Source organism: Marivirga sericea (assembly GCF_900177665.1).
In the GTDB taxonomy this organism is placed as follows: Bacteria; Bacteroidota; Bacteroidia; order Cytophagales; family Cyclobacteriaceae; genus Marivirga; species Marivirga sericea.
Genome location: NZ_FXAW01000007.1, coordinates 230,686 through 283,379 on the forward strand (window position 1 = coordinate 230,686; position 52,694 = coordinate 283,379).

The 52,694-nt window shown below is 35.5% G+C and carries 46 protein-coding genes (1 of these 46 running past the window's edge); 28 read left to right on the forward strand and 18 right to left on the reverse strand.

The annotated features are described in order from the left end of the window. The 14 genes from B9Y84_RS16410 to B9Y84_RS16475 form a co-directional block, all read left to right on the forward strand. Positions 1-533 carry the 3' portion of a pirin family protein gene (locus tag B9Y84_RS16410; protein WP_085518479.1) on the forward strand. Its footprint begins 151 nt before the window's first position, so 533 of the gene's 684 nt are visible here — the last part of the coding sequence; the start codon falls outside the window, past its left edge; the stop codon is at positions 531-533. A gap of 1 nt (position 534) precedes the next feature. Further along, entirely contained in the window at positions 535-1,947 is a 1,413-nt protein-coding gene (locus B9Y84_RS16415; RefSeq protein WP_085518480.1) for an alginate export family protein, read from the forward strand. 42 nt (positions 1,948-1,989) lie between these two features. After that, positions 1,990-2,487 carry an SRPBCC domain-containing protein gene (locus tag B9Y84_RS16420; protein WP_085518526.1) on the forward strand — a complete coding sequence of 166 codons (498 nt, stop codon included), beginning with the start codon at positions 1,990-1,992 and terminating at the stop codon, positions 2,485-2,487. A gap of 602 nt (positions 2,488-3,089) precedes the next feature. Further along, positions 3,090-3,281, forward strand: a complete 192-nt coding sequence (locus B9Y84_RS16425) for a hypothetical protein (RefSeq protein WP_085518481.1) — start codon at positions 3,090-3,092, stop codon at positions 3,279-3,281. 108 nt (positions 3,282-3,389) lie between these two features. Next, the gene (locus B9Y84_RS16430) at positions 3,390-3,710 is read left to right on the forward strand and encodes a hypothetical protein (protein WP_085518482.1); all 321 of its coding nucleotides are present in this window, start codon (positions 3,390-3,392) and stop codon (positions 3,708-3,710) included. Between the two features lie 424 nt (positions 3,711-4,134). Beyond that, entirely contained in the window at positions 4,135-4,557 is a 423-nt protein-coding gene (locus B9Y84_RS16435; protein WP_085518483.1) for a hypothetical protein, read from the forward strand. A gap of 148 nt (positions 4,558-4,705) precedes the next feature. Continuing rightward, positions 4,706-5,845, forward strand: a complete 1,140-nt coding sequence (locus B9Y84_RS16440) for a serine hydrolase domain-containing protein (protein WP_085518484.1) — start codon at positions 4,706-4,708, stop codon at positions 5,843-5,845. A gap of 270 nt (positions 5,846-6,115) precedes the next feature. Beyond that, positions 6,116-6,400, forward strand: a complete 285-nt coding sequence (locus tag B9Y84_RS16445; protein ID WP_085518485.1) for a hypothetical protein — start codon at positions 6,116-6,118, stop codon at positions 6,398-6,400. 312 nt (positions 6,401-6,712) lie between these two features. After that, a complete protein-coding gene (locus B9Y84_RS16450; protein WP_085518486.1) occupies positions 6,713-8,158 on the forward strand; it encodes a S41 family peptidase in 1,446 nt (481 codons plus the stop codon). A gap of 151 nt (positions 8,159-8,309) precedes the next feature. After that, entirely contained in the window at positions 8,310-8,852 is a 543-nt protein-coding gene (locus B9Y84_RS16455; protein ID WP_139828070.1) for a hypothetical protein, read from the forward strand. A gap of 110 nt (positions 8,853-8,962) precedes the next feature. Further along, entirely contained in the window at positions 8,963-9,325 is a 363-nt protein-coding gene (locus B9Y84_RS16460; protein WP_085518488.1) for a hypothetical protein, read from the forward strand. A 285-nt stretch (positions 9,326-9,610) separates the two neighbouring features. Beyond that, entirely contained in the window at positions 9,611-9,820 is a 210-nt protein-coding gene (locus B9Y84_RS16465; RefSeq protein WP_085518489.1) for a helix-turn-helix transcriptional regulator, read from the forward strand. A 78-nt stretch (positions 9,821-9,898) separates the two neighbouring features. Further along, a complete protein-coding gene (locus B9Y84_RS16470; RefSeq protein WP_085518490.1) occupies positions 9,899-10,213 on the forward strand; it encodes a HipA N-terminal domain-containing protein in 315 nt (104 codons plus the stop codon). 4 nt (positions 10,214-10,217) lie between these two features. Further along, entirely contained in the window at positions 10,218-11,177 is a 960-nt protein-coding gene (locus tag B9Y84_RS16475; RefSeq protein WP_085518491.1) for a HipA domain-containing protein, read from the forward strand. A gap of 41 nt (positions 11,178-11,218) precedes the next feature. Here the strand turns inward: B9Y84_RS16475 and B9Y84_RS16480 are convergent, their stop codons facing one another. Continuing rightward, positions 11,219-12,019, reverse strand: coding sequence for a DUF6503 family protein (locus B9Y84_RS16480; protein ID WP_085518492.1), 801 nt, complete (start codon positions 12,017-12,019; stop codon positions 11,219-11,221). A 169-nt stretch (positions 12,020-12,188) separates the two neighbouring features. On the opposite strand from B9Y84_RS16480, the gene B9Y84_RS16485 reads away from it, so the two are divergent. Beyond that, complete coding sequence (locus B9Y84_RS16485) at positions 12,189-15,629, forward strand: amidohydrolase family protein (protein WP_085518493.1); 3,441 nt, start codon at positions 12,189-12,191, stop codon at positions 15,627-15,629. Between the two features lie 390 nt (positions 15,630-16,019). Here B9Y84_RS16485 and B9Y84_RS16490 read toward each other — a convergent pair whose 3' ends face one another. Then, positions 16,020-16,847 (reverse strand): helix-turn-helix domain-containing protein, encoded by an 828-nt coding sequence (locus B9Y84_RS16490; RefSeq protein ID WP_139828071.1) that lies wholly within the window; start codon positions 16,845-16,847, stop codon positions 16,020-16,022. Between the two features lie 207 nt (positions 16,848-17,054). Here B9Y84_RS16490 and B9Y84_RS16495 point away from each other — a divergent pair, with 207 nt between their 5' ends. Next, entirely contained in the window at positions 17,055-18,131 is a 1,077-nt protein-coding gene (locus tag B9Y84_RS16495) for a PAS domain-containing sensor histidine kinase (protein ID WP_085518495.1), read from the forward strand. Positions 18,132-18,763: 632 nt separating this feature from the next. On the opposite strand, the gene B9Y84_RS16500 is transcribed toward B9Y84_RS16495, so the two are convergent. The 3 genes from B9Y84_RS16500 to alaS all read right to left on the reverse strand — a co-directional run bounded on the left by B9Y84_RS16500 (position 18,764) and on the right by alaS (position 24,091). Next, positions 18,764-19,888, reverse strand: coding sequence for a peroxiredoxin family protein (locus B9Y84_RS16500; RefSeq protein WP_085518496.1), 1,125 nt, complete (start codon positions 19,886-19,888; stop codon positions 18,764-18,766). Between the two features lie 104 nt (positions 19,889-19,992). Then, positions 19,993-21,456, reverse strand: a complete 1,464-nt coding sequence (gatB, locus tag B9Y84_RS16505) for an Asp-tRNA(Asn)/Glu-tRNA(Gln) amidotransferase subunit GatB (protein ID WP_085518497.1) — start codon at positions 21,454-21,456, stop codon at positions 19,993-19,995. A gap of 4 nt (positions 21,457-21,460) precedes the next feature. Beyond that, positions 21,461-24,091: an alanine--tRNA ligase gene (gene alaS / locus B9Y84_RS16510; RefSeq protein ID WP_085518498.1), complete on the reverse strand. Its 2,631-nt coding sequence runs from the start codon at positions 24,089-24,091 to the stop codon at positions 21,461-21,463. Positions 24,092-24,258: 167 nt separating this feature from the next. Between alaS and B9Y84_RS16515 the strand changes: the two genes are divergently transcribed. The 6 genes from B9Y84_RS16515 (at position 24,259) to B9Y84_RS16540 (ending at position 30,383) form a co-directional block, all read left to right on the forward strand. Next, positions 24,259-25,236, forward strand: coding sequence for a M23 family metallopeptidase (locus B9Y84_RS16515; RefSeq protein WP_085518499.1), 978 nt, complete (start codon positions 24,259-24,261; stop codon positions 25,234-25,236). A 64-nt stretch (positions 25,237-25,300) separates the two neighbouring features. Next, positions 25,301-26,494 carry a CapA family protein gene (locus B9Y84_RS16520; RefSeq protein ID WP_085518500.1) on the forward strand — a complete coding sequence of 398 codons (1,194 nt, stop codon included), beginning with the start codon at positions 25,301-25,303 and terminating at the stop codon, positions 26,492-26,494. A gap of 105 nt (positions 26,495-26,599) precedes the next feature. Then, positions 26,600-26,935 carry a MerR family transcriptional regulator gene (locus tag B9Y84_RS16525; protein WP_085518501.1) on the forward strand — a complete coding sequence of 112 codons (336 nt, stop codon included), beginning with the start codon at positions 26,600-26,602 and terminating at the stop codon, positions 26,933-26,935. A gap of 23 nt (positions 26,936-26,958) precedes the next feature. Further along, the gene (gene dprA, locus B9Y84_RS16530; protein WP_085518502.1) at positions 26,959-28,065 is read left to right on the forward strand and encodes a DNA-processing protein DprA; all 1,107 of its coding nucleotides are present in this window, start codon (positions 26,959-26,961) and stop codon (positions 28,063-28,065) included. Positions 28,066-28,245: 180 nt separating this feature from the next. After that, positions 28,246-28,899, forward strand: coding sequence for a hypothetical protein (locus B9Y84_RS16535; protein WP_085518503.1), 654 nt, complete (start codon positions 28,246-28,248; stop codon positions 28,897-28,899). Continuing rightward, positions 28,896-30,383: a hypothetical protein gene (locus B9Y84_RS16540; RefSeq protein WP_085518504.1), complete on the forward strand. Its 1,488-nt coding sequence runs from the start codon at positions 28,896-28,898 to the stop codon at positions 30,381-30,383. Before B9Y84_RS16535 ends, B9Y84_RS16540 begins: the two co-directional genes overlap by 4 nt. Positions 30,384-30,437: 54 nt before the next feature. Here B9Y84_RS16540 and B9Y84_RS16545 read toward each other — a convergent pair whose 3' ends face one another. Genes B9Y84_RS16545 through B9Y84_RS16555 form a run of 3 tightly spaced genes read right to left on the reverse strand, consistent with a single transcriptional unit; the run spans position 30,438 to position 34,233 of the window. Continuing rightward, on the reverse strand, positions 30,438-31,295 hold the full coding sequence (locus B9Y84_RS16545; RefSeq protein WP_085518505.1) for a universal stress protein: 858 nt from the start codon (positions 31,293-31,295) through the stop codon (positions 30,438-30,440). Between the two features lie 46 nt (positions 31,296-31,341). Beyond that, positions 31,342-32,955 (reverse strand): BCCT family transporter, encoded by a 1,614-nt coding sequence (locus tag B9Y84_RS16550; RefSeq protein ID WP_085518506.1) that lies wholly within the window; start codon positions 32,953-32,955, stop codon positions 31,342-31,344. 15 nt (positions 32,956-32,970) lie between these two features. Beyond that, positions 32,971-34,233 carry a hypothetical protein gene (locus tag B9Y84_RS16555; RefSeq protein ID WP_085518507.1) on the reverse strand — a complete coding sequence of 421 codons (1,263 nt, stop codon included), beginning with the start codon at positions 34,231-34,233 and terminating at the stop codon, positions 32,971-32,973. Positions 34,234-34,443: 210 nt separating this feature from the next. On the opposite strand from B9Y84_RS16555, the gene B9Y84_RS16560 reads away from it, so the two are divergent. The 5 genes from B9Y84_RS16560 (at position 34,444) to B9Y84_RS16580 (ending at position 38,022) form a co-directional block, all read left to right on the forward strand. After that, positions 34,444-35,097, forward strand: coding sequence for an HAD family hydrolase (locus B9Y84_RS16560; protein ID WP_085518508.1), 654 nt, complete (start codon positions 34,444-34,446; stop codon positions 35,095-35,097). Between the two features lie 35 nt (positions 35,098-35,132). Continuing rightward, entirely contained in the window at positions 35,133-35,792 is a 660-nt protein-coding gene (locus B9Y84_RS16565) for a DUF4159 domain-containing protein (RefSeq protein WP_139828075.1), read from the forward strand. A gap of 46 nt (positions 35,793-35,838) precedes the next feature. After that, positions 35,839-36,474: a hypothetical protein gene (locus tag B9Y84_RS16570; protein ID WP_085518509.1), complete on the forward strand. Its 636-nt coding sequence runs from the start codon at positions 35,839-35,841 to the stop codon at positions 36,472-36,474. After that, positions 36,446-37,162 carry a DUF6048 family protein gene (locus tag B9Y84_RS16575; RefSeq protein WP_139828072.1) on the forward strand — a complete coding sequence of 239 codons (717 nt, stop codon included), beginning with the start codon at positions 36,446-36,448 and terminating at the stop codon, positions 37,160-37,162. Before B9Y84_RS16570 ends, B9Y84_RS16575 begins: the two co-directional genes overlap by 29 nt. A gap of 434 nt (positions 37,163-37,596) precedes the next feature. After that, positions 37,597-38,022, forward strand: coding sequence for an arsenate reductase family protein (locus B9Y84_RS16580; RefSeq protein WP_176223818.1), 426 nt, complete (start codon positions 37,597-37,599; stop codon positions 38,020-38,022). A gap of 19 nt (positions 38,023-38,041) precedes the next feature. Here the strand turns inward: B9Y84_RS16580 and B9Y84_RS16585 are convergent, their stop codons facing one another. After that, on the reverse strand, positions 38,042-39,436 hold the full coding sequence (locus tag B9Y84_RS16585; RefSeq protein ID WP_085518512.1) for an outer membrane beta-barrel protein: 1,395 nt from the start codon (positions 39,434-39,436) through the stop codon (positions 38,042-38,044). After that, positions 39,420-39,968 carry an RNA polymerase sigma factor gene (locus tag B9Y84_RS16590; protein ID WP_085518513.1) on the reverse strand — a complete coding sequence of 183 codons (549 nt, stop codon included), beginning with the start codon at positions 39,966-39,968 and terminating at the stop codon, positions 39,420-39,422. The genes B9Y84_RS16585 and B9Y84_RS16590 overlap by 17 nt, the downstream gene beginning before the upstream one ends. A 57-nt stretch (positions 39,969-40,025) precedes the next feature. Here B9Y84_RS16590 and B9Y84_RS16595 point away from each other — a divergent pair, with 57 nt between their 5' ends. Continuing rightward, positions 40,026-41,342 (forward strand): type IX secretion system plug protein, encoded by a 1,317-nt coding sequence (locus tag B9Y84_RS16595; RefSeq protein WP_085518514.1) that lies wholly within the window; start codon positions 40,026-40,028, stop codon positions 41,340-41,342. Here the strand turns inward: B9Y84_RS16595 and cas6 are convergent. From cas6 to B9Y84_RS16635, 8 genes are all read right to left on the reverse strand, one after another. Continuing rightward, positions 41,320-42,099 (reverse strand): CRISPR-associated endoribonuclease Cas6, encoded by a 780-nt coding sequence (cas6, locus tag B9Y84_RS16600; RefSeq protein ID WP_085518515.1) that lies wholly within the window; start codon positions 42,097-42,099, stop codon positions 41,320-41,322. The genes B9Y84_RS16595 and cas6 overlap by 23 nt on opposite strands. 63 nt (positions 42,100-42,162) lie before the next feature. Beyond that, positions 42,163-43,260, reverse strand: a complete 1,098-nt coding sequence (gene ychF, locus B9Y84_RS16605; RefSeq protein ID WP_085518516.1) for a redox-regulated ATPase YchF — start codon at positions 43,258-43,260, stop codon at positions 42,163-42,165. Between the two features lie 13 nt (positions 43,261-43,273). Further along, positions 43,274-44,365 (reverse strand): AI-2E family transporter, encoded by a 1,092-nt coding sequence (locus B9Y84_RS16610; RefSeq protein ID WP_085518517.1) that lies wholly within the window; start codon positions 44,363-44,365, stop codon positions 43,274-43,276. 69 nt (positions 44,366-44,434) lie between these two features. Beyond that, complete coding sequence (locus B9Y84_RS16615) at positions 44,435-46,876, reverse strand: TonB-dependent receptor plug domain-containing protein (protein WP_139828073.1); 2,442 nt, start codon at positions 46,874-46,876, stop codon at positions 44,435-44,437. A 51-nt stretch (positions 46,877-46,927) separates the two neighbouring features. Next, positions 46,928-47,635, reverse strand: coding sequence for a hypothetical protein (locus tag B9Y84_RS16620; RefSeq protein WP_085518519.1), 708 nt, complete (start codon positions 47,633-47,635; stop codon positions 46,928-46,930). A gap of 2 nt (positions 47,636-47,637) precedes the next feature. After that, a complete protein-coding gene (locus tag B9Y84_RS16625; protein ID WP_085518520.1) occupies positions 47,638-51,009 on the reverse strand; it encodes a S8 family serine peptidase in 3,372 nt (1,123 codons plus the stop codon). Positions 51,010-51,129: 120 nt separating this feature from the next. Then, positions 51,130-52,023 carry a hypothetical protein gene (locus B9Y84_RS16630; RefSeq protein ID WP_085518521.1) on the reverse strand — a complete coding sequence of 298 codons (894 nt, stop codon included), beginning with the start codon at positions 52,021-52,023 and terminating at the stop codon, positions 51,130-51,132. A gap of 14 nt (positions 52,024-52,037) precedes the next feature. Continuing rightward, a partial coding sequence (locus B9Y84_RS16635; RefSeq protein WP_139828021.1) for a RagB/SusD family nutrient uptake outer membrane protein occupies positions 52,038-52,694 on the reverse strand: 657 nt, incomplete at its 5' end.

A 52,694-nucleotide genomic window follows, 5' to 3' on the forward strand; every position in this document is an offset into this window, starting at 1 on the left:
AGCATGCACATCGTGATATGGAAATCATTACCCTACCTACAGAGGGTGCACAGGAACATAAGGACAGTTTAGGCAATTCGAAAACAGTTGCTTCAGGTGAGATTCAAGTAATGAGTGCTGGTAGCGGCATCCGTCATTCCGAGATGAATGCGGCGGCTGATAAACCATTCACCAGCTACCAGATTTGGATTTATCCCAATCAAAACAACCTGCAACCGAGCTACCAGCAGAGGAGCTATTCACCGGCTGAAGCAGGCACGCAGCTACTTGTTTCACCCGATGGTAAAGACGATAGCCTTGTAATTCATCAAAATGCGTGGTTATCTTTTGCCAATTTCGCTGCAGGGTCAGCTGAATCTTATCAACTCAGGGGAAGTGCTACCGGCGTTTACATACAAGTGATAAAGGGCAAAATTAAGATTAGTGAGCACGAACTTCTGGCGGAAGATTCGATTGAAATCGAATCAGATCATAAAATTGAAATAGAATTTCTACAGGATTCACAGCTAATCATCATTGAGTCTGACCTGTGATATGAGCAAACAAATCATAATCGACACAGTACGTCTCTTGATTTTCGTCATATTGACCTTAAATAGCACCTTGGTTCTATCACAGACAGGGCCTATTAAAATTTTCAGAAATATTGACGATTTCGCCTATGTTCAAAACAATGATTCTACCAAGTTGAAGTACTATGAAAAGCTAAAATACATGAGCTTGGCAGAGGATGGCCGCATTAATATCTCCTTTGGAGGAGAAATTAGAGAACAATATCAATTCTTCAATAATGAAAATTTTGGCGACTTACCACCCAATGTTGAGCCTGATAACAATGGTCACCTCTGGCATAGGGTAATGGCGCATGCTCATCTAAGGCTTGGTGACCAATGGCGTGTTTTTGGACAGTTCAATTCAACATTTGCATTCGGAAAGTCTTTTTTAACACCTCAGATAGATGAAAATCGCCTTTCGCTTCACCAAGCATTTGTACGATGGCAGCCTAACAAAGGCAGGGGTTTTTTTACCCAAATCGGCAGGCAAGAATTTGGTATCGGTTCTGAATACATTATCGCTATGCGAGAAGGACCTAATACACGTCTTACTTTCGATGCAGCTCTTGTAGGAGTTGAAAGGGAAAAACACAAGCTCTATTCATTTGTAGCTACCCCAGTTGTTTCGCAAGTCGGTGTTTTTGACGACACACACATTTCAGAATACATTTGGACCTTGTACTGGGTCAATCAATTAAAAAAACTTCAGTTAGACTTATATTACTTTGGATTCTACGGGGAGGAAAATCGGTACAACTATGCAGAAGGAATTGAGCAAAGACAGTCCTTGGGGATCAGACTATATAATCTACCTCAGAATCCCTTTATGTACGATGCAATTGCTGTGTACCAGTTTGGGCAGTTTGAAGAATTGAGCATCTCAGCCTACAATCTTATGGTCATTTCAGGATACCGCTTTAAGAAGGGAAAGCAGACATGGATACCTGGTTTAACGCTGAACCTGAGCAGTGGGGATCAGTCGCCAAATGATGATAGACTCAACACCTATAATATGTTATACTCAAGGCCTACATTTGGTCTGTCGGCTCCTATTGGTGCATCAAATATCATTAACATAAAACCTACTCTGGAATATGATCCTCAACCCAATATTCGGATTATTATGAGTGGTTATTTCATGTACCGGCATAGTATCAATGATGGCACTTATACCCCCGGTCGGGTGCAAACACGTCCGCTACCTTTTCAACTATTCCAATCGAGCGAAAAGGAAATAGGTAAACAAATGAGCCTTGAGATTTGGTACTTAAAAAATGCCAATTGGTCATTTTTTGCTGATGCATCCTACTTTACCCCCGGAAATTACGTGAAGGAAACAGGGCAAGGCCGACCTATAACTTACCTTTCTGCCAAAGCGAGCTTTAAATTTTAATAAAAAGAGTTTATTAGTTAAAAAATAAATAAAATGAAAAAAATGATAGCATATATAATTATTGGACTTGTTATTGTCGTTGGCGGTTTGAGCCTGACAAGTTTTGAAATCAATGAGAAAGTTGAAGTAAAAGCTCCCATAGACAGGGTTTGGGCAACTATAATTGACTTTGATTCCTACTCTGATTGGAACACTCAACTTGAATACCTCGGTGGGGAAGTAAAACCAAATGGCAAACTTCATTTAAAATTATCTGCGGAAGGAGCAGACCCTTATGAATTTAAGCCAACAGTTAGCCATTGGGAAGAGCATGAAAAATTTGCTTGGTTGGCAATAACAGGCTTTCCAAGAGTCTTTGATGGAGAGCACTTTTTTGAACTTGAGCGGATTGATGAGAATACAACACTTGTCACCAACAGAGAGGAATATCGTGGAGTGATGTCTTTGATCATGAAAAACCTCCCGATGATGAAAACCGCTCCCGAAGGATTTAAGAAGATGAATTCTGAATTGAAAGAATACATAGAAAGTAGAAATTAGTGTGCTACATAAAACGATTTGACATAGACTTGAACTGATTTGTACAAAATGTCAGCAGCAACTGCTGTATCTGATATTTAGATTCCACAGTAGAAAATCAGTCCTTCAAGAACCAACTTCTGTCATATCATTTAGCTTTTGCTTTAAATCATTTAATGATTACAACAATTGCTGCAGATTTTTCCACGTTAAATAGAAAATGAGGAACGCATGATTAAGAAAATATTGGGACTTGCTCCTACAAAGGAAAAAATGGCGCAGGCTATATTCCTTCTCCTATGGGAAGAATGCTTGGGACTCTCAAAGTCAGGTGGGAAAATCAAATCATGAAGCATCTGCTGACGGTTCGTAAATAAGTATGCATCGCTATATTTCAGCCGTTCATAGAAATAAAAGTGCCCATCCAAGGAAAAGTATAAAGAAATCTCGTAATTAGAGTTTTCTACTAATTCCTACTCAGCCCACCTGACCATTGATCAAAAAGGTTTTTTTAAGGAAATTAGAGTGTATTAACAACAGATATAATAATACATAAATACAATACGTTTTCTTTCCCATAAACACAATTGGGTTTGGCGAAAAGTTACCCAATATAAGCAATCATGAAAAAAGTGACGGCAATTCTATTTATTTTAATGAAGTCTAACTTATATGCTCAACAAGAGCCCAACTGGAAGTTGGGTATAGAAATTTCTCAGGATAATCTATCAGGTGAAAATTATGCTGTAACTAGTGGAGTCATCAGTGGATATACGATAGAATATTCTGCACACAATTATAGTATCGGAATATAGTCTGGACTCAATCTGAATGAAAGGGTAACTATAAATTCAGGTCTATTCTTCTCAAACAAAAATGCTACTGGAGCAATACTCTGCAATACCTGTGATGTAATCCCTGTAATGATTAAGCAACAGTTTTTGAGTATTCCTATTTCAGTTAGTTACGGAATTCTTAAATCAAGATTGAGGCCACATTTGAGACTTGGATTTATAAATAATATAAGCTTGATAAATGAACTAGAAAATAGTAGTGAATACTTTAGTAGCAATGAATACTTTATTGAAGGGTTCGCTGGGGTGTCGCTCTCTTATAAATTGGGTGAAAAATGGGAAGCTGAAATAGGGTACAATTATCGAACGGCAATAACGAGCATGTATAAAGAAACTTCGGTTGGTGACTATACTCGTAACAATCTCGTTACCAATAGCTTGTCGATATGAATTAAATACATCCTAAAATAACATTGGGTCACAACGCCTATGAATGAATAGGGGTTCATCGGTCACGACATTATCTTAGGGATAAGAAAGTCCGCCACAAGTTTTAAATTTATATCCAGGTGTTGCTATTTGTGAGACGGGAGGTTAGTGCTTTCTGATCGCCAATCCTCATAGCTGTGCGTTGCCATTACTTGGGTCAATCATAAAGTGATTTGAGGGGATACTAAATTAAAAAAAGAGAGAAACTAAAACGTATTTGCAAATATTTAATGTAATATTAACTAAAGAGTAGATTATTAATATTACTATCTTACAAGTAATTTTATCTGAATCAAGTTGAGTTTTTTTCGCTTCATCCTCAGTAGAGGATAATTTTCAATAGTTTTAGATTATAATAATATCATATTAAATTACAAACATAAGAATGGAAAAAGTATTTAAAATTTTTCATTACCTAAGTTTTATAAAATATCCAATTTTGATTATTGCCGTCTATTATTCTTATAAGCCAATATTCTCAGACGGCAAGGATCTTCTGGAGAGTTACAATTATGCGCTCATTTTTTTAGGACTTGGAATGGGGTTTGACTCCTTGAAGAACTATGGAAAACTGACCTGGTTGGACAAAAAGGTTTATCACAAACCAAAAGTTGCAAAATACTATTTTAGCGTTTTGGGATTATTAATTTTAAGTTTAGTTGTATTTGGTGCCATAGGATATTTTTCAACTGCTCAAAGTGCTTTAAAGGAATTATCAATTGGATTAATAATTATTGGAATTGGAACTATTGCATTATTGAAAGCAGGTATGCAAGCAACTAAAAATTTTATAGAATCAGAAAAATAGAGACTAATAGCTATATCCTGTATAGATCATGGCCGTTCAGCAGGTTTTCAGAGCTTTGGCTTTTAGTAAATTGCCTGTAGAGATCTAAATTTTTTATGCATTTAATCAGCCACGAATTTATGCAGTGGCGTTAGCAATAATTAAGAGAATGACCAAAAAAATAATTTACTTCGCATTTTTGCTGACTATTTTGTTGTCTTGCAAAAATCACCATGACAACAAAGTCGAATACCTCGAAAAACAGAAGATTGATGAAATAAATAGCCTCGCAAATCGCTATTTAGAGCTAAACCGTTTCAGTGGAACAATAGTAGTCGCTAAAGATGATATCATCATTTATAATCAAAGTTTTGGATTAGCCGATCACGAAAAAGAGATTCCATTTTCTACTAAGACAGCCTTTAAAATTGGGGAAATCACAAAATTAATTACGAGTGAATTAATTGATCAATTAGTAAAGGAAAAGAAAATCTTACGGACTGATAAGATATCCGAACACCTTCCAGAAGTTGAGTCTGATCTTACTGTTAATGACTTTATAAATCGAGGCCTTGATATTAACTACAATATAGCAGGACGTCTAATTGAAAAGGTAACCAACAAAAGTTATCAAGAAAACATAGAAAAATATAGCACAGAATTAGAATTAGAAAACACCTACTTTCAAAAAGATGGCGCATCCCCTGCTGTAGGTTATCTTTATTATAATTATAGAGGTAAAGGCTTGGAGTTACAGCAATCACCAGTCTATAATATAGAAGAAGCATTTAGTAGTAATGGTCTAAAATCCACTGCTCATGATTTAATAAAAATTCTTAAATCTCAATCACAGCAAATAAAAATAGACGGTTATTTAGATAATGATGGATTTAGTTATTCCATCCTAAATGATATAGAGAAAAAAAGATCGATTATAGTCTTGAGTAACTTTAAACATCCCGTTAGTGATGAAATATCAGCTAGTATAAATTCGATACTTGATGGAAAAGAATATAGACTTCCTTTATTAAGAGAGCCTTATGCTATTGACAACACCGTTTTCAAAGATTTTGCTGGTAATTACTCACTTAATGAAAATGTGAGATTTGAAGTTCTCCATTCAAATGATAGTCTTTTTGTGTTAATGGGTCCAAATAAAGTTTATTTAGTTCCGCAATCGGCTAATCAATTTTATATGAAAGAAAGCGATGCCGCAATGAGATTTTTACGAGACTCAGCAGGTTTGGCTGATAAAATAGTGCTGTTAAATGGGTTTATTGATAGTGAACAAATAGCAAAACGAGATTAATACTATTGGCAACAATGAGTATTAATCATTGCGAGTTGAAACCTACTTACGAAAGTCTTCAAGGACTTTATAGCTGTGATTCATTTGCTAATTTTTGGCACTTAAACACGCAGCGATATCATACAAAAAACCCTTTACAAACATTTAAACAGATCAGCTAAGAAAACAGAGGATAAGATTTATAGTCTTAATGAAGGCTATAGTCCTGTTATTTACAAAAGTAAATCTGGTCTTACCTATTCCTTTCCTGTTTCATCAGGTCATGCAGATATGGAATTTGAGTTCGATATTTCAGAACAAGATTTTGAAGTATTAAAATCAAGCAACTATAAATTTAAAGCATTTTATTACATACTTTTCAATGAAGCTCAATCTACTTTTGGAACTGGTCATCCGAATCCAAGGAAATATACAGCTGAAGAATTTGAGGATGTAAAGAATAAGGTGTTGTATAAATCAGACCATGATTTAAAATTATTCATTAAGGAATTTTCTAAAGAGAAAAATTTAGCGGAAGAATACTTTCAATCGTTCAGTAAAAATGTATTTCAATAAGAATAATAGATCGTAGGTAAAAATCTATTACATCGCTTAGATGAAGGCAATCTCCTACGGCAGCTTAGGTATACCCATAATTTTCTTTCCTAATAAGCGTCCAATTGATATTTTTATTTATATTTAGTGCATCAGTTCAAATGTGACCGATTGCAAATATTTTTTAAATTACATTTTAAGTACAATTTACTTTTAATAATTAGTCAATTAGGCATATTACACATGAGTCAAGTGTTGAGGATTTTAAGTATAACGTTAAAATACACTGAAATTTTATAGAACCTTAAAAATTAAACCCTTAAAAGAACCTAAATGCAATCAATCTTAAAAACCCTTTTCATCTTGGTATTCTTCACCTTGATGATCAACACAGTAAAAAGTCAAAATTGTAAATGTAGTGACTCCTTTGATCAAACAGTTCAAACTTACGAACAAGATTATTCCCTTTTTCAATTCAAAGTAACGGATGAGAACAGGAAACTATACAAAGCGCATACAGCACTGATGAGACAAAAAGCAATGCAGCAAGAGTCTGTAGCCGACTGTAAGCAAGTACTTGAGCAATGGCTTGATTTCTTTCGCGATGGACACACCTATATCGGAATCTCTACCGAGACCGAGCTCAATAGTGAGAAGATCAAGATATCAGAAAAACGTTTCAAATCCGATTATAAAAAATTAGCCTATCATAAAAACCCTCTTTTAGGTATCTGGACCTCTAAAGCCTATACAGTGGCCATCATTCCCAATCCTGAAGGCAGAGAAAAGGAAGTCGATTTCGTGGGGGTTTTATTAGAAAGTACGAATGACAACTGGAGTAAAGATGATGTAAAGTTTGAGCTTACAACAGTTTTTGGTAATCGTTATGATGCGCAGTTTTACATGGGAAACCATTCTCCAAGAACTACGACAGCTGAGCAGCAAAACACCCAACAGCTTAGCTTCCGAAATAATATTGGAGATTGGACAAAAGTTTGGCCAGCAACAGATATGGCGAATCCTATTTCGGAAGTAGATTTAAAATTTAATCAGTTTCATTTTACTGAGGTAGAAGGAATCCCTTATTTAAGATTCCCTGATTTCTTCACTGTAGAACCGGCTTATGTTGATAGTATTGTCAAGGCTAATCACGACAAGCTAATTGCAGCTGATTTCATTATAGTAGATGTCCGAGATAACAATGGCGGAAACGATGCCACCTATTACCCTGTGCTACCCTATATTTTGAATGGACCCATCAAGATCCCTAATTCAGGGCTTTGGATGAGCAAAGCAAATATAGCGCTGTTCCTTGAAAGTAGTGGTCTAGAAGAAAAGCCATTAGAGGAGTATGATGAAGAAGAGCGCGAAATGTATGACTACGTAATGTCTCTAGAAGGAACAGCCTTTTTTCAAAATCCAGATTATGATTCTACTTATGAACCCGATACCATTTATTCGCCCTCTCAAAAGGTGATTTTACTAACTGATGAAAACACCGTTAGCTCTGGCGAAACATTTGTGTTCAGAGCTAATCAAAGCGATAAGGTCGTAGTATATGGTCAGAATACAGCGGGCATCATTGATGGGTTTAATGGATTAACCAAAAACATTGGGTGCTTTGACTTAACATATCCTTCTTCCTTCCGAGCAAGTGATCTGAAAGATAACCCCATCGATCCTTATGGAATTGCTCCTGATGTTTTTGTGGACAAAGATGTTGATGTGCTAAGCTATTCAATTGAACATATGAAAGAATTGATACAGCAAGAAAAGTAGTTATAGTTTAAATAATGCTTATTTGAAGTTCTTAGTAAAATTTAAGAAGTTAACAGATAAGATAATACCCAGTGGCATATTTTTAATGTTCTGATATAGGTTTAATGGGATAATTATTTTAAATTTCTTAACGAACCAGAATCCAGTAAAATTGAATTCAACTTTAAAAGTGATCACTGACAAATTGTGTTGTAAGTCTTTTGGGATAGCCCTAATGCTGACTTGTTTAAACTTTATTTGTTATGCTCAAGATGAAAAAATAAATAAAAATACTGCTAGTATAAATGGAGGGACCACTTTATTAGTTTACAGCAGAGCGGGTTTTAATTACGAAAGACTCTTGAAATCGTCAGACAAACGGATATTCTCACGTTACTATTTGAATGCAGGTCTTGGTAGATTCGTTGAGGCTAATGGCTTTGCTCCTGCGCCCATACCATACGGAATAGAAACTGCTTTGCAATTTATAGTTTTAACTGGAACAGGTGCCAATCACTTAGAATTAGGTACGGGTTTATCAGTAGGTTTCGTTACGTTCTATAAGTTTCCTGACCCTAATCAAGAAACGGAAAACACCATTACCAAAGCTAATTTTTTAGTGGGATATCGATTTCAAGAAAAAAAAGGCATGTTTTTTAGAGTAGGCGCTGCTTATCCTATTGGTTTATATATGGGCATTGGAGTATCCTTCTAGCCATATAGAACGCTTTTGTATCATCGCTGAAATGAAAGAATTAAACATTTACTTATAACCCGAAAATTAGAATATATTTAATGCCGCTTTCATAAGAAAATCATACCGTCATGAAAATCATAATCCTTGTCACTTCGCTATTATTATTTCTGCATTTTGAAAGCAGTGCACAAACCAAATTCGTATTAGAACCCTCTCAGAGTATGATTATGACAGGAAAAGGTTCTGGTCAAGATGCCACCATAAACCCTTATTTCGGACAAGATTGCTATGCCATCGTCAAGAATATTGGGAAGAGGGAATTCTCTATTAGAGTTCAGCAAGAAGGGAAAGTCATAGAAGAAATTTCGATCTTGAAAGATGAAGTAAAAAAAGTAAAACTCTTAAAAGGCTACGAACTCTACTTAGATCCAAACCCAGAAGGCAGAGCAAAAGCCAGCGTGGACTATGAAAAAATAGTGGAAGAAAAATAGGCTTACCACTTTATAACTGGCACGCTGCATCTCCATCCTCCCTAACCAAAGCCTATTTCACTTTGAGATATTTGTAATAGTGAGCTCGATATACCACTGTAATAGTATAGCTCATTATACCACTGTAATAGTATAGCTCATTATACCCTATCAGGTATAATCTTAGATAATTCCAATCAAATTATACCCGAAGAGGTATAAATCATAATAAATAGCATTTTTTATACCCGAAAAGGTATATTTAAATAATAATTCATACATTTATACCCTAAGAGGTATAGTAACATGAATAAATTAAGTCAATTCGTAAAAGAAAAGAGGAAATCTCTAGGACTAACTCAAGAAGATCTTTCTTTCAAATCTGGTGTAGGACTGAGGTTTATTCGAGATTTGGAGCAAGGAAAACCTAGTTTACGAATGGATAAAGTCAATCAGGTGCTAACATTATTTGGTCATGAACTTGGCCCAATACAATCAGAAAGAAACGAGCCATAAAATGTTAGTAGGTTTTACGATATTTATTTTAAGTCGAGTTCCATGTGACCTTTGAACACTAATAAATATACACATGAAATGAAGCAAGCTAAAGTATACATGCATGATAAGTTAGCAGCAATACTAACAGAGGACGAAAACGGTTTCCATTTTGAATATGAAAAATCATACCTGGAAAAAAGTGATGCTGAGCCCATAAGTTTAACACTTCCACTTAAAGAAAAACAGTATGATAGTAAGGTGATATTCCCCTTTTTTGATGGCCTAATACCAGAAGGATGGTTACTCGATATAGCCCAAAAAAACTGGAAATTAAACCCGACAGACAGGATGGAGATATTACTAAAGACATGTCAAGATTGTATCGGTGCAGTATCAATAAAAGAAATTTAGACCTATGAAAAACAAGTGTTTATACTGCTACAAAACAATAGATTCTGCAGATTTAAATACTGCTGCAGGGCAGAAAGGGTATCATCCTAAGTGCAGTAAAAAAATTTATGGTAAACCTACACCACCACTCCTAGACTTTACAGAAGATCAACTATTACAATTAGCAGAGCAGGTCATTAAAAGTAAAAAAACTGTGACTGGTGTACAACCGAAACTGTCACTTGGATTGAGTAAGAAAAGGGATACCCCTGAACGTTTTACCCTTGTCGGATTATGGGGAGAATATATATTAAAACCCAAGGCTGAATTATATCCAAACTTGCCTGAAATAGAAGACTTAACAATGCATCTTGCTGAAATAAGTAAGATTAAAACAGTTCAACATTCATTAATAAAACTTAAATTAGGACAACTAGCCTACATCACAAAAAGAATTGATCGTTTTAAGGGTGAAAAATTCCATATGGAAGATATGTGCCAATTAACAGAAAGGCTCACCGAACATAAATACAAAGGTTCTCATGAACAAATTGCAAAGGCTATTAAGAAATATACGGCTAACCCAGGATTAGACGTAACAGATTATTATGAATTGGTGCTGTTTTGCTTTTTAACTGGTAACAATGACATGCATTTAAAAAATTTCTCACTGCTAAAAAGAAACCAGAAATATGATTTGTGTCCCGCATATGACTTAGTGGCATCTGAATTGGTGGTAGAGGGAGACAATGAAGACCTTGCATTAAACTTGAACGGTAAGAAGAAAAAAATTAACCGAAAAGATTTTGAAACTGCGATGGCAGGTGCTGGATTAGATCAAAAAGTAATTGAAAACGTATTTAAAAAATATTATAAACTACTTCCTAAATGGAAGCAGTTTATAATGGATAGTTTTTTGTCAGAGGAAATGAAAATTGAATATATCTCTTTAATTAAACGAAAATCAATTCAAATTGAACTATAGAAACTAGCTACTAAAAGGCCTAAAATGCAGATCACCCAAAATCATTCAGCCACCTTCACGGCTCTCTTTTTCTTATTAAAAACCGAAGCATCACCTGAGAATTGAATATTAGAAATAGTGGCTTCTCCTAATTGATCTTGTAAACCCTCTTCTTCACTCCAATTCCAAAACTTCCATTGCTGTGCAAAGGGAATGCCTTCTACTTTTATATAATCCGAATAGCTGATCGCATGTGGGTTTTGAGCTGCTTTGGCTTGATCTCGACCACCAAAAGTTACGATATAGGCCATGGCTTCCAAAACTTTACTTTCTTCATTCTGATAGACCACATACCAATCATCTGGAGCATCTCCAATATTTTCTCCAAAGGTCAATTTAGTGGTCATCAAACTGTCATTTTTCTGATAGGGTAATTTTTTAGGTTCCGTATGATGTGTTCCTGGGTCGTTCAACTTAAAAGGCGCCATAAAAAAGTAAGACCAGGTCAAGACATCAAATCTTGCCCCATCGTATAAGCTATCTTTTGGATGAATCCAGATTTCATTTCCGTCAAACAATAAGCGAGTGTCCTCTGAATTCTCCACCAGTACTTTAGAAGAATTAGTGGTAGAATAAATCCTAGCGTTCAATCGCTCATTACCTCCAAAAATCAATTTGATATCAAAAGAAATAATCTTTTCCTGCATAAACGCATCAAGCTTATGAGCCTCCTGAATGGATTTTATGATCGGATTAACTTGCTCTGCTACAGCTGAGCTCTTTGGTGATTTTTCTTGTTTATTTTCCTTTTGACTTGAACATGAAGCCAAAACCAAGGAAACAAGGATTACTAAATATCTCATATCGTTTCTTTAATTATAAAGGCTAATGTACTATCACTATTTCACCTAAATTGTCAGCTGACCATCATTTTCATTTTTATTTCAGATTATCAAATTACCATTCCTAAAATAACTGAGCGCATAATTGGCAAATTTCACTAAATTTCTCGTATAAATAATCTTTTAATCTATGAGGAAATATACAATACTATTCATGCTAATCGGCTTAATAGCTTTCAACTTCGGATCCTTTGCCCAGGAAGCCGAAAAAGCTGACAGTACTAAAAAAGCCACAAAAGAGCTTCCGCTTGAGCCGGAAAGAACCATCGAGTTTAACACCAAAGAAGGTACCTGGCTTTCTGTGGATGTGAGTCCGAATGGGCAGACTATTATTTTTGATATGATGGGAGATATCTATTCCATTCCTTTTACGGGTGGGGAAGCCACTAAAATCACAGAAGGAATGCCTTATGATGTGCATCCTCGCTACAGCCCAGATGGAAAATCGATCGTTTTCATCTCTGATAAAAGCGGTTCAGACAACATCTGGACAATGGATTTGGCTTCTGAAGAGATGAAGCAAATCACCAAAGATGACAATCAAAACTATTTCTCAGCCGACTGGACTCCAGATGGCGAATATATAGTAGGCGCTAAAGGCAGAAGAAACATCAAACTACATATTTACCACAAAGAAGGTGGTTCTGGTGCTCAATTAATTGATGAGCCTGAAAATTTAAAAACAACTGATCCAGCTATTAGTCATGATGGAAAATTAGTCTATTTTTCTAAAAGAAGATCCGCTTGGAACTACAATGCGCAATTCCCGCAATATCAAATCGGCACTTACGATATGGAAGATGGTGATATAGCTACCATCACTTCACGCTACGGATCAGCCTTCACTCCTACTTTATCACCTGATGGAAAATGGTTAGTGTATGGCACTCGTTTTGAAACAGAAACTGGCTTAGTGAGGAGAAATTTAAAAACAGGTGATGAAGAATGGTTAGCCTATCCTGTTCAGAGAGATGAGCAAGAATCAATCGCTCCTTTAGGCGTTTATCCTGCCATGTCATTCACGCCTGATAGCAAATTTCTAATCGCTACTTATGGCGGTAAAATCCATAAAATCGACATCAATGCAAAAATGGCTTCTGAAATTCCATTCGAAGTAGACTTGAAATTGGAGCTAGGCCCAAGATTGAAATTCGAATATCCTATTTCAGATAATAAAGAAGCTTTTGTAACCCAAATAAGAGATGGTGTACCGTCTCCAGACGGAACCCAATTAGCCTTTACTGCTTTAAACAGATTGTACGTGATGGATTTGCCTAATGGTGAACCAAAAAGATTAACGAAGCATAACTTTACTGAAGCGATGCCGGCATGGTCACCAGATGGCAGTCAAATTGTATTCTCGACTTGGGAAGAAAAAGAAGGTGGGCATTTATATAAAATCAATTCCAATGGCAGAGGCAAAGCTGTAAAGCTGACACAAAACCCAGCCCTATACCTTGATCCAGAATGGTCATATACTCAAAATAGAATTGTATTCAATAGAGGAGCGAATCAGGTTTATAAAGATGCAGTTGATCCCTTCGGTTCATTAATGATGGAAGATTTAGCCTGGATTTCTACCGAGGGTGGAAAAGTAACTTTAATTGACAAAGCAAAAGGAAGAAGCACTCCGCATTTCTCAAAAGTAGCAGATAGAATCTATCTCAATCATGGTTCTAAAGGATTAATCTCAATAAGATGGGATGGAACAGATGAAAAGGAGCATTTGCAATTGACAGGAATCACTACTTATGGCTCATCTATCGACATGATTCATGCGCACGATGGTTCTCATAATATTTTACCGGGTGATGAGAAGGCATGGAGAGAAAATAATAAAGCTTCGAAACCATCGGAAATTAGAATTTCACCAGATGGAGAAACGGCTTTAGCAAAAATCAATAATGATGTGTATTCGGTGACTATCCCGAAATATGGTCAAACTCCTAAAATATCATTAGCGAAAGCAGATAATGCTGCTTTTCCTGCTATGAAATTAACCGTCATGGGTGGAGAATTCCCTGCTTGGTCTGGTGACAGCAAAAAAGTACATTGGTCTTTAGGAGCAAGTCACTTTATTTATGACTTAGCTGCTGGCAAAGCCTATGCAGATAGTGTTGCCACTGCTAAAAAAGAAGCCGCTAAAAAGAAAGAGGAAGAAAAAGAGGAAGATAAAGATTCTGAGGAAGACCAAGAAGAAGAGGACAAGGAAGAAAAAGCAGATGAGAAAAAAGACAAAGAAGAGAAAGAGGAAGGCTTCACGGCTAAAGAGATAAAAGTAAAAGTAGCTTACGAAAAAGATATTCCAGAAGGTACTATCCTTTTAAAAGGTGCAAGAATCATCACCATGTCTGATCAGGGCGTGATTGAAAATGGAGATATCTTAATTGAAGACAACCGCATTAAAGCTGTTGGAGAAAGTGGTAGTTTAGAAGTTCCAAAAGGAGCTAAAACCATTGATGCTGGCGGTAAAACCATCACACCAGGATTTGTAGATACACACGCGCATATGTGGCCAAATTGGGGGTTACATAAAAATCAGGTTTGGATTTACTCAGCTAATTTAGCTTATGGCGTTACTACCACTCGTGATCCACAAACGGCTACAACCGATGTTTTGACTTATTCAGACATGGTGAATTCAGGGATGATCCACGGACCTAGAGTATACAGTACAGGCCCTGGCGTTGGCTACTGGATGTATAAAATCAAATCTTTGGAGCACGCCAAGGAGGTCTTAAAGCAATACAGCGAATACTATGATACCAAGAGTATTAAAATGTATTTGGTAGGTAATCGTCAGCAGAGACAATGGATCATCATGGCCGCTAAGGAACTAGAGTTGATGCCAACTACTGAAGGTGGGTTAGATTACAAACTGAACATGACGCAGTTATTAGACGGTTATCCTGGTCATGAGCATAGTTTACCGATTGTAGGTATTTACAAAGATGCGGTACAAACAATTGCTGAATCAAAAATGGCAGTCACTCCTACCCTTTTGGTTTCCTATGGTGGACCTTGGGCTGAAGAGTATTACTATGCCACTGAAGACCCTTACCATGATGAGAAGCTACAATATTTCACACCTTATGAGGAATTAGCTCAAAAGTCAAGAAGAAGAGGTGCATGGTTTATGAAAGAGGAACATGTATTTCCTAAGCATGCTAAATTCATGAAAGACTTAGTTGAAGCTGATGGTATTGGTGGCGTGGGTAGCCACGGGCAGTTACAAGGCTTAGGTTATCACTGGGAGCTATGGTCTGTTGCCAGCGGTGGCATGACGAATCTGGATGCTTTAAGAACTGCTACAATCCTAGGAGCGGAAGCATTAGGGCTAGAAGGTGACTTAGGAAGTATAGAAGAAGGTAAATTAGCTGACTTATTGATTATGGATAAAAATCCATTAGAAGAAATCAGAAATACCAACACCTTAACTCATGTAATCAAAAATGGTAGAGTTTATGATTCGAATACCTTAGATGAAGTAGCCCCAAGAGAAAAGAAGACGGAGAAATTTGAATGGCAAACTAAGAGACCTGAGAATGTACCAGGTGTTGAGAAGGATTAAGATCTAATCTTAAAATAAATTCAAAAGGGATTCTGTTTTTAGATCAGAATCCCTTTTTTTATCACTCTATTTATTGATAAAAAAAATGTTAACTGTTCAACATTTGGAATGTCGAAATCCTATAAGGTTGATTCGCGGAAATAGCCAGATTACAAATCCTATGAACTTTATTCGACATTGCAAATACCGAATAGCTAATTTCCCACCTTAGCAGGGATGAACGTCCTGATCGCACCTAGAAGCTATACAAAATTCCTCTTCATTATTTTAATATTCAAAACAAGATAGGACTGATTTAAAGGCAGGAGATTAAGATTTGATTTTAAAAAAAATTCAAAAGGGATTCCGATTTAGTATCAGAATCCCATTTTTAAATGTTCTTAGCACATTTTAAGAAAGTACGGCAGAAAACTGATTAGTCTCTTTCCCACCAGAAACTTCATTTGAATTCATCACCTTAAAGATCATCACGAGCATTAGAATTTCAAATACAGTCAAAGTAAAGAGCGCAGGAATTGCCATTAAGACACTTACAAATCCCAGACCAGTTACAATACCAAAAATCCCAGTTACCAATGAAAGTGTCCCTAAGGATTTTTGCCTTAAAGCAAAAGCTGTCCCCAATAATAAATAGCCAATACCGAAGATAACGCTTCTCAGTATCAACAGCGTCTCTACTGACAGATAACCTGAATAAAACACGGCTATATCATTAATATTACTGATCACTATAAGTACAATCAAAAATAGCGCACTAACCTTTACGAAGTCATCATTAATGGCTTTTCCAATTAGATAGAAGGCATAATAAAACACAGCAAATGTCAGCATCACTCCTATTTTTACTAGGCTATAACTTAAACCCGAAATATCGCTAATACTTTCATCGTAGAATCCAATCTCCATAAAGCCTTCGACAAAAGACAGGCATAGATACACTATTCCTAGAATTGCTCCCCATTTCAAAAATGACCTCTTATTTTCTAATAAAATAGATAATTGATTCTTCTGCTCCTCTTTTAAATTAAGTTCAGAAAAGTCCACCTTTAGCACTTCCAAGATTGTTTTCACTGTATAGCTTCTTGGAAGCACTTCTCCCGCCTCAATCCGCTGAAGCGTACGAACATTTAAATTACATTTTTCTACAAGCTCTTCTTGCGTAAGTCCTTGTGCCTTTCTCCAATTTTGGATTTTATGGCCTAATTCAGGTTGTTTCATGTTATACATTGTTTTGTTGACCATGGCAAGTAGCTTTTTATTAACTTAAAATAAAACGAATTAAAATGGATTAAAGCCGACTTTAACCCGACAAACAGCTTTTAATCCCAATTTAGGCAATTTCTACTATTCAATTAAAATAATTTCATACTCTAATTTAAAAAAACAGTATCTTTAAAGAATCATATTTTCACTGGAATATTTTTAATGAGTCCTACTACTTTTAATTTTGAAAGATTTTTTGAACTCACAACTGATTTAGTTTGCATTGCCAGTTACGATGGCTATTTCAAAAAGGTGAATTCTGCAGTTTCCAAAACACTAGGGTACTCATTGGAAGAATTATACGCTAAACCGATCAATAATTTTGTCCATCCAGAAGACCAGAAAGAAACTGCATCTGCAAGGAAAAAATTAACCAAGTCAAGTGAACTACACTATTTCGAAAATCGATATATTACAAAAAAAGGAAAAATAGTATGGTTCTCTTGGACTTCCATTCCCTCGGAGGAAGAGAAAGTCATATTTGCAATTGCAAAAGACATCACGCACAAAAAACGACTGGAAGCGGAAAGAAATATGCATTTAGCAGAGCTCTCTAAAAGCAATAAAAATTTTGAGCAAATTAATTATAAAACATCTCATGACTTAAGAGCCCCTATTAATAATCTTAATTCAATCATAGAAATGATTGATATGAATAAAATTGAGGATGATAAAAACAAAAAACTGATCAACTTAATAAAGAGAGGAATTGATCAATTGGAAGAGAAAATGAAATTCTACATCAATTCCCTTGTTGAAACTAGCAACCATAACATACTAGTAGAAGAAGTTTCATTTGACAAAAGTCTCGAAATAGTGCTTGATTCCATTAACAATTTAGTGAGTAAATCTGGTGCTAATTTTCTAATTGATTTTAAAGATTGCCCTGAAGTTGAATTTAACAGAGATTACATGGAAAGCATATTTCTAAATCTCATCACTAATAGCATCAAATATACTGCACCAGAAAAAACTCCTGAAATAAGGATCAGATCTCAAGATCTAACTTCTAAAATCGAATTATCCTATGAAGATAATGGAATTGGTTTTGACATTGAAAAGGTAAAAGACCGTATTTTTGGCTTGCATCAAACTTTTCATCACAATGAAGATAGCAAGGGGATTGGCCTGTATTTAGTTCACACCCATGTTACTAGCCTTGGTGGAAACATTAATGTTGAAAGTGAAGTGAACAAAGGAACCAAGTTTGCAATTACTTTTAATAAGAAATTGAAGTGAGGGGGATTAAGTCTATTATTACTGATCAACTGTTTATCATATTGCTCACTTAATTCCGTGCGTCATCCTCACGAAGGTGGGGATCTATCTTGCTATTCCATATTTATCATGTCGAACTTCCTAGCCGTGGATTTGTAATCCGCATAACTGCAATCTACTTTTCCTGGCTGGAAGCAGTAAATGAAAGCGATCGCTACAACACATTCTGGTGAACTGTCAAAGTCACAAAGTAGGAAGCACTCTAGTTTTTTACTACGTATTCAAATGACTTCGATATATTATTTTTACTATACAATAATTAAAATTCTTGACTTAGTTACGGATTAAATCCTACGAGCTGAAATCGACATTGCAAATGTCGAATAGCCAGATTCTACTTGTTGGATAAATGTATTGAAACTTACTTTCAATAGGCAATATTCCTTTCTTCAAAGGGATGACGATCTTATCTAATATTGTGCTTTACAATGAACACCTACTTATCTAATCAAATTTATGGTATCAAATTCTGGAATGGTTGGTGTGCCACCAACCATGGGGACATGGAGTGGACAAAGCTTACATCATAGAATAAAAAAAAGCCCTAACTCATTGCTGAATCAGGGACTTCTATATGATTTTATTTTCTTAAATCAACTCCCATAAATCTCCGCTAATTTTTCATGAAGTCTTTCACCTCTTAAATTCTTAGCAACTATTTTACCTTCAGGATCCAATAATAATGAGAATGGTATACCATTGATTTTATATTCTTGCACAATTGGTGTTTGCCAATATTGTAATTCAGAAACCTGAGTCCATTCGAGATTATCAGTTTCGATCGCTTTCAACCAATCCTCCCGTTTTTTATCAAGTGACACTCCTAGCATTTGAAAGCCTTGATCTTTGTATTTATTGTAAGCTTCTACAAGATTAGGATTTTCCTGACGACAAGGCTTGCACCAAGCTGCCCAAAAATCAACTAGAACATAATCTCCTCTAAAATCTTTCAAACTCACTTCTTTCCCATCTGGAGTTGGCATAGTGAAATCAGGGGCTTGAGCTCCAACTGAAATTTTAGCCATCTCATCCATTTGCTTTTTATAATATGTAGCCATTTCAGAGTTGGGATGCGCTTCAGCAATGCGGTTAGCAACAGATTGCATAAATTGAAAATCTTCATTAGGACTGAAAAAATTCATGGCTTGAATAGCCGCTAAGGATGGCACCATTTCCTCCACTTTTTCTTTTATATTCTCCTTTTTCTTTTCTTGCATCAAAAGAAAATCATCCTGAATATTTTTCATTTTCTCTTCATCCTGAGCTTTACGAGCCTCCATAAACTCTTTATTGATTTCTTGAACCTCATCATTTTGCTGCTTCATAATATCCTGAAGTTCAGTCATGTACTCCATATCTTTAGAACCCGTAACTTCCAATTTTCCACTTCTCTCACTACCATCTGCTACAATCTCTAACTCTTCATCATTCACAATTAAAGTAGCCACTTGAGTATTGTAAAAATTAAGTTGAAAAAACTCAGGACCACTAGTCTCTACGGTAGTTTCGAAAGAATTTTTAGCATCCAGATATAATGTATCTACTACCTCTCTTTTTCCTGCACTTATTTTAGCTAACGTAATCGCTCCTTGATCCTGTGGATTTTCAACAGTACCGCTAATTGTAGTCCCCGATTGTTTTTCCTTATCACTCCCACATGCTACGAAAAGCAAAGTAGCTAAAATAGCCAAAACACTATTTTTAAAAATAATTTTCATATGTATTTGGTTTGTTTTTAAATTGCCATATGGAATCTTTGATTAAAAATTCAGCTTCAGTTAGTGTAAAATTTGAAGTTGATTTTTAATGTCGATTTCATAATCTATTTCAAAGTTTGTTTTAATAATTCATTTGTCTTTTTGGGATCAGCCTTTCCTTTACTACGTTTCATCACCTCCCCAACGAATAAGCCAATCAATCCTTTTCTACCGGATTTATAATCCTTTACTTTATCAGCCATTTCAGATAGAACCTCATCTATAATGGGCTGAATATTCTCAGACGAACTTTCTTGAATTAGGTTCGCTTCAATTGCAATCGATTCAGCATCAGCATCTTTAATCTCAAGCATTTTAACGAATATCTGCTGATTGGCTACAGTATTACTCACTTTATTATCTTCAACTAAATGAATCAATCCAGCAAGCTGCTTTGGCGACACTGGAAATTCTCTACAGTTAATATTCTTATCATTCAAATATGATTTAACTGTTCCCATCATCCAATTTGAAGCGGCTTTGTAGTTTTTGGTCTCCTGACATACAGCATCAAAATACATCGCAAAATCTTTATTGTCTGTTAAAACCTGCGCATCATACTCCGGTAATTTATAAATTTCCATGAATTTACGCTTTAATTCACGAGGTAAAGCTGGCATTTGGGCTTTCACTTCCTCAACCCATGATTGATTTACTATCAAAGGTGATAAATCCGGCTCTGGAAAATAACGATAATCATTGAGCTCCTCTTTAGTTCTTAAACTAGAAGTTGTTCCTGTAGCGGCATCAAAATCACGGGTTTCTGAAATCACTTTTTCACCACTTTCAACCAATTGAATTAAGCGCTCAGCTTCATGCTCAATCGCCCGGTGTACATTTCTGATGGAGTTCATATTCTTCACCTCCACCTTGCTTCCATATTCTTTGGCATCCTTGAGCATAACGGAAACATTGGCATCACATCTCAAGGAACCTTCTTCCATATTACCATCACAAATTTCCAAATACCTTACTAACTTTCTAATCTCCGTTAAAAAAGAATAGGCTTCATCTGCACTGCGTAAATCCGGTTCGGTCACTATCTCAATCAAAGGCACTCCAGCCCTATTATAATCCACCAAGGTATCAGTAGCATCCTCCGTATGAATGGATTTACCGGCATCTTCTTCCATATGAATTCTATTCAAGGCTATCGCTTTTTCTTCAGACTCTCCTTTAGCCTGTATCCAAACTTGGCCGCCTAGGCAAATAGGGGCTTTATCTTGGGTTACTTGATAGCCTTTTGGTAAATCAGGATAGAAATAATTTTTTCTGGCAAATATATTTTCTTCTGTAATGCTACATTCACATGCCAAACCCATTTTTATAGCATAATCCACTGCTTTCTTATTAAGCATGGGTAAAGTGCCGGGATGCCCCAGTGAAATAGGACTAATATGGGTATTCGGACTTGCACCAAAAACAGTAGCATCAGAACAGAAAAATTTGCTCTCAGTCAGCAACTGTGCATGCACTTCTAGTCCAATTACTACCCTATATTTATCTCTTATGGATTTGTCTAAAGCCATATTTTTATAATTCCTGAGCCATAGTTTTGGCTTGTGCTACAACATCGGCTAACCCTTCTAATTTTTTACCACCTGCTGTCGCAAAAAAGGCTTGACCACCGCCTCCACCTTGTATATGTTTAGCCAAATCTCTAATAATTTTTCCGGCATTCAAATCTTTACTTTCGACCAAATTCTCTGAAACCACTACTGAAATTTGTGGTTTTCCGTCCACATTACAAGCTAAAACGGCAAATAATGAAGCGATCTCATTTTTCAATTCAAAAGATAACTTCTTCAAAGCGTCAGCATTGGGTAATGTAATTTCGCTGATGATGACCGAAATATAATTTTGTTTTTCAGCATTCTTAATCAATTCATCCTTTAACTGCCCAGCTTGCTTTGATTGCTCTTTTTCTAAAGATTTTTGCAGTTCATTTTTCTCTTTCATTAACTGCTCTACTGCTTGAGCCAAATCTTTCGGGCTTTTTAATAAAGCATTTATTTGCTTCAAAATTGTTTCCTGATTTAACACAAACTCTTCTGCTTTTTCCGCAGTTAACGCCTCAATTCGTCTAATTCCAGCTGCAACAGATGTTTCTGTTGTAATTTTAAACTGGCCAATGTTTCCAGTGGCAGGAACATGTACCCCACCACAAAGCTCCACAGAATAATTGGGATCAAAGGTGATCATCCGCACATGATCACCGTATTTTTCTCCAAAAAGTGCCATAGCTCCTTTCGACTTCGCTTCTTCTATCGGAATATTTCGTTCTTCTTGTTGAGGAATGTTCTCCCTAATTTTCTCATTTACCCTACGCTCCACTTTCAAAATTTCTTCATCCGTCATCTTGGAGAAATGAGAAAAATCGAAACGTAAAATCTTATCTGAAACCAAAGAGCCTTTTTGTTGTACGTGATCACCTAAAACCTCTCGTAATGCAGCGTGCAAAAGATGAGTGGCAGAATGGTTGTACACTATCTTCCTTCTTCGTTCATTATCTATTAAAGCGTGAACCTTAGCCTCCAATTGAGCAGGAACCTTATCTACGAAATGAACAATCAAGTCATTTTCTTTTTTTGTATCCAAGACTTTGATGCTTTCATCACCCACTTTCAGGATACCAGTATCGCCTACTTGTCCTCCACTTTCCGCATAAAACGGAGTTTTATCCAATACCAATTGAATTTGCTCTTTCTGCTTAGTTTTCACAGAGCGATATCTTAAAATCTTGGCTTCAGCTTGAATTTCATCATAACCTATGAATTCTACATCACTTCCCTCATTCACAATTTGCCAATCTCCAGTTTCCATTTTGGCAGCTGATTTTGACCGGTCTTTTTGCTTAAGCATCGCTTGCTCAAAACCTTTTTCATCTACTTTTAAACCGTTCTCTTTGGCAATTAATGCAGTCAAATCTAATGGAAAACCATAAGTATCGTATAATTCGAAAGCAACTGCACCCGAAATCATGGTGTCACTATTTGCCGACAACTCAGCTTTAATACTGTCCAACCTTCTCAAACCGTTTTCCAAAGTTCTCAAGAATGCAGTTTCCTCTTCCTTAATCACTTTTTCCACCAATTCTTGCTGTGCTTTTAGTTCTGGAAAAACCTCTTCAAACTGCTTAGCTAAAATGGAAACTAATTTAAAAAGGAAAGGCTCTTTTAAATCGAGGAAAGTATAGCCATATCTAACGGCTCTTCTCAGTATTCTTCTGATTACATATCCCGCTTTATTATTTGAGGGTAATTGTCCATCCGAAATAGAAAGGGATATGGCTCTAATATGATCAACAATAACACGAAATGCGATATCCGTTTTACCTAGCTCCCCATAAGGTTTACCAGAAATCTTTGCTAATTCATCTAGTAAGGGTGTAAAAACATCAGTATCATAATTTGACTTTTTATTTTGAATAGCCATACAAATACGCTCAAAGCCCATACCTGTATCAATATGTTTTGCCGGCAATGCATGTAAACTTCCGTCCGCTTTCCTATTGAATTGAATAAATACCAAATTCCATATTTCTACCACCAAAGGATGGTCATTATTGACCAAATCCTTTCCAGGTATTTTGGCAATATCAGCTTCGTCTCTTAAATCAACATGGATTTCTGAAGCTGGCCCGCAAGGACCAGTATCACCCATTTCCCAGAAATTATCACTCTTATCTCCTTTTAATATTCTAGCTTCATTAATATGAGATTTCCAAAAATCGTAGGCTTCTTGGTCAAATGGTATATTATCTTCTTTATCACCTTCGAAAACTGTCACATACAATCTTTCTTTTGGCAATTTGAAGACTTCTGTTAACAATTCCCATGACCATTCGATTGCTTCTTTTTTGAAATAATCTCCAAACGACCAGTTACCAAGCATTTCGAACATGGTGTGATGATAGGTATCATGGCCCACTTCTTCTAAATCATTATGTTTACCAGAAACCCGAAGACATTTCTGAGTATCCGTAACTCTTGTGACCTCTGCTTTTTTATTCCCTAAAAAGTAATCTTTAAATTGGTTCATACCGGCATTGGTGAACATCAACGTAGGGTCATCTTTGATCACCATAGGGGCTGAGGACACTATTTTATGCTCTTTTTCTTGAAAATAATTCAAGAATTTTTTACGTATCTCGCTGGAAGTCATGTAGTAAAGTATTTGTATTTAATGTGTTACTTTAAAAATAATTACTTATATTTGCCTTTATCAATTAGATTTATCAAAAAATTTGATTTTTGATGAACCTTTGTGCAATTTTGCGGATTAAAGAATCCGAGTACAAAATTAGAAGATTTTAACTAGTCTAAAACGGAATGGCAAGAATTAAATACTATTACGACACCGAAACTTGCAGATATGAGCGAGTAAAGGTATCAAAGTGGGACATATTTTTAAATTTATTGGGCTTTTTGTCTGTATCTTTAATTTTGGCTGTCGGTATCATCATTGTTTATAACTCTTATTTCGACTCTCCAAAGGAAGCCCAGCTCAAGAAAGAAAACAAAGAACTTCAATTCTATTATGACATGATGGAAAAGGAAGTAACTAATGTTCAAAAAGTTTTATCATCCCTTCAAGAAAGAGATGATGAAGTCTACAGAAATATTATGGGAGCAGAACCTATACCATCTAGCATTCGTGCAGCTGGAGTTGGTGGTGCTGAACGTTATAAGAATATCATTGAAAGTGAGCTAGAACGTGAGAATTTGATTCTCGGCATGATGCAAGAATTGGATAAGGTCAAAAAACAAATGTATATCCAAACAAAATCTTACGATGAGATTTTGGAAATGGCAGAGAATAAAGAAGAAATGATGGCTTCAATTCCTGCTATTCAACCTATCCCTAATAAAGAATTGAAAAGATTAGCTTCGGGCTTTGGAATGAGGATGCATCCAATTTTGAAAGTAGTGAGACCTCATGAAGGTTGTGATTTTTCTGCACCAAGAGGTACGCCAATTTATGCTACAGGAGACGGTGAGATTGTGAGAGTACAAAGTACTTTTGGAGGGTTTGGTAAATTAGTAGTGATAGACCATGGATATGGCTTTATTACCAAATATGCTCACATGTCATCTTTTAATGTAAAAAGAGGTGATAAAGTGAAAAGAGGTGACTGTATCGGTTTTGTTGGTACCACAGGAACTTCAACAGCTCCTCACTTACACTATGAAATTCATAAAGACAATAAACCTATCAATCCTGTACACTATTTCTATCAGGATGTATCAGATGAGGAATATGAAAAATTACTAGAATTATCATCGAGAGAAAATCAATCACTAGGTTAATCATAAAAAAGATTTAAAATATTAAAGAGCAGTCGAGAGACTGCTTTTTTTAGCCTCATAAATAATGACTAAATCTGTTTTCACATTTTTTATAGTACTTTTCATCCTTTCAGGATGTAAATCTTTACAAAAAACAGCACAAAAGGACGATACCAGAGAAGCACAAACTCAAGTTGACAGTACTCAGCAAGTAAAAGATACTGCTCAGATTGCTCTTAAAGATACTATTAAAGTTCAGGAAGAAGTGACCATCAAAATCCATCCTAAAAAACCTGATACCATAAGTATTATAGGCGTTGGTGATATTATGATTGGAACAAATTTCCCAAATGACGGCTATTTACCGGCTGATTCAGGAAGATATATGTTATCTTCTGTTTCTTATGTTTTACGAGATGCTGATCTAACTTTCGGAAATCAAGAGGGAGTTATTCTAAATGAAGGAGGAGAAGCTAAAAGTTGTTCCGATCCGTCATTATGCTATATTTTTAGAAGCCCTGAATATTTAGCGCAACATTACGTTGATGCAGGAATAGATCTAATGAGTTTGGCTAATAATCATGCTGGAGATTTCGGAGATACAGGTAGAAAGAATACCATGCGCGTCTTAGACAGTCTGGGAATCCATCATGCTGGTCAATTAGCTCAGCCTTTTACCATTTTCGAACATGAAAGAATAAAATACGGTTTTGTGGCCTTCTCTCCCAACAATGGTACTCAAAGCATCAATGATTTAGATGCTGCAAAATCCTTAATCGAGCATTTAGATAGTTTATCAGATATTATTATTGTTTCTTTTCACGGAGGAGCTGAAGGTAAGAAATACCAACATGTTACTCGAGAAAGAGAATATTTTTATGGAGAAAACAGAGGGAACGTGTACGAATTTTCTCATGAAATGATAAATGCCGGTGCAGACATTATTTTTGGCCATGGACCTCATGTAGCCAGAGCCATAGAGGTCTATAAAAATAGATTTATAGCTTACAGCTTAGGCAATTTTGCAACTTATGGAAGGTTCAATTTGAGAGGAGAAAATGGGTTAGCTCCTATAGCTAAAGTTTGGATTACAGAAGATGGAAGTTTTATAAAAGGAAAAATTATTTCCGCTCATCAAAAAGGTGCTGGAGTGCCTGGAATTGACGTAAACCACGGAGCGGCTCGAAAAATAAAAGAATTAACAGAATCTGATTTTCCGGAATCGAAGATTTTAATTGACCCAGAAGGGAATATTCGCTATATTCATGACCAATTTTAAATTGAATCTATTCGTCAATTAAAGGACAATTGTAGTAGTGATTTAAAATTTAGTACTGAATGATAAAAGTTTGTGTGATCTAATTTTAGAAAATATATAATTTACGTGCCATACAAGGAAAAAACCATAGAGAAAAAATACTACACCATTGGTGAAGTAGCTGAACAATTTGATGTAGCCACCTCTTTGATTCGTTTCTGGGAAGGAGAGTTTGATATTATCAAGCCTAAGAAAAACAGAAAAGGAAACAGACAATTCACGAAAGAGGATATCGAAAATGTGAAGTTGATCTATCATTTGGTAAAAGAAAAAGGATTCACCCTGCAAGGTGCTAAAGACATGCTGAAAAATGATTCTAACGAGGTCCGGGATAAAATGGAAATGCTTGACTCACTTAGAAGTATAAGGATCTTTTTAACCGAAATAAAAGAAAATATTTAGAACACAATTCAACCAAAACCCATATGGATGCAGAGAAAAAGGCCTTGCTTAGCCTGCATTTAATCCCCAAAATTGGCAATGTCACGATCAAAAATCTTATCAGTCATTGCGGTTCCGCTGAGGCTGTTTTGAATTTACCGCAATCAAAATTGTTGAAAATTCCAGGTATTGGTCAAAAGACTATTGACAACATCAATAGCAGAGCAATTACTGATTACGCTGAAAAAGAGTTTGCTAATGCTGAGAGACAAAATGTAAAAATCACCAGTTATTTAGACAAAGATTATCCCTTTCGCTTAAAGCAAATACCGGACGCACCCATTCTAATTTACACTAAAGGTCAATTCCCAATTCACAGAAAGCAACCAACTGTAGCAGTGGTGGGCACAAGAAATGCTACTAACTACGGCAAAAAACTAACAGAGGAAATGATCGAAAAGCTCAGTCCTTTAAATCCCATTATTTTGAGCGGACTAGCTTATGGAATTGACATCCACGCTCATAGAGCTGCTTTAAAAAACAATCTCTCCACCTATGCTGTAATGGGCTCAGGTATAGATGTAATCTATCCTTCTGCGCATCAATCTACAGCTATGGAAATGCAAAAAGCAGGTGGCATAATTTCAGAACAAGCTTTTGGTGCCAAACCTGACGCCTTCAATTTCCCAGCAAGAAATAGAATAATAGCGGGAATGGCAGATTTGGTCATTGTGGTGGAAGCAGCAAAAAAAGGTGGTGCCTTAATCACTGCTGAGTTAGCAAATTCTTATGATCGAGAAGTAGGTGCTTTCCCTGGTAGGATCGGTGATACTTATTCGGAAGGGTGCAATAAACTCATCAAACAGCATAAAGCCCATTTAGTGGAAACTGCTGATGATGTTCTGTATATCATGAATTGGGAACTAGAGAACCAGGCTGCTATCAAACAAAAGGTACTGGATTTATCTTCTTTAAATGAAGAAGAGCAAAGCGTGATGAACACCTTGCTTCAAAACAATAAAGAGCTTCCTATTGATCTTTTAAGTATAAAAAGTCAAATTAATCTCAATCAATTAGCAGGCATCTTATTGAATCTCGAAATGCAGGGCATAATTAAATCTTTACCGGGCAAAAGGTATTTGGTGGCTTGATAATAGTAAAACAATTGTTGACTTTGTTTCCTAATGTCAGTCCCTTCAAAAGCACATTTCAACCGGTAGATTATTTATCTCATCTAAAACTTCATTTTTTTTTAAGATCCTTGTTCCTAGTAGCGGAATTAAGGAATAACTTGCGCAACTTTTTAATCATTACATATTTTAATTGCTAAAATGAGCAAGCATTTTTTTTCTATTATTATCCTATTCATTTCTTCCTTAGCCCTCAGTAATGCGCAAAGTTTTGAATATGGGATAGGCTTGCAAGCGGCCACAGTGAGAAATCTTGATGAAAACCAAGATCCTATTCCTGGCGAGTGGGACGCAGCTCGAGCATTCGACTTTATGATAGGTGGGAATTTTCCGATCATCAATTTCGCAAAAGAACTATCTCTAAATTCTTACTCTCAGCTACACACTGCACTATTTTCCTCATTGGAAGACGGCTACAGTTTTTCGCCTCTCTTATCTATACATATCCCGACCTTTATTACACTGAACTACGGTGCTGGATCAAATAAAAGAAGCATCTTACCTTTTGGACTGGGTGCAGGACTAGGGTACTCTTTTACAGGATATTTTGGAGATATAGACGAGTCTTACCAAGATTCAGAATTCTTTCTTTCCTATTTCGCTCCCGTATTTATATTTGAGTTAGCCTTTGATTTTGGAAGAAGTGAGAAATACTTTGATAACGTGAAGATTTGCTTTGAAAAAAATTTAATCCCAACCTATTACCAATACATAGACCAAGAAAGTAACAGCATAGTAGAGCAGTCCTTTTCTCAATTCAACTTATCATTCATATTTTTTAAAGACCACCGATGATTAAAAATGTAATTCTAATCGTAATTATATCCATTTCAACTAATTTAAAGGCACAGAAACTTTTAAATAGTAAAGAACTTAATGACAACATAGCCTTCTATGGCTATTCACCTCAAATTATAAATATTAATGCTACTGAATTTTTAATGGTTCAGAGAAAAAAAGAGCAAATTGACTTGGTGAAATATGATCATGAATTAAATGAAAAAGGAACAATTCAAATAAAGGATCATAATATAAAAACCCAGTTCACTCATATTGAAGGCAAAAATCAAATAATCTCTTTCGAGTTTTTAACTGATGGAAAAAGGAGGAATAAAAATTACTCTATAGTTTCCAGTTTGTACGATATTAAAGAGTTAAAAGTACTGAATAAAGTGATTCTTCTTGAAGAAGACGAGAAATTTCATGACGTAATTACTTCTAAAAATGGCCATTTTTTCGCTCTTGTTCACATACCTGAAGAAAAATATGACAATCCTGTAGAATTTACAATTTACAACTCATCTTCAGCTTCAAAATTGGGAACAATACAATACCAACTTCCTAAAAGAGCGGATATAGACGGAATAAATTTAAGTAATAGTGGCAAACTAATCTTTGCAACTTTAAATGTTGAATCTCAACTATTCTTTAATTTATATGACAACACTGGCGAATTACTAAAAACCATAGAGAAAGAATCAAAAGTTGAAGGAAAAGAATATTTTGATGATATCATTTTTCAAGATAATGGGGACTACGCTACTATAGGGATTAGTTATGCTTATGATAACTACGAACTAAGCAGACTACAAACTTTCGAAATCAATTTTACTAAGGAAAATATCGAAGCAATTCACCATGTCGTGTTAGACAAAGACTTTGTAAAAGATAATTTATACCAAAATGTTTATGAAAGTTACGATGACAAATGGGGAGACACCGCCCCAATAGGAGAAGAAGGCAAAAACCCTAAGAAATTAAAAGGGTATCAATTTACCAAGATGTACCGAACTGGATCTGGCAACATCATTTATCAGCTAGAGGAAAAGCAGTATAAAGAGATAACCAGAACTAGTGGGCCCAGCACTCGCCTGTACACTGTAGAGGATTTACTTCTAATTGGATTTGATAATGATGGTAAGTTTAAGTTCAGCACTGTTATCGATAAAAAAGCAAGTATACACTACAACTATAGCAACCCTTTTACTCCAGCCTATTCTGGTCTTGAAACAACAAGCCACATAAACAACAATAAGCTCAATCTGATAAGCAAGGAACCAACAGGCTTTGCTTCATTTTGTATGATACATAGAGAAGTGGACTTAAGCAATGGGAAAATCACTAAAATGGCTCCTCTTTTTGAAGATTGTGATCAAAATTTTATTAACAACAACTATACAAGGTGGATTTCACCTTCAAAATTGGTGACAGTTAAAATGAAAGGGACTGGATTTGTTCTAAATAATAATGAATTTAACCTTCAGATAGTTGAGTTCTAAAATTGTTGAGCATTAGAGTGCTACTAATTTCATTTGTAGCACTCTAATGCATTACTATTGCACCAATAAAACGGGCACATGCCTATCTGACTGAATCAGTTTTTCTGCTACAGATCCTATTAGTAGATCATCATCATCAGATTTACCTTTTATGCCTACAACAATCAAATCTACATGATGTGTTCTTGCATAATTATATATCACTTTATCTGAAGGCTGACCATCGGCAAATTCTACCCATGCATTAGATTTGGGTTGTTTGGTAAATTTCTCTCTAAAATTATCTAAAGCCTTTTCCGCTTTTTTCTTTTCCTCCTCTACCAATTGTCCAGATTTCTGCTTTACAAAAGGGAAATAAATAGCGGGAACTTTATACACATGAAATAAACTAAAATTTGAGGCAGAATCAGGAATAAAGTGATTGAGGAATTTAACGGCTTTCTTGGAGTAAGAAGAGAAATCTACACAGAGCATGACATTGTCAAAATTCGGTCGGGAAGTCTCTGTTGTAAATAAAATTGATTTATCAATCAAACGGGCGATCTTGGAAGCAAAGATTCCGGATCCTGGATTTATTACTTTCTTTCCAAAAACGCACAAATTGTAATCACTATTGTTTACCCAATGCGTTAAATCGTCTTTTCCACCTTTTCGGTGTATCTTTATAGAGAAATCATCTCTTTCCCATCCGACCTTCATTGCTGTATCTACAATTTCATCTTCCAATATATCTTCAAGCGGCTTATCTAAATCAGGAAACTGAGTAGAGAAATCATCTGTCAACTCTTGAAGTTCAATGTAGTGCATGAGGCATATCTTGTCAAAACCCCAGACCCTCTCCAGCTGTTTTACTTGCTTCAAAACAATCTCGTCCATTTTGGACATATCCATAAATACGAGTACATTTTTCATGTGTATAATTTTTTATGGTTTAATGAATAATTTAGCTTATCGGGCTTCACCCTTCTTCGTTTTTTTCAATCTTGGAGCTTCTTTTTCCTATGACATTCTTAAGCTTGTCCTGATAAGCTGCAAAATCTGTTTCTTTATCTTCAGCCAACCCACGAGCATGTTCCTTCATCAATCCTTTATAAAGGCTAAACATCATTAAAAGCAATACGAAAGCAAAAGGCAAGCCGGTAGTAATAGCGGCTGTTTGTAGAGCAGTCAATCCTCCACCAATTAATAATACAGCGGCTACCCCGCCTTCTGAAACTGCCCAAAAAATTCTTTGACCAACAGGCGCATCTAATTTCCCTCCAGCGGTAATACTATCTATAACTAAAGACCCACTGTCAGATGAAGTAACGAAAAAATTGATAACCAATATTACTCCTATACCAGACGCTATGCCTGTAAAAGGAAATTGTTCCAGAAGCACAAAAAGACTTGTGGAAGCATTAGCTACAATATCAGGACCTATATCGGCTATTCCATTCAACTGAACCCAAATACCTGTACCACCAAATGCAGTCATCCATAAGAAAGTAAGCAAAGTGGGAACTAATAAAACGCCTGTAATAAATTCTCTCACTGTTCTACCCTTAGAAACACGCGCAATAAACATCCCTACAAATGGTGACCAACTGATCCACCAAGCCCAATAGAACACAGTCCAACCGTTTTGCCAGCCTCCCTCGCCTTCCATAGCATAGGATTCTGTCCAGAAACTGAGATTAAAAAAGTTCTGCACATAATTTCCCAAGTTTTGTATGTAGGAATCAAAAATAAATAAGGTAGGTCCAACCGCTATTATAAAGATTAAGAATATTGCACCAATTCTAATATTCAATTCGCTCAAGTTTTTTACGCCTTTGTCCAGCCCTGAAAAAACCGAAATGGTCGCAACCAAAGTAATCCCCCCTATTAATAGCACTTGTGTAGTAACCGTATCAGGAATATCGAAGAGATAGGTCAATCCGGAGTTAACTTGTTTCACTCCGAGACCCAAGGAAGTGGCTAAGCCAAACAATGTGGCCAGTACAGCGACCACATCAATCACATCGCCTATCCAGCCATAAATTTTATCCCCTAATATAGGATAAAAAACAGATCGGATGGTAAGTGGCAACTTTCTTGAGAAGGCAAAAAATGCTAAAGACAAGCCGACTAAGGCATATATACCCCATGCATGAAGCCCCCAATGAAGGAAACTAAATTGCATAGCATTTTCTGCTGCTTCTGAAGCGCTATTTACATCTTGTGGTGGATTTAGAAAATGTGTCATGGGCTCAGCCACACCCCAAAATATAATTCCGATACCCATTCCTGCACTGAAAAGCATGGCAAACCATGAGCCTGTGCTAAATTCTGGCTTGGCATCTTTACCGCCCAACTTTATTTTTCCAAGTTTACTGAAACCGATCACAATACAGAAAACCAAAAATAGATTAGTCACCAGTACAAAAAACCAGCCTGCATAATCAGAAAGTCCGCCTTGAATGTCAGCGAATATTTTTTCCATAGGCTCGCCCACAATCAGCGTAACCGCAATAAACACCACAATTAGGATGGTTGCGGGCCAAAAAACAGGCTTATGAACATCGAAATACTTACTTAACTTATTCTTCATAGTTTTCTCTTCTATTTAGAAATAATAACCAATATTTATATTAAAACGAGTGTTGATTGTAGGATTTGACTTCGGCGGATTTATAGCCCCTTCTTCAGTAATTCCTACAGTTTGCCCAACATTTTCTCCTCTTCCAGAACTTAGTGCGTTGCCTCCAAAAGCATCACTCAACCATGGCTGGTTAATGCCAGAAGCAATATCAAAAAATGTAAAAGTGTTACCTGCCGTCACCATAAATCCCAATATGTTCTGTTGGGAATCTACAAAATCGTATTCCGTGCCCAAAATCTCAATACTCCCATATTTATGCATGTAGGAGTAATCATCATAAAAAGTAAGACTAGAAATCGGGCCCCAATCCACTTTATACTCATAAGATAAGCCTAGTGAAAATGTACTTGCATTAGAAGCTACTTGATAGGTGTTAAATCCATAAGCACCCATATTGATATGTTCCACTGGATTACCAGTAGCATCAATGCTATTTGGATAATCATAGTGGGTGAATTGGAATTTGATTTTCGCCTCTTCTTTCAGTGAATATTGCGAATGAAATGCCGCTGCCCAGTGAATAAAACTGTTTGTCGTATTGGAATTGTAAATTTCACCAAATTGACCAGAAAAGCCGACCAAAATTTTACCCTTTTCATACTCTGCACGAGCGTTCAGCTGATTTCTTTCCTTATTACCGTTATAGCCATCTGCAGGGATAACATCGTACGAATATCGTGCAGAAGAGAAACTGCCATAGCCTGGCTCACTTACACCTCTAGGCTCAGCCATTAAGAAATATGCAAAATGATAGGTCCAATTTTTTAAATCCCATCTAAATTTTATTCCAGTATCATAATCATCTTCCAAACCGAAATAATAAGGTAAATGAAACCACCAAGAATTACCTGAAAACTCTAATTTTCCAAAAGGAACTTGTGTCACTCCCAGTTGAATTTGGAGACGATCTGAAAAATCATGAAATAAAAAAGCTTTCTTTACAAAGTGAGTATTAAAGCCGGGATAGAAACGATACTCAAAATCAATTCCCACATTTTTGGTTTGACCATTTGCTTCCAGGCGAAAAGTATCCCAAAAGAATCCATTTCTATTTTCGGTTGGGAGCGGAAAAGTTTCTCCTTCATAGATCGTGTACATGGTGTTGAACCGAACAGCTCCTCCAACAACAATGTATGTTGTATCCTTATTGTCTATTAGAGCCTGAGCTTCACCACCAAACTGCATTGATAGGAATAAAATGAGCAATGAAAAAAATCTAATTTTCATAAGATGACTATTAGAATTAAAAAATATGCTACTTATGTAATGCTGGAAAAGCAAAATTGTTTAAATCTCTTTTTTCCTAAACATTGTATACCTCTTCAAACTTCTAAGAATAAAAAATAGGTTAATCTTGAATCAATCCCAAGAAAACCAGCGCTTAATAATGGATTTCGAAGTAATTTTCCTTATTTCGTACTCGTTAATAAATAAAACATGCACAATATATTCTCTCAGAAAAAAGCCATCATATTCGACATGGATGGTGTAATTGTCAATAACATTTCTTATCATATCGAAGCTTTAAAACAGTTTTTGAAACAATTTGGAAAAGAAGTTACAGAGGAAGAGTTCCAAAGCCATTACAATGGAAGAACTATTCAAGAAGTAATTTTAGAATTGAAGCCAGAAGCTGATCATATTGAAGTGATGAACTTGGCTGAGGAAAAAGAGCAAATATACAGAGATTTATATAAGGCGCATTTAGCCCCAACTCCAGGTTTGGAAAAGTTCTTGGAACTTGCTCAACAGGCTGGACTACAAATGGCGGTGGCAACTTCCGCGATAACAGCTAATGCTGATTTTACATTAGATGGACTGAACATCAGAAAATATTTTAGTGCCGTAATCGATAGTACGATGGTGATTAAAGGGAAGCCAGATCCACAAATTTATTTAAAAGCAGCAGCAGAACTGAATATTTCTCCAGAGAATTGCGTTGTATTAGAAGACGCCCTAGCTGGCATACAGTCTGCAAAAAGTGCTGGAATGGATGTACTAGGATTGTATACCTCGCTTAAGAAAGAGGAGCTGCCTGATGGCCTTCTTATGAAAATAAAAGATTTTAACGAGCTTAACGAGCAATTCTAGCCTTTTAATAATACAAATTTTAGAGCTCCAACATGATGAAACAATATGTATCAATCTTTTTAATATTTCTAATTACTCCATTTTTTTCAAGCTACTCACAAGAAGTGAAAATAGCTAAATTAAAATATAATGGTGGTGGAGATTGGTATGCGAATAAAACTGCACTACCAAATCTAATAGATTTTTGCGAGCAAGAATTAAATATCCCTTTGAACAAAAAAGACTATGTAGTAGAAGTAGGTAGTAAAGAGATATACCAATATCCTTATGTGTATATGACTGGTCATGGGAATGTAGTTTTTTCTGATGACGAAGCTCAGAACCTAAGAAATTATCTAATTTCAGGAGGATTTCTTCATATTGACGATAATTATGGTTTAGATCAGTTCATTAGGTTAGAAATGAAAAAAGTGTTTCCTGAAAAAGACTTTGTAGAAATACCATTTGATCATCCGATATATCATCAAAAATTTAAATTTGAAGGCGGTTTGCCAAAAATACATGAGCATGACGGTAAACCAGCTCAAGGCTTTGGCATAATTTATGAAGGAAGGGTGATATGTTTTTATTCGTACGAAAGTGATCTCGGCAATGGCTGGGAAGATCAAAGTATACACAAAGACCCGCAAGAAGTACGATTAAAAGCTTTGAAAATGGGTGCAAATATTATCAGTTTTGCTTTCACTCAGGATTAAAACAAAAGCATATAATAAATCAATAAGAAAGTTTAATTTTGCAGTCATGATTAAAACTGCCTCACTATATATAGGAATATTTGTAGCAAGCTTAGCTTTTTTATGGGCTTGTGAACCCTGTGATGACTGCGGACCTGATAATGCATATCCATATTTTAATTTAAGCATTTTAAATAAAACATCCCTAGATACCTTAACTCAGTATAAAGCAAGACTAAATAACGAAATAGAGGTAGTTGACGCAGCTCTAGCTGATCCAGAAAATGCACCTGTTGTAGATTCTTTGAATAATTTAAGAAACACTAAAACGGATTCATTAGCTATAATTAATGGTTTGATTACCATAACCAATAGTGGGACTATTAGCATTGAATCAATTAATGGAACTACTAATCTATTTGAGAACAAAAATGGTGGGGATAGCTTAAGTAGTTTTAAAATACCTTTAAAAACCACAGAATCTCAATCAGAATATGTTTTTCAAATAGAATTTTCTGACTTTCAGTATTCTCTTAAAATAGAATACGAATTATCAGATACCATTATTAATAGCAAAATCACCAAATCGGCAAAAGAATTGAACGTCATTGAACATCAGTTTGATTCTCTAGCCGGACCGTATGGATGTAACCCAGTGTCAAAATGCATTAGCAATGAGCTCGAAATATATGTTGAAATCTAAATTATTATGCCTGATTGTTTTTTGGACAATTTGTTGGGGAAAGGCTGCAGCTCAAGATTCAACAAATGTGAAAACCGAAGAAGCACCGATTGAAGGAGTTCAAAAATTAAGTGTTGGAATTGCATTTGACTATTTAAAACTTCATACCTTACTTTTAGACGAAGCAGAGAAGTGGGAAGGGGCCGTCAATTTCCATATTTTTGAAAAAGTCTCTGCCATAGGAGAATTTGGCATTGCAATACTATCCCCAGAAGATGCCTACAAAAACTCTAGCTATACATCTGAGGGCAGTTACTATCGGATTGGACTAGACTATCGCTTTACTGTGATACCTAATAATTTCCTTTTCCTAGGGCTAAGATACGCTCAGTCTTCATTTAACGAAGAAATTATCTATGAAATCGGAAACCCACTTTTTGAGAATGAAATTGGTCAGCTTTCCCGTAATAATTTAAATGCCACTTGGTATGAATTTGTATTAACATCTGAGAAAAAGGTACGAAAAATAAGAAACTTGGACATCCCCAATATTTTATCCTTAGGTTTTAAATTCCGCTTAAAGGCACTGCAGGAGTATAATAATTTCACAGATTTTGAAGTAAAAAATATTCCAGGTTATGGCAGGACTAATATTTCTTTAAACCCTGAATTTAACCTTTATATTAAATTTAGAATACCAGTTTTTTAACCGTACCGTTTTTATAAATAACCCATCTAAATCCCTCTAAGAGTACAATTTTTTTAAAACATCTTTGCCTTAAGTAACTAAAACGCTAAGTTAAAAATCTAACGTAAGGCCTTTTCTGATTAATTCTTCAGAATATAAATCAGCTAAATTCAATATCACTTTTCATCCTTTACGCTTCCTGATGCATTATTTTTATGAAATAGCGTGGCCGAGAACAAAGCTTAAATTCAGTGAATTACAATGACGCAATAGATAGACTTGGAGGATCCAATAATATCAATGCTTCCACTTGCTTAGTAGAATAACTTCGATTATCCACAAAAAGCTTTCATCCAAGAGCTCTACTATCTTTACATAGTAGAGCTCTTTTATTATTATCTTCACAGAATCTATAATAAATTGAAACATGAATGATCTTAGCCAGTTTTATACATATGGAAACGAATAAAAAATCAGATATGGAAATCAAATTCATCTATAATAGTACTCAGATAAAAGAAAGAGAAGCTTTGGGATATGCTAAATCATTAGACCAACATTATATCAATGAGATTGATTTAGAAAAAGAAACACTAACTGAGCGGCATTGGGCTGAAATAGCTACAGCACTTAAGGTTGAGCTAAAAGAATTAATTGATGAAAATAATGACTATTATCAAGATGAACTAAAAGGTAAGGATTTTGATGAACAAGATCTATTACAACTAATTGCCTCACACCCTCAAATCATCAAAACACCCATTATTCACTCCACTAGATTGACTCGTTTTATCAAATCACCTTATGATTTTAATGAAATGGATTTAGCTTTCGAAGAAATCAAGAAACACTTAGCCAATAAGGGCGAAAGTGATGAGTAAAAAAAGAAATGGCTTTTACTTAAAACATATAAGCCAAACTCATATTTAAGCCCATAAATGCTGGTGTACTATCAAAAGTTGCTTCATCAGTGGTGACGTTTGATAAGGCTCGTTTGTAAGTAGGCATTAAACTAATAGCATATTTATCAGCAAAAGGATAACTTATTTCAACACCTGCTAAGCTGCTAGCAAACAAATTATTATACGATTTCCTGTCCTGCACATCAAAATTTATCTTATTAATTTGATCACTTCCAGCTTTTATATTATTTCTTATAATAAAATCTGCTGATAGGCCTGCAACAATTGAAACATCGAATTTTCGATCGATGATTTTATAAGAAGCCATTAACGGGATCGTTAAAATTTGAAGATCATTGTACAATTCATATTCCGATGTAAAATTAATAACTCTACCATCCGAAATCTCGGGCAAACTACTTGCACCATGAAAAGGATATAGTTCATCACTATTTCTGTCTCTTAATACAGTACTACTAGATGAAGATGATCTGTAAGCTCCGTATTGAAGCCCAGATTTAATGTTCCATTTTTCGTTCAAAACTACCCCAAAGTTCAAGCCAAAAGTGAATGAGGTATTCCCTTTCATAGGAGCAGAACTTAAATTTTCAACAGCAGTTCTTTCTTGATTACCATCAAAAGACGTATTATCGCCTATAGTTCGTGCGGTAGTACCAGCATTATTGAGCGTTGAAGCTGTTGAAAAAAAAGGGGTTTCTGTAATCTCTGAATTCGGATTAAAATTACCAGAGCCTATATTCACATTGGTATTCCAAGCAATACTTGAGCCCGTTTTTGGTTTCTCTAGCATACTCACTGCAAAGTAAGATACCTTTTCAACTTTAATGTCTGACTTATGCAATTCAAAATCATTTGGCACTAAGCTCTCTGCCCTTGCTATGGTTGCTACTGCTGCACGATCTGAAGAATTATTAATAATATCTGCACTATTCCGCGACTGAGGCGACTCGCCATCCGCTTTTTCAGGACTGTAGGAACTTGCTAAGCTCTGGTTTCCATTCCCGCTCTGATTAGAATTTGATGTACCATCCTCAGAATCAGCAAAAACATTTGGCTTTTTTAAGAGTATATCATTATTACTTACATAATTTTGATTGCTTTGCTTTTCTATTTCCACTGGTATAAACGTACTATTTTGATTACCAATAAAAGTGACATCCTGCAAATTGAAGTAGATCGAAATTAAGGCTATAAAGATTACCGCTGCCGCAACATTTCTGTAAAAAGCGGCTTTTCTCTGCATTCTTTTATTATCCTGCTTCAGCAGTTCCGCTTCAATCCCTTCCCATACACCACTACCCGGCTGAACTTCAGCACCGGCAAATTTTCTAGAAATTGAATCGTTAAATTTATCTTTACTGAAATCTTTCATTCCCCCACTTGTTTTGCTTATCTATTTGTTCTATTAATATTTTTCTTGCTCTTGAGTATTGAGATTTTGATGTCCCTATACTTATCTCAAGCATTTCTGCAATTTCCTTATGTTGATAGCCCTCAACAGCGTAAAGATTAAAAATCACCTGACAACCTGTAGGTAAATTTTGCACCAAATCCATCAAATCCTCTACAGCCAAACTATCTACAGATAAAGAATTAATTCCTTCTTTAATATCTTCTACGTCCACCATTGGATATAGATACAACTTACTTCGCTGATGATTCAGCGCTGTATTAATGATTATTCTTTTAATCCAATATCCCAAACTGGAATCACCTCTAAACTTCTTTATATTTTCAAATATTTTTATAAACCCCTCTTGTAAAATATCTTCAGCTTCTAAAGTTGATTTTGAATAGCGCAACGCTACAGCCATCATCCCGGAGGAGAATTGTTGATAGAGCTCGTATTGACTCTTTCTGTCACCGTTTTGGCAACCTTTTATAAGTTCTTTGGTTCTAGGCATGACAAAACCTTAAGGATTCTGTTTATATTAGACCCAAATTACAAATTAAAGGTTGGAATGAAATATTATTTTTATTATTTAATCACATTTTCCTGCATTTTTAGTTTGATTAGTGCCTGTGTGCCAGTACAATCCACCAGCACCTCTCAAACACCTAGGCCAAATTACTATCCTACTTTATCTTTTGAGAACAAAAGCTATAAAGAGAGAATTAAAACTGTGCAGCTTATACACTTTAAGGGTAATCAGATGGTATCGACTAATAATGCTGTTCTGGAGTTAGCTGCCGATGAACGATTGCTTCTCACTTTTGATGATATAAATGATCAACAGCAGCAGTATTTTGCAAAAATTATACATTGCAATAAAGATTGGTCAGCAAAAAGCAATCTTCAGTCCATGGATTATCTTGAAGAATACAATCAATTTCCGATACGTGACTTTGAATTCTCCTTTGATACTAAACTAGGATATATCCATTATGAATGGAGTGTGCCAAAGGTAAGTCTATCAGGTAATTATCTAATAGTCGTATATGAAAATAACAACGAGGATAATATAATTCTTAGCGAACGTTTTATGGTTCATGAAAATAAGGCTGGAATTGACTATCAAATTTCAGCATCTAATGTAGTTTCAAAACGAAGAACACATCAAGAACTTGAATTTGAAGTTCTGCTCAATAATATAAATATTATAAATGCTGGCACCGATATTTATCCTGTAATCAGACAAAATAGTAATTGGCTTTATGCAATAGATGCACCTAAGCCTTTAAGTATCACGGACGGCAACAAAAAATTATCATATAAATTCTATAATGGAGAATTAAATTTTCCGGGAAACAATGAATTTAGATTTTTTGATATTACTACTGTAAATTTCAAAGGGAATGGTGTAGCCAATATAAACAAAGAAAGCGCTCCAATAACGATTACTCTCCGACCTGATGCTGTACGAGCGTCAGAAGCTTACAGAGAATGGCAAGACAGAAACGGGACATTTGCGATCGGGAATAGAGAAAGGCCTAATACTCCTTTAGTATCGGACTATTTTTTAACTGAGTTTAAATTGGAAGCTCCACAAGATTATCAAGAGATCTATGTTGTTGGTGAGTTTAATAACTGGCAATTAAATAGTATCAATAGGATGACCTACAATCCAAATACGGGGCTATATCAAAATAATTTACTACTAAAGCAAGGCTATTATGAGTACAGCTACTACATACCCAACCGAGACGGCAATCCAATAGATGGTAGTCATTTTAGCACTGAAAACACTTACGATATATTAATATACTATAAAAACCCTCAACTACGATATGATAGATTAATTGGCTATACTAAATTTAATTCGAGAGCTGCCCAGTAAAATAGGGAACTGTTTTACTACCTGGGGTTACTTCCGCAAGATCTAGCATTCCAAAACCCTTATCGTTAAATAAGCCCAAACCACACTCAAATAAGTATTTATGAAGTTCCGGTGAAGCTTGTAAGGTAAAAGGAAATGTATATCCCCGCACCTCATAAGGTATATCTTGATCAAAAATAGGATATACTCGAGAGTATTTTTTTCCTCTATCTTCTAATTTTTTTAAATAGTTTTGATCTGGATGAAATTCAAAACCTCCGAAATCATTTAATTCATTTTTTTCTAGCAGTGCTTTTCGTAATTGCTCTACAAACTCCCCTGATTCAGGATGCATGAATTTTTTACCTTCATCACTAGAAAATTCAGGGGTCAGCAAAATTAAAGGCGAAATACATATATACTTAGTTTCTTCAGCAAATTCAATTTCATTCTCAAGTTCTACAGAATGTGGAATTATAGACAGTCCATTCAACTTAATTTCAGGTAAAGTGAATAATACCTCAATAATTGAATCGATGAAATCTTGATTTGAACACGAAAAAACAACAGTTATTTTTGAACTGTAAAAATGCAGACCTGATTTGCTAACGGTTGTCTGCCCCTTCAATCCAGAAAAGTTGTAGTGATTAAAATTATTAAATTCATCTTTGCCAGACTTTTTGATTAAACCTTTAAAAAATCTAAACAAGTAGTACTGATGGTGAAATGGAACCGTAGCTCCCTTTTCCTTATTTTTAAAAATTAATCTTACTCTCACGGCCCTCTTTTATTTTTTAAGACCAATCGTCAAATAAAATTGTTTTAAACTTTCTAAGAAAATTTACACATTGAACCTAAAATGCATAATATCACCGTCTTTTACGATATATTCCTTTCCTTCAATCGATATTTTACCTGCTTCTTTACAGGCTTGCTCAGTTTTAAATTTCTGATAGTCATCTAATTTGATAACTTCTGCTTTAATAAAACCTTTTTCAAAATCTGTGTGGATCACACCAGCTGCTTGAGGCGCCTTCCATCCTTTTTTGATAGTCCAAGCACGAACTTCTTGCTTACCTGCTGTAAAATAAGTGATGAGATCTAAAATGGAATAAGAGGCCCTGATTAATTTATTTAAGCCAGATTCTGTTAGCCCGTATTCTTCTAAAAACATGGCCTTTTCATCTAGATCATCAAATTCAGCAATTTGGGCTTCGATTGCAGCACTTACAACAATTACTTCTGCTTCCTCGTCTTTCACATAGTCTTTAAACTTTTCAACCCATTCGTTACCAGACACTGCAGCAGATTCTTCCACATTGGTAACATAAATCACCGGCTTATCAGTCAATAACATCAGATCTCTGACCGGATCCTTCTCCTCTTTCGTGAGTTTTAAAGTTCTGGCATTCTTGCCATCCTCTAAAACCGATTTATATTGATTAAGAATTGCCAGTTCCTTTTTTGCATTTGAATCCCCAGATCTGGCAATTTTCTCTGTTTTTTGTATCTTCTTTTCAACAGAATCCAAATCTTTCAACTGTAACTCTGTATCAATAATATCTTTGTCCGCTACCGGATTCACTCTCCCAGAAACATGCGTAATGTTATCATCCTCAAAACACCTCACAACGTGAACAATGGCATCCACCTCTCTAATGTTTCCCAGAAACTTATTTCCTAAACCCTCGCCTTTACTAGCACCTTCCACTAATCCTGCTATATCAACAAATTCGATAATAGTTGGCACTACCTTATCTGGATTAACAAGTTCTTCTAAAATTGTTAATCTTTCATCAGCAACACTTATGACTCCAACATTCGGATCTATAGTACAAAATGGAAAATTAGCAGCTTCTGCTTTTGCATTAGAAAGCGCATTAAATAAGGTTGATTTACCTACATTAGGTAATCCAACAATCCCGCATTGTAATCCCATGAAAATAATTTAGTTAATTCTGAAATATTTTATACTGTTTGTATCCTTGATAAAGCTCAATTAAAATCACTCTTATCACGGTGTAAACTGGTATAGCAGCTACCATACCTAACACACCAGCCAAGGATGCGCCCGCAAAGATAATAACAAATATTTCTAATGGATGTGCTTTTACACTTTTTGAAAAAATAAGTGGTTGCAAAACTATATTATCAGTTATTTGAACTACTGCAAATACTGATACAATCTTGATAATTAAGAAAAACAACTGATTATTAAACTCAAAAATACCGCCAGTAGTGACGCCAACTATAATACCAAATGCTGATCCCAAAATTGGGCCTGCATATGGAATAAGATTTGCCACAGCAGCAAATACTGCAATCGTTACTGCGTATTTAATTCCAAAGATACTTAAGCCAACCGAGGCAATTGTAAAAATAGAAATCATCTGAAACAAAAGCCCTAATAAATAATTGGATAGCAGCTTCTCAATTTTATAAATCGCACCAATTGAAACTTCAAAATATTTATTTGGAATTATCTGAATGAATTTTCTCCTCGCCAACCCCTTCTCATAGAGAAGAAAGAAAGAGATGAACGCTACCGCTAAAATAGCAACAAAAATACTTCCTGTGATGGAAATGAAATTATTCAAGATATAACTAAAATCTACCGTTTGTACAAAATTTATGATACTCTCCTTTAATCTATCGATTATAAACCCTTCATCTCCTATGTTAGGTATTGAGTTTATTAAAAAGAATTCAACTGATTGGATAGGAGTGGTGACTTTACTGTAAAGACTGTCGTAGTCTAATTTACTTAAAATCTGGATTTGTTCGGACACTAGCGGAATAAAAAGCCCCACAAAAAGCACTATAAAGGCAATCAAGACACTGAAAGCAATTATAATTGTGAAAATTTTTGGCAACTTATACCCGTAAAAATATAGACTATTTAGGTATCCCACTAAAGGTCTGAGAATAGTGGATATAATTAAAGAAATGATGATATAAATTAATATATCAGAAAAAATAAGGCTAATGAGATAGAGCAATAAGGCTCCTCCAAATAAATATAAAATCGGTCTGAGTCTGTTCACAACTCTAAGATAATAGATAAAAAGCGAAATGAAAGACTAGAAAAGTCTTCCATTTTATATGATTTCAATTTACTCTGCTGTATTCCTAACTTTAACAGTAGTGCTCTTCATACCAACCTGTCCTGTTTGTGTCATCCCTTCAACCCTGACAGTTATATCCATCACTTCATCAGAAGTGTAGAATTCAAGAAAATACTCCCCTTCTTCATTAGTTTTTATCATTGGTTCCCAATGTAAAAGGGCTCTTCTATCTGGTTTGGCATGTGCCTCCTTTTTCACAGAATAATCAGGGCTATAAAACTCCCTAAACTCTTGGTAACCTGTCAGTATTGTTGTTGCAGCATTTCCGGCTTCGTAGGTGCTAAAACTTTCCCCTCCTGGTTTTGTAAAGAAGGATAAAACACCATTTGCTCCATTTACTCCAAAGATTGCTGCTGAAGCACCCTTGTAAACCTCAACTGATTGGATTTGCCTTGCTGAAATTGAATTTAGATAATCTAAGGGAACTTGAACATTATCAACCAATATTAGCGGAGTAGTACTTGAATTAATCGAACCTGGTCCTCGTATTTCTACTTGCCAATTGATCAAACTTCCTGAAATACGAACTCCTGCTATTCTTCCTCTAATTAATTCGAGAGGGTGTTGAGCTGTTTCACTTATATCAAGTTCAGTAAGATCTAAGGAATTATCACCCGGTCCATATACATTATTTACCTGATCTTGTTTAGTTATTTTATCGGCTTTTACAGTCACCTCATCTAAGGTTTCGAAATTATTATCAAAATTATATGAAGCGTCTATTTCCTTTCTTTCTAAAGTTTTCTGGATTGATTTTCTCTGAAATTCAGATAAAGTACCAGAAATCTGATGTTTAGCAGACATTAATTCTGGATATGATTTAGTCGAATCAATCGAAATTACAACATTTGGTTTGCCTTTTTTGTCTTTGCCAGTTAAAACGATAGCCTTCTCTCCTGCAAAAAACAAATCATTGATTTCAAAGCTACCATCAGCATTTACTTCCACCTCATTAAAGATCTTTGTACTATCTTGAACGATATAACTAACTGAGCCCCCCTTCGCTGGTTTTTTAAATATATCTGTTTTTAAATTACCACTCACTGAAAGCGCTTGTTCAATTTTAAACTGTAACAAATTCGCATCTGACTTCAAGATCTTATCCCAATCAAATGAAGTATACCCTTGAGTCATCATGAGTAAATCTAGACGCTTCCACGCATCATCAAAAATTTCATTAAAATAATTAGCTGGTGCTTCTACGTACCCTTTTAAATCACTCGTCAAATAGAAATATGATGCTATGTTATTTTCCTCCGCATTAAGTAAAACTTCATTATTGTTTGTTGCAGACAGAGATAAATAGCTCTCGATACCATTACCCCCTTTCATCGATGCGATCCTGAGCTTTACCTTATCTCTTTTTAAGTACACTTCCTTATCGCTTTCAATTTCAACATCAAAAGTTGGTACTGAATTTATAAAAAAGGATCTCTCCGCCAGTGGGACACCTTCTTTACTAAAAATGGTCATATAGTTCACACCAGGTAGAAAGTTATCTTTTGGTATCATTCCTGAAACTGCTGCACCATTTAGATTTGTACTTGCCACATAAGTAGGAACTCCTCTGCTATGAGTGATAATGAAGCAATCTTTATTGAAATTATTAGAAGATAGTTTAAATCTTACTTCTTTCAATTGAGGTAGATTCATTAAATAAATTGACAACCCCTTCTCTTTCACTTGCGGAAACTGAATCTTTGAATTAGGATACTCATCCAAAACAGCATAGTAACTTTTTTGAGCATCGGGAACAAGAGTAAGTTCTCCCATACCTAAATGCATACTCTTAAAACTCGTAACTATTTCCCCGTTTTGATCAAACAACTTACCAGACACTTTTTCACCGTAGCCATCTGAATTTAAAGCCTTAAAAGCGACTCTTGCTTGTACATCACTGATTAATTCTCCACCCTCTGGCATAAAGCTAACAGCAGGTACATTTCCCTTCTCTTCTTTAGCTATCTTATTATCCTCTTCCTTTTCAAACAAATTAAAAACATTCAATTCATTTTGAAAAAAATAACCCTGAGAACGGTTTCTCATCCAGTTAGTATAGGCCCTTAAAAGGTATTTTCCAGTTTTTAGTTCTTGAGGAAGCTCTAAAAAACTATTCCCTATTCCATTGTCTGAATAGAATTTAATCCTTTTTACCAATTTAGACTCAGGATCAATCAATTCAACAAACATCACTTTACTGAGAGGTGAAAATTGATTAAAGTATCCTGCAGTTACATAACCTTTGAACCAAACAGTTTCTCCAGAAACATAATTTGATTTATCTAAATCTAAATAAACTTTTTCAATTGGATTGACATCAAAATGATTCTTAATTGAATCAGCTACTTCTTGAGCAGTGAATTTTTGGGCAAAAGAAGTTGAGCATTGCAGTATAACTACAATGCTCAACAATAATTTAAGGTTCTTCACGAAAATAATTTTAGGTTGGTTGAACAGATTAACGATAGGTTCAAGAATATATTACTGTATTAAATTGTTATCAATGTATTCGAGTAAAAAAGTAACGTGGCTCGGATTATTCAAATCAAGATCATTCTTTTTGATTTGCTTTTTGATTTCTGACTTTTGGTTCGGAGCGATGTCATAAAAATCTCTTTTTCTACTTTTGAACTTATCTAACTTATTATTAAGAATCAAGTAGGTTTTTCGATCATTTACGAATTTTCGATATTCACTTGCTCCGTAACTTGCTGGTGTTACCCTCGTCTCTAATACTTTGAATTCCTCAATCAATGATAAGTTATCTCCCTGATAAATTACATTGTAGAAATCTGTTTTTTCAATTTCACCTGGAACACTAAATCCATTCCTGAATTCATATTTCGTTTTTTTACCTCCACTTTCTTCACTGTAATAAAAATCAAAACCCTTCAGATTGTAATTATCAATGATTAAAACATTTCCATCTTTTCTATACTCAACTTCATTATCAAAGCCATTGAAACGAATTGGAATATCTTCCACCATTTTACCATCTGCAGTATACAAAGTCCCGTCCATCCAATTATCTGAACCAAAATAGTAAGGGGTGCCTTCGATTTTACTATACTTTTTCATCATGATGGGTTTACCACCACCAAATTCATTTATATTCCCTATTTGAGAATAAGCAGTAACACTAAAGAAAAATACTGCTACTAATAAAACACCTGTTTGTAATAATTTCATATTTACTCAATTAAAAATTTAAGTTTGATAGATTTATTTTTTCCCGACAGCTCAATAAAATACAAACCAGACTTGTAGTTACTAACATCTAATCTAATACTGTTAGATGTCTGATTTAGATCTTCAGAATGTACTATTTTACCTTGAAATTCAAAAATTCTAATTTTTTCGTAATTTTCAAAGTTTTTTACGGTTAATATATTGTTAACTGGATTTGGAAAAAGGATAATACTTTCTACTAGCTCCTTATCATTTGAGGTTACAATATATTCAAACGAATCAGAAACTCTAGATTCACAACCTTCCTCTGCATTACCAAAATAAGCAACATTATACACTCCAGATTCAAAGTCAATACTCAAAACTCTTTCAGTCTCTCCCTCGATTGCTACTCCATCTTTAAACCATTGATATTCTGCACCTGAAACAGTTGCTACTAATCCTTGATCATTCTCAACGATTTTAATTTCATTCAAAGTATTTTCATCTACTTGAATAAATTTCGAAAATTCAGAAGTTTGATTTTCATTTGAAACTATCAATTTGATTTCGTATTCACCTATTGAATCAAACCATATCACTGGCTCCATAACGTCATTAACTCCTTCAAAGATCATACCATTCCCAAAATCCCAGCTAAAATCATCGATTTCTCCGTCAGACAAGTTATCAAGGTAAATTAAACCATTGGCGCAAGTAGATGAAATCTGGAAATCTGGGAAAATCAAATCCTCACAAGGTAATTCCAGGACATTTACAGAATTAGTGATAGATCCATTTGATGTGACATTCAATACTGATTGAGAAGAAAAATGAATATTCTCAACCACTAGATTATCTAAACATAATTTAGACCTAAAGGTAAATTCTAAATTTGCTAGAGCATCACTGTTAGAACCCGAAATTTGTTTGACATCATTTCCCAATAGCTTTAATCCATTATGAACCAATAGAGAGTCTTCATTATTTATGACTATTTTGGAACCGCTACTAAGTTGCAAGCTATCCACTTCAAATTTATCAATCACTTCAATCTCAGAATTGTTGATAAGCTTTGCAAAATGAAACTGCCCAGTAAAAGAATTACTGCCTGAAGCCTGAATAGTATCTCCTGCTGCTAAGCGATAGTCTGAAGATACAATAGCATCGTTCAATGACCAAGAATTACCCTTAAAGCTGACACTGTCAGAGTAATTATAAAATAATCCGGAAAGCTCAATTACGTTATTTTCTAAGCTAGCTTTAGCTTCTTTAAATAAATTCAAGCCTTCAACAGCTATTCTCTTATTTTGAATCGTATAGTTTCCATTTATGATATTTAGTTGATCAGCTTTAACACTACTTTCTATAATAAATTGACCATCATTATCTAAATCTATAGCCAAGTTATCGGAACCATCAAATTCCAGATAAACATTATTGTTTGGATCGGACTTAACCACCAGCTTCCCATTAGAAATTTTCAGGTTCTCACCAGCGGAGTGAATCGCATTGTTTATAGTGAGTGTATTACCTGCTAAATCAATAGTTAAAACTTTATCTGAAGTAAAAATAATATTATCTAATTCTAAATCACTAGTCATTGTAATCACTCCATCATTAGCAAATGAATTTTCATCTACAGTCAAAGATTTAACAGCTGCTAAATCGATCGCTTGACTAGCACCACCTGATGTCTGAGAAAAATTGGTCCCTGATGTAAAATCTCCATTTCCACCAACCCAGTAAACCAAATCATTACTTACCTTGGCACTACCATAAGTAAGAGATAGAGCGTAGGTCTGCGCTCCACTTTCCAAGGATCCCTTGTGACTAACCACAAGCCTATATTTCCTAACATTAGGAGCTACAAATTCTACTTTCTCAACATTATCGAGGCTATTTACGCCTTTGCTGGCAGCTCCACCAACATTATCAGGATTCATTCTCCAAGGATAATATATATTTCCTGCATCATCCTCTAAATGTATGTCTAGATCGTTAACTAAGTGCGGAGTTGGTGACCCAAGTTCAGTGACTTGACCTGGAACATCTGTCCAAGCTATAGTCGCTGTTAATTTTGTTTTAGTGTCTGGAATTATTTCATATTCATGAACTTCACCTTCATTCAATGTTGCACTCGTCATTAAAGTATCCTTATCATTTCTGGACTGCATTACTTTAATGGCATCTACTGCATTCATAACACCCCAACCAAATTTATAATCTGGTCCGGGGAATTGACCGGCTTCCCTAGCTGTATGGATTGCTAAAGATTTCAGTTGTGCAGCTGTCATAAAAGTATCAGCACTTTGACGATAAAATTCTTGTAGCACACCCAGAGACCCTGTCACATTAGGTGCGGACATTGATGTTCCTTGGAGCGTTGCATATTGATCATCTCCACTAGAAGATGCAGAAAATACGCCAACACCATCGCCCACGATATCAGGTTTAATCCTTCCATCATTAGTTGGACCCCATGAGCTAAAACTGCTAATTTCTGCAGAAATTGGACCTTCATATTCTTCATAACCGGTAATAGCCCCGACCGTAATAATGTTCTTTGAAGTAGCAGCAGGTCCTACAATATTGAATGGACCATCTGGTGGCCTTGTTCCATCTCCAGCATCACTTCTATCGTTTCCAGCAGACCAAACAATGGTATAATAAGGTGCATTGTAGGCAATATTATCTAAAGTTCTACTATCACTCGTGTATGAACCAAAGCGATTATCTTTACCGTTATCCTGTCCAAACCACTCCCATGCATTTCCGTTAAATCTCCAACCTAATACTAAACCATAAGAGTGGTTAGATAAAATCAAACCATTTGAAGCTTCCTCTGCCATTGGACCTAAATCATCCTCAAATGCAAAATATGAGTGTATAGTTACTTCAGGAAGCATCCCTTTGGCATCGGGATTAACACCTGCTGCAGCTATTGTCCCGGTTACATGGGTAGCATGATTGCTATATTCAGATCCTAATTTGTTTTTTATTCGACCTCCAAACTCTTGATGACTATTCAATACTAAACCACCATCCCAAACTCCAATAGTCATGTTAGAACCATATAGTGGTAGATTTAGTCCAGATTCTGCTTGCACAAATTCAACCCCAGTGGTATATCGAGCTTGAAGATTATGAGTAGCCATGTATTGTGGATGACCATTAAGAACATCCACTAAGACCCCAGTATTTCCATCTTCTAGCTGTATAGTTCGCTTCCTATCTGAATTCTCTAAAAACTTTTCTATCCTTTCTTGCCGCTCTGCAAGCTGGGTCTTCTCGATTGCAGCAATTTCGTGCAATTTTTGTGGGTTAAATTCTTGGGCCATTGTCAGACTGACCAAAAAAGATAATGCAAATAGTGTAGTAATAGTTTTTTTCATAGTGTACCTATTTTTAGACAACTCAGTCAACACAACTGAATTACCAATAATCTAGTTCATTTTTAAACAAAAAAAGAGGCTAATATGATTAGCCTCTTAATAATTAAATCTCTATAGTTCTTAGTTTTGCACCCAGGTAACAGTACCCTCATCATCAAAACCATTAACTACTGTATAAGTGATATTACCATTACATGCATCTAATAAACCAGTAGCCTCCCAAGTGGTACCGTATACTTCGCTACCAGAACCTGTAACAGCTCCAGTTGCGGTATTTACCAGAATGGTACCTGACTGCGAAGACAATGCACCTGTATAACACTCACCATACCATGCTTCATACAAACCTGCAAACGAATCCGAAATAGTAAATGCTATTGCCTCGTCCGTGTCGCTAGCTGCATCTCTGGTTAAAGTTTCAGTTGATGCAAAGGTAAATGGATCTGAACCAGGACAAGGATCTGTTGATGTACCCACTGCATCAGTAGAATATTCACCTGCTACAGTTGTATAATCAAACAGCTCAGGAGGACATAAACCAACTAAAGTAATTGTCACTTCACCGTATTCCTCAAGTATTGGCACTGACGCATTAGTCAATCTGAATGTGATAGTGATTGGATTATCAGGATCCAAAATATCATCTACTACTTCAAAAGTGATAGGTGCAGTATACTCTCCGCTGGCAATAGTCACTGATCCTGCAGATACAAGTGTGTAATCAACTCCTTCAACAGCAGTTGAAGAACTTGCTACTACTTCAAAAGATACGTCAACTGGCGCATCACTAACTGCTCCGCCAAAAGAAACTTGAATCGATTGAGTTACATTTGCACCATCAGGAACAACCACCACATTTTTAGTAGGACTAGCCCCACCATTAGCTTCCACTATCTCAACAAAGCCCTGATCTGTAAAATCTGTGATCAACTTTGAAGTTCCAGGCTCTTCGAAACATCCTGTAAGGAATGGTACGAGAGCCACGATATATACTATATATAATATTTTCTTCATATCTAAAAAATTTATTAATTATAACCAGGGTTATTTACCAAAATGTCCTCACTTAAACTGATTTCAGCTTGAGGTATTCTAGGAAGAATTCTAAAATCCTCGTAAGGAACAGCTCCAGTTCCTGCAGCTGCAGGCTTAGAAATGTCTCTTCCCAATCTTTTCAGATCAAACCATCTATGACCCTCTGCCATAAATTCGATTCTTCTTTCTCTTAGTACATTATCAACCGTTGCTGATACACCACCCGCTAAACCACGAGCTGCTCTGAATGCATTTAAGAAAGGATCACCTGCGCCAGGGCCTAAAGCCTCTGCCGCAATTAAGTAACCTTCTGATAATCTCAGAATCGGAATATTTTCCTGAAAAGGAACAGTTCCTTTGTTACCTTGCCATTTAGTAAACTCCTGACCTAAAGTCTCAGTGTTAAACATCCCGCTTCTCACATCACCTGCTTGAGACTCAATAGCTGCAATAAGCTCGTCACTAGCTGTAATAATGAATTGGCTACCTCCTGTATCATTCATTAGCAATGAATGCAAACTGTTATTGGCACCGTCAACTCCATTCCAATCAGCAACACCTAAATCTGATGAAAACACTGCTTCTGGATGAAATACGAAATTAGCATCATCCCATGAAGCTACATAATCAGCAGCTGCCACTAGGTCAGA

Bases quoted from the DNA above. Each gene is read 5' to 3' on its own strand.
- B9Y84_RS16415 (WP_085518480.1), top strand. From the start codon at position 535: ATGAGCAAACAAATCATAATCGACACAGTACGTCTCTTGATTTTCGTC.
- B9Y84_RS16420 (WP_085518526.1), top strand. From the start codon at position 1,990: ATGATAGCATATATAATTATTGGACTTGTTATTGTCGTTGGCGGTTTG.
- B9Y84_RS16425 (WP_085518481.1), top strand. From the start codon at position 3,090: ATGAAAAAAGTGACGGCAATTCTATTTATTTTAATGAAGTCTAACTTA.
- B9Y84_RS16430 (WP_085518482.1), top strand. From the start codon at position 3,390: ATGATTAAGCAACAGTTTTTGAGTATTCCTATTTCAGTTAGTTACGGA.
- B9Y84_RS16435 (WP_085518483.1), top strand. From the start codon at position 4,135: ATGGAAAAAGTATTTAAAATTTTTCATTACCTAAGTTTTATAAAATAT.
- B9Y84_RS16440 (WP_085518484.1), top strand. From the start codon at position 4,706: ATGACCAAAAAAATAATTTACTTCGCATTTTTGCTGACTATTTTGTTG.
- B9Y84_RS16445 (WP_085518485.1), top strand. From the start codon at position 6,116: ATGGAATTTGAGTTCGATATTTCAGAACAAGATTTTGAAGTATTAAAA.
- B9Y84_RS16450 (WP_085518486.1), top strand. From the start codon at position 6,713: ATGCAATCAATCTTAAAAACCCTTTTCATCTTGGTATTCTTCACCTTG.
- B9Y84_RS16460 (WP_085518488.1), top strand. From the start codon at position 8,963: ATGAAAATCATAATCCTTGTCACTTCGCTATTATTATTTCTGCATTTT.
- B9Y84_RS16465 (WP_085518489.1), top strand. From the start codon at position 9,611: ATGAATAAATTAAGTCAATTCGTAAAAGAAAAGAGGAAATCTCTAGGA.
- B9Y84_RS16470 (WP_085518490.1), top strand. From the start codon at position 9,899: ATGAAGCAAGCTAAAGTATACATGCATGATAAGTTAGCAGCAATACTA.
- B9Y84_RS16475 (WP_085518491.1), top strand. From the start codon at position 10,218: ATGAAAAACAAGTGTTTATACTGCTACAAAACAATAGATTCTGCAGAT.
- B9Y84_RS16480 (WP_085518492.1), bottom strand. From the start codon at position 12,019: ATGAGATATTTAGTAATCCTTGTTTCCTTGGTTTTGGCTTCATGTTCA.
- B9Y84_RS16485 (WP_085518493.1), top strand. From the start codon at position 12,189: ATGAGGAAATATACAATACTATTCATGCTAATCGGCTTAATAGCTTTC.
- B9Y84_RS16490 (WP_139828071.1), bottom strand. From the start codon at position 16,847: ATGAAACAACCTGAATTAGGCCATAAAATCCAAAATTGGAGAAAGGCA.
- B9Y84_RS16495 (WP_085518495.1), top strand. From the start codon at position 17,055: ATGAGTCCTACTACTTTTAATTTTGAAAGATTTTTTGAACTCACAACT.
- B9Y84_RS16500 (WP_085518496.1), bottom strand. From the start codon at position 19,888: ATGAAAATTATTTTTAAAAATAGTGTTTTGGCTATTTTAGCTACTTTG.
- gatB (WP_085518497.1), bottom strand. From the start codon at position 21,456: ATGGCTTTAGACAAATCCATAAGAGATAAATATAGGGTAGTAATTGGA.
- alaS (WP_085518498.1), bottom strand. From the start codon at position 24,091: ATGACTTCCAGCGAGATACGTAAAAAATTCTTGAATTATTTTCAAGAA.
- B9Y84_RS16515 (WP_085518499.1), top strand. From the start codon at position 24,259: ATGGCAAGAATTAAATACTATTACGACACCGAAACTTGCAGATATGAG.
- B9Y84_RS16520 (WP_085518500.1), top strand. From the start codon at position 25,301: ATGACTAAATCTGTTTTCACATTTTTTATAGTACTTTTCATCCTTTCA.
- dprA (WP_085518502.1), top strand. From the start codon at position 26,959: ATGGATGCAGAGAAAAAGGCCTTGCTTAGCCTGCATTTAATCCCCAAA.
- B9Y84_RS16535 (WP_085518503.1), top strand. From the start codon at position 28,246: ATGAGCAAGCATTTTTTTTCTATTATTATCCTATTCATTTCTTCCTTA.
- B9Y84_RS16540 (WP_085518504.1), top strand. From the start codon at position 28,896: ATGATTAAAAATGTAATTCTAATCGTAATTATATCCATTTCAACTAAT.
- B9Y84_RS16545 (WP_085518505.1), bottom strand. From the start codon at position 31,295: ATGAAAAATGTACTCGTATTTATGGATATGTCCAAAATGGACGAGATT.
- B9Y84_RS16550 (WP_085518506.1), bottom strand. From the start codon at position 32,955: ATGAAGAATAAGTTAAGTAAGTATTTCGATGTTCATAAGCCTGTTTTT.
- B9Y84_RS16555 (WP_085518507.1), bottom strand. From the start codon at position 34,233: ATGAAAATTAGATTTTTTTCATTGCTCATTTTATTCCTATCAATGCAG.
- B9Y84_RS16560 (WP_085518508.1), top strand. From the start codon at position 34,444: ATGCACAATATATTCTCTCAGAAAAAAGCCATCATATTCGACATGGAT.
- B9Y84_RS16565 (WP_139828075.1), top strand. From the start codon at position 35,133: ATGAAACAATATGTATCAATCTTTTTAATATTTCTAATTACTCCATTT.
- B9Y84_RS16570 (WP_085518509.1), top strand. From the start codon at position 35,839: ATGATTAAAACTGCCTCACTATATATAGGAATATTTGTAGCAAGCTTA.
- B9Y84_RS16575 (WP_139828072.1), top strand. From the start codon at position 36,446: ATGAGCTCGAAATATATGTTGAAATCTAAATTATTATGCCTGATTGTT.
- B9Y84_RS16580 (WP_176223818.1), top strand. From the start codon at position 37,597: ATGGAAACGAATAAAAAATCAGATATGGAAATCAAATTCATCTATAAT.
- B9Y84_RS16585 (WP_085518512.1), bottom strand. From the start codon at position 39,436: ATGAAAGATTTCAGTAAAGATAAATTTAACGATTCAATTTCTAGAAAA.
- B9Y84_RS16590 (WP_085518513.1), bottom strand. From the start codon at position 39,968: ATGCCTAGAACCAAAGAACTTATAAAAGGTTGCCAAAACGGTGACAGA.
- B9Y84_RS16595 (WP_085518514.1), top strand. From the start codon at position 40,026: ATGAAATATTATTTTTATTATTTAATCACATTTTCCTGCATTTTTAGT.
- ychF (WP_085518516.1), bottom strand. From the start codon at position 43,260: ATGGGATTACAATGCGGGATTGTTGGATTACCTAATGTAGGTAAATCA.
- B9Y84_RS16620 (WP_085518519.1), bottom strand. From the start codon at position 47,635: ATGAAATTATTACAAACAGGTGTTTTATTAGTAGCAGTATTTTTCTTT.
- B9Y84_RS16625 (WP_085518520.1), bottom strand. From the start codon at position 51,009: ATGAAAAAAACTATTACTACACTATTTGCATTATCTTTTTTGGTCAGT.
- B9Y84_RS16630 (WP_085518521.1), bottom strand. From the start codon at position 52,023: ATGAAGAAAATATTATATATAGTATATATCGTGGCTCTCGTACCATTC.